The 56,939-nt window shown below is 39.2% G+C and carries 51 protein-coding genes, 1 tRNA gene and 6 pseudogenes; 20 read left to right on the plus strand and 38 right to left on the minus strand.

The features are described 5' to 3' along the window. Positions 1-194 precede the first annotated feature (194 nt). From AC0L6R_RS24525 to AC0L6R_RS24555, 7 genes are all read right to left on the minus strand, one after another. The gene (locus tag AC0L6R_RS24525; RefSeq protein ID WP_473273518.1) at positions 195-1,217 is read right to left on the minus strand and encodes a PorP/SprF family type IX secretion system membrane protein; all 1,023 of its coding nucleotides are present in this window, start codon (positions 1,215-1,217) and stop codon (positions 195-197) included. Further along, complete coding sequence (locus AC0L6R_RS24530; RefSeq protein WP_473273519.1) at positions 1,217-3,553, minus strand: PKD domain-containing protein; 2,337 nt, start codon at positions 3,551-3,553, stop codon at positions 1,217-1,219. Before AC0L6R_RS24530 ends, AC0L6R_RS24525 begins: the two co-directional genes overlap by 1 nt. 105 nt (positions 3,554-3,658) lie before the next feature. After that, positions 3,659-4,930, minus strand: coding sequence for an adenylosuccinate synthase (locus tag AC0L6R_RS24535; protein WP_473273520.1), 1,272 nt, complete (start codon positions 4,928-4,930; stop codon positions 3,659-3,661). A gap of 87 nt (positions 4,931-5,017) precedes the next feature. Then, positions 5,018-6,001 carry a DUF4221 family protein gene (locus tag AC0L6R_RS24540; RefSeq protein ID WP_473273521.1) on the minus strand — a complete coding sequence of 328 codons (984 nt, stop codon included), beginning with the start codon at positions 5,999-6,001 and terminating at the stop codon, positions 5,018-5,020. A 136-nt stretch (positions 6,002-6,137) separates the two neighbouring features. Beyond that, positions 6,138-6,479, minus strand: a complete 342-nt coding sequence (locus tag AC0L6R_RS24545; RefSeq protein ID WP_473273522.1) for an STAS domain-containing protein — start codon at positions 6,477-6,479, stop codon at positions 6,138-6,140. A gap of 87 nt (positions 6,480-6,566) precedes the next feature. Beyond that, positions 6,567-7,040 (minus strand): Fur family transcriptional regulator, encoded by a 474-nt coding sequence (locus tag AC0L6R_RS24550; RefSeq protein WP_283414908.1) that lies wholly within the window; start codon positions 7,038-7,040, stop codon positions 6,567-6,569. A gap of 54 nt (positions 7,041-7,094) precedes the next feature. Further along, the gene (locus AC0L6R_RS24555) at positions 7,095-9,311 is read right to left on the minus strand and encodes a RelA/SpoT family protein (RefSeq protein ID WP_283414909.1); all 2,217 of its coding nucleotides are present in this window, start codon (positions 9,309-9,311) and stop codon (positions 7,095-7,097) included. A gap of 155 nt (positions 9,312-9,466) precedes the next feature. Between AC0L6R_RS24555 and AC0L6R_RS24560 the strand changes: the two genes are divergently transcribed. From AC0L6R_RS24560 to clpX, 4 genes are all read left to right on the plus strand, one after another. Further along, a tRNA-Leu gene (locus AC0L6R_RS24560) sits at positions 9,467-9,548 on the plus strand. Between the two features lie 92 nt (positions 9,549-9,640). Then, a complete protein-coding gene (gene tig, locus AC0L6R_RS24565) occupies positions 9,641-10,963 on the plus strand; it encodes a trigger factor (protein ID WP_473273523.1) in 1,323 nt (440 codons plus the stop codon). Positions 10,964-11,038: 75 nt separating this feature from the next. Further along, positions 11,039-11,713, plus strand: a complete 675-nt coding sequence (locus AC0L6R_RS24570) for a ClpP family protease (RefSeq protein WP_283414911.1) — start codon at positions 11,039-11,041, stop codon at positions 11,711-11,713. Continuing rightward, positions 11,713-12,939, plus strand: a complete 1,227-nt coding sequence (gene clpX, locus AC0L6R_RS24575) for an ATP-dependent Clp protease ATP-binding subunit ClpX (RefSeq protein ID WP_283414912.1) — start codon at positions 11,713-11,715, stop codon at positions 12,937-12,939. The genes AC0L6R_RS24570 and clpX overlap by 1 nt, the downstream gene beginning before the upstream one ends. Before the next feature lie 36 nt (positions 12,940-12,975). On the opposite strand, the gene lpxB is transcribed toward clpX, so the two are convergent. The 13 genes and pseudogenes from lpxB to AC0L6R_RS24640 all read right to left on the minus strand — a co-directional run bounded on the left by lpxB (position 12,976) and on the right by AC0L6R_RS24640 (position 28,341). Then, complete coding sequence (gene lpxB / locus AC0L6R_RS24580; protein WP_473273524.1) at positions 12,976-14,091, minus strand: lipid-A-disaccharide synthase; 1,116 nt, start codon at positions 14,089-14,091, stop codon at positions 12,976-12,978. Between the two features lie 91 nt (positions 14,092-14,182). Next, positions 14,183-14,569, minus strand: a pseudogene (locus AC0L6R_RS24585) (four helix bundle protein). Between the two features lie 65 nt (positions 14,570-14,634). Continuing rightward, entirely contained in the window at positions 14,635-15,054 is a 420-nt protein-coding gene (locus AC0L6R_RS24590; RefSeq protein WP_283414915.1) for a 6-pyruvoyl trahydropterin synthase family protein, read from the minus strand. 115 nt (positions 15,055-15,169) lie between these two features. Beyond that, positions 15,170-15,868 carry a hypothetical protein gene (locus tag AC0L6R_RS24595; protein WP_283414916.1) on the minus strand — a complete coding sequence of 233 codons (699 nt, stop codon included), beginning with the start codon at positions 15,866-15,868 and terminating at the stop codon, positions 15,170-15,172. Then, the gene (locus AC0L6R_RS24600) at positions 15,868-19,320 is read right to left on the minus strand and encodes a S8 family serine peptidase (protein ID WP_473273525.1); all 3,453 of its coding nucleotides are present in this window, start codon (positions 19,318-19,320) and stop codon (positions 15,868-15,870) included. The genes AC0L6R_RS24595 and AC0L6R_RS24600 overlap by 1 nt, the downstream gene beginning before the upstream one ends. 102 nt (positions 19,321-19,422) lie before the next feature. Then, complete coding sequence (locus AC0L6R_RS24605; protein WP_283414918.1) at positions 19,423-20,271, minus strand: hypothetical protein; 849 nt, start codon at positions 20,269-20,271, stop codon at positions 19,423-19,425. 14 nt (positions 20,272-20,285) lie between these two features. Further along, complete coding sequence (locus tag AC0L6R_RS24610) at positions 20,286-21,716, minus strand: RagB/SusD family nutrient uptake outer membrane protein (protein WP_473273526.1); 1,431 nt, start codon at positions 21,714-21,716, stop codon at positions 20,286-20,288. 12 nt (positions 21,717-21,728) lie between these two features. After that, positions 21,729-23,756 (minus strand): SusC/RagA family TonB-linked outer membrane protein, encoded by a 2,028-nt coding sequence (locus tag AC0L6R_RS24615; protein WP_473273527.1) that lies wholly within the window; start codon positions 23,754-23,756, stop codon positions 21,729-21,731. A 50-nt stretch (positions 23,757-23,806) separates the two neighbouring features. Further along, complete coding sequence (locus AC0L6R_RS24620) at positions 23,807-24,235, minus strand: TonB-dependent receptor plug domain-containing protein (RefSeq protein WP_473273529.1); 429 nt, start codon at positions 24,233-24,235, stop codon at positions 23,807-23,809. Next, complete coding sequence (locus AC0L6R_RS24625) at positions 24,216-24,740, minus strand: carboxypeptidase-like regulatory domain-containing protein (RefSeq protein ID WP_473273530.1); 525 nt, start codon at positions 24,738-24,740, stop codon at positions 24,216-24,218. The genes AC0L6R_RS24620 and AC0L6R_RS24625 overlap by 20 nt, the downstream gene beginning before the upstream one ends. A gap of 449 nt (positions 24,741-25,189) precedes the next feature. After that, positions 25,190-27,112, minus strand: coding sequence for an OmpA family protein (locus tag AC0L6R_RS24630; RefSeq protein ID WP_473273531.1), 1,923 nt, complete (start codon positions 27,110-27,112; stop codon positions 25,190-25,192). Between the two features lie 4 nt (positions 27,113-27,116). Further along, positions 27,117-27,744: pseudogene (locus tag AC0L6R_RS24635) on the minus strand (7-carboxy-7-deazaguanine synthase QueE). A 135-nt stretch (positions 27,745-27,879) separates the two neighbouring features. Continuing rightward, complete coding sequence (locus tag AC0L6R_RS24640; protein ID WP_473273532.1) at positions 27,880-28,341, minus strand: GNAT family N-acetyltransferase; 462 nt, start codon at positions 28,339-28,341, stop codon at positions 27,880-27,882. Positions 28,342-28,488: 147 nt separating this feature from the next. On the opposite strand from AC0L6R_RS24640, the pseudogene leuS reads away from it, so the two are divergent. From leuS to AC0L6R_RS24665, 5 genes and pseudogenes are all read left to right on the plus strand, one after another. Continuing rightward, a pseudogene (gene leuS / locus AC0L6R_RS24645) lies at positions 28,489-31,272 on the plus strand (leucine--tRNA ligase). A gap of 101 nt (positions 31,273-31,373) precedes the next feature. Then, entirely contained in the window at positions 31,374-31,775 is a 402-nt protein-coding gene (locus tag AC0L6R_RS24650) for a HEPN domain-containing protein (RefSeq protein WP_339869212.1), read from the plus strand. Next, complete coding sequence (locus AC0L6R_RS24655; RefSeq protein ID WP_339869211.1) at positions 31,754-32,068, plus strand: nucleotidyltransferase domain-containing protein; 315 nt, start codon at positions 31,754-31,756, stop codon at positions 32,066-32,068. Before AC0L6R_RS24650 ends, AC0L6R_RS24655 begins: the two co-directional genes overlap by 22 nt. Positions 32,069-32,083: 15 nt before the next feature. Further along, the gene (locus AC0L6R_RS24660) at positions 32,084-33,154 is read left to right on the plus strand and encodes a glycosyltransferase family 4 protein (protein ID WP_473273533.1); all 1,071 of its coding nucleotides are present in this window, start codon (positions 32,084-32,086) and stop codon (positions 33,152-33,154) included. Next, positions 33,154-33,999 (plus strand): FkbM family methyltransferase, encoded by an 846-nt coding sequence (locus AC0L6R_RS24665; protein ID WP_473273534.1) that lies wholly within the window; start codon positions 33,154-33,156, stop codon positions 33,997-33,999. The genes AC0L6R_RS24660 and AC0L6R_RS24665 overlap by 1 nt, the downstream gene beginning before the upstream one ends. Before the next feature lie 49 nt (positions 34,000-34,048). Here the strand turns inward: AC0L6R_RS24665 and AC0L6R_RS24670 are convergent, their stop codons facing one another. Continuing rightward, positions 34,049-34,261, minus strand: a complete 213-nt coding sequence (locus AC0L6R_RS24670; protein ID WP_473273535.1) for a hypothetical protein — start codon at positions 34,259-34,261, stop codon at positions 34,049-34,051. Positions 34,262-35,350: 1,089 nt separating this feature from the next. Here AC0L6R_RS24670 and AC0L6R_RS24675 point away from each other — a divergent pair. The 3 genes from AC0L6R_RS24675 to AC0L6R_RS24685 are packed head-to-tail and all read left to right on the plus strand — an operon-like array spanning position 35,351 to position 37,862. Next, positions 35,351-36,370, plus strand: coding sequence for a dipeptidase (locus AC0L6R_RS24675; RefSeq protein WP_473273536.1), 1,020 nt, complete (start codon positions 35,351-35,353; stop codon positions 36,368-36,370). Beyond that, complete coding sequence (locus AC0L6R_RS24680) at positions 36,371-37,099, plus strand: VIT1/CCC1 transporter family protein (protein WP_473273537.1); 729 nt, start codon at positions 36,371-36,373, stop codon at positions 37,097-37,099. Between the two features lies 1 nt (position 37,100). Beyond that, positions 37,101-37,862: a DUF5995 family protein gene (locus AC0L6R_RS24685; RefSeq protein WP_473273538.1), complete on the plus strand. Its 762-nt coding sequence runs from the start codon at positions 37,101-37,103 to the stop codon at positions 37,860-37,862. Between the two features lie 12 nt (positions 37,863-37,874). Here the strand turns inward: AC0L6R_RS24685 and AC0L6R_RS24690 are convergent, their stop codons facing one another. Then, a complete protein-coding gene (locus AC0L6R_RS24690; protein WP_473273539.1) occupies positions 37,875-38,996 on the minus strand; it encodes a DUF4407 domain-containing protein in 1,122 nt (373 codons plus the stop codon). A gap of 295 nt (positions 38,997-39,291) precedes the next feature. On the opposite strand from AC0L6R_RS24690, the gene AC0L6R_RS24695 reads away from it, so the two are divergent. Further along, positions 39,292-39,939, plus strand: a complete 648-nt coding sequence (locus tag AC0L6R_RS24695; RefSeq protein WP_473273540.1) for a GDSL-type esterase/lipase family protein — start codon at positions 39,292-39,294, stop codon at positions 39,937-39,939. 11 nt (positions 39,940-39,950) lie between these two features. Here the strand turns inward: AC0L6R_RS24695 and AC0L6R_RS24700 are convergent, their stop codons facing one another. Continuing rightward, positions 39,951-40,535, minus strand: coding sequence for an outer membrane beta-barrel protein (locus AC0L6R_RS24700; protein WP_473273541.1), 585 nt, complete (start codon positions 40,533-40,535; stop codon positions 39,951-39,953). A 237-nt stretch (positions 40,536-40,772) separates the two neighbouring features. On the opposite strand from AC0L6R_RS24700, the pseudogene AC0L6R_RS24705 reads away from it, so the two are divergent. The 4 genes and pseudogenes from AC0L6R_RS24705 to AC0L6R_RS24720 form a co-directional block, all read left to right on the plus strand. Then, positions 40,773-41,045, plus strand: a pseudogene (locus AC0L6R_RS24705) (peptide-methionine (S)-S-oxide reductase); the annotation flags it as partial. Positions 41,046-41,146: 101 nt separating this feature from the next. After that, entirely contained in the window at positions 41,147-41,218 is a 72-nt protein-coding gene (locus AC0L6R_RS24710; protein ID WP_473273557.1) for a hypothetical protein, read from the plus strand. Between the two features lie 26 nt (positions 41,219-41,244). Next, on the plus strand, positions 41,245-41,826 hold the full coding sequence (gene msrB / locus AC0L6R_RS24715) for a peptide-methionine (R)-S-oxide reductase MsrB (protein ID WP_473273542.1): 582 nt from the start codon (positions 41,245-41,247) through the stop codon (positions 41,824-41,826). A 131-nt stretch (positions 41,827-41,957) separates the two neighbouring features. Beyond that, positions 41,958-42,365, plus strand: coding sequence for a hypothetical protein (locus AC0L6R_RS24720; RefSeq protein ID WP_283414935.1), 408 nt, complete (start codon positions 41,958-41,960; stop codon positions 42,363-42,365). Between the two features lie 34 nt (positions 42,366-42,399). Here the strand turns inward: AC0L6R_RS24720 and AC0L6R_RS24725 are convergent, their stop codons facing one another. After that, positions 42,400-42,690: a Dabb family protein gene (locus AC0L6R_RS24725; protein ID WP_473273543.1), complete on the minus strand. Its 291-nt coding sequence runs from the start codon at positions 42,688-42,690 to the stop codon at positions 42,400-42,402. A 252-nt stretch (positions 42,691-42,942) separates the two neighbouring features. On the opposite strand from AC0L6R_RS24725, the gene AC0L6R_RS24730 reads away from it, so the two are divergent. Both AC0L6R_RS24730 and AC0L6R_RS24735 read left to right on the plus strand, forming a co-directional pair. Beyond that, entirely contained in the window at positions 42,943-44,121 is a 1,179-nt protein-coding gene (locus AC0L6R_RS24730; protein ID WP_473273544.1) for a hypothetical protein, read from the plus strand. 2 nt (positions 44,122-44,123) lie between these two features. Beyond that, entirely contained in the window at positions 44,124-45,122 is a 999-nt protein-coding gene (locus tag AC0L6R_RS24735; protein ID WP_283414938.1) for a 2-hydroxyacid dehydrogenase, read from the plus strand. Positions 45,123-45,264: 142 nt separating this feature from the next. Here AC0L6R_RS24735 and AC0L6R_RS24740 read toward each other — a convergent pair whose 3' ends face one another. The 14 genes and pseudogenes from AC0L6R_RS24740 to trxA all read right to left on the minus strand — a co-directional run bounded on the left by AC0L6R_RS24740 (position 45,265) and on the right by trxA (position 56,161). Beyond that, positions 45,265-45,459, minus strand: coding sequence for a cold-shock protein (locus AC0L6R_RS24740; protein WP_086501652.1), 195 nt, complete (start codon positions 45,457-45,459; stop codon positions 45,265-45,267). Between the two features lie 5 nt (positions 45,460-45,464). Then, positions 45,465-45,746 (minus strand): cold-shock protein, encoded by a 282-nt coding sequence (locus AC0L6R_RS24745; RefSeq protein WP_283414939.1) that lies wholly within the window; start codon positions 45,744-45,746, stop codon positions 45,465-45,467. A gap of 9 nt (positions 45,747-45,755) precedes the next feature. After that, positions 45,756-46,958: a DEAD/DEAH box helicase gene (locus AC0L6R_RS24750; RefSeq protein WP_283414940.1), complete on the minus strand. Its 1,203-nt coding sequence runs from the start codon at positions 46,956-46,958 to the stop codon at positions 45,756-45,758. Positions 46,959-46,962: 4 nt separating this feature from the next. Further along, the gene (locus tag AC0L6R_RS24755; RefSeq protein ID WP_473273545.1) at positions 46,963-47,961 is read right to left on the minus strand and encodes a fatty acid desaturase family protein; all 999 of its coding nucleotides are present in this window, start codon (positions 47,959-47,961) and stop codon (positions 46,963-46,965) included. 999 nt (positions 47,962-48,960) lie between these two features. Continuing rightward, positions 48,961-49,821, minus strand: coding sequence for a hypothetical protein (locus tag AC0L6R_RS24760; protein WP_473273546.1), 861 nt, complete (start codon positions 49,819-49,821; stop codon positions 48,961-48,963). Beyond that, on the minus strand, positions 49,818-50,864 hold the full coding sequence (locus AC0L6R_RS24765; RefSeq protein WP_473273547.1) for a c-type cytochrome: 1,047 nt from the start codon (positions 50,862-50,864) through the stop codon (positions 49,818-49,820). Before AC0L6R_RS24765 ends, AC0L6R_RS24760 begins: the two co-directional genes overlap by 4 nt. 107 nt (positions 50,865-50,971) lie before the next feature. Beyond that, on the minus strand, positions 50,972-51,301 hold the full coding sequence (locus AC0L6R_RS24770; RefSeq protein ID WP_473273549.1) for a hypothetical protein: 330 nt from the start codon (positions 51,299-51,301) through the stop codon (positions 50,972-50,974). A 14-nt stretch (positions 51,302-51,315) separates the two neighbouring features. Next, complete coding sequence (locus tag AC0L6R_RS24775) at positions 51,316-51,489, minus strand: hypothetical protein (protein ID WP_473273558.1); 174 nt, start codon at positions 51,487-51,489, stop codon at positions 51,316-51,318. Next, positions 51,455-51,691 carry an acyl-ACP thioesterase domain-containing protein gene (locus AC0L6R_RS24780; RefSeq protein ID WP_473273550.1) on the minus strand — a complete coding sequence of 79 codons (237 nt, stop codon included), beginning with the start codon at positions 51,689-51,691 and terminating at the stop codon, positions 51,455-51,457. The genes AC0L6R_RS24775 and AC0L6R_RS24780 overlap by 35 nt, the downstream gene beginning before the upstream one ends. Then, a complete protein-coding gene (locus AC0L6R_RS24785) occupies positions 51,688-52,863 on the minus strand; it encodes an MFS transporter (RefSeq protein ID WP_473273551.1) in 1,176 nt (391 codons plus the stop codon). The genes AC0L6R_RS24780 and AC0L6R_RS24785 overlap by 4 nt, the downstream gene beginning before the upstream one ends. Before the next feature lie 263 nt (positions 52,864-53,126). Continuing rightward, positions 53,127-53,613 (minus strand): annotated as a pseudogene (locus AC0L6R_RS24790) (DUF6691 family protein). Positions 53,614-53,624: 11 nt separating this feature from the next. Next, positions 53,625-54,206, minus strand: a complete 582-nt coding sequence (locus AC0L6R_RS24795; protein WP_283414947.1) for a YeeE/YedE family protein — start codon at positions 54,204-54,206, stop codon at positions 53,625-53,627. Between the two features lie 129 nt (positions 54,207-54,335). After that, positions 54,336-55,757 (minus strand): MBL fold metallo-hydrolase, encoded by a 1,422-nt coding sequence (locus AC0L6R_RS24800; RefSeq protein ID WP_473273553.1) that lies wholly within the window; start codon positions 55,755-55,757, stop codon positions 54,336-54,338. Positions 55,758-55,840: 83 nt separating this feature from the next. Next, on the minus strand, positions 55,841-56,161 hold the full coding sequence (gene trxA / locus AC0L6R_RS24805; RefSeq protein ID WP_473273556.1) for a thioredoxin: 321 nt from the start codon (positions 56,159-56,161) through the stop codon (positions 55,841-55,843). A gap of 168 nt (positions 56,162-56,329) precedes the next feature. Between trxA and AC0L6R_RS24810 the strand changes: the two are divergent. Then, positions 56,330-56,939: pseudogene (locus AC0L6R_RS24810) on the plus strand (glycosyltransferase family 117 protein); the annotation flags it as partial.

Genomic DNA, 56,939 nt, shown 5'->3' on the forward strand with positions numbered 1-56,939 from the left:
CAGGACTTTTTGTAGAACAACAAGGCAACAATAGAAATAAATGCATAATTCGGGCTAACTCACTGATTACAAAAGATTAAAATTTTGAAAGGTAAATTTGTCAATCGCAGCTTAGTAAAGCATGTGATGTAAACAGCATATTCTGTTAGAATTGAATTTGCTGAAAAATTATTTTGCCTTATCAAGAGTTTGATTTAATACCTGAAGGTAGGGAGCTCAGGGTAGTACTTTTTTCTTGGGTCTTTGGTGGAAAAAATATATCTAACTGAAACTTCATGCGCTCCACCTGAAACTCTTTGACCTAGCTTGGAAATAGAAAAATCGTAGCTATATCCAAAATCCAAACCTGAGTCGAACTCAACGCCTAGAAGTCCTATTAATGATTCACTATTGGGTAAATTATATTTAGTTGGAAGCCCTCTATACCATAAGCCAATTATCAGAGGCTCAAAATAAAACTCCGCTCCTATATCAAGTTGATCAAAAGCTCCCTGCTTTTTGTAATTGAAAGCAAAAGCTAAGGATCTCTCTTGGTCAGTATTATTGAAGAAATCATTGATGTATCCAGGCGCAAGGTTAAACCGCATCCCTCCCTGAACGGAATATTTGATTGGCAGGCGGTTCGAATTCACCTCTAAATAACTAATCTGAGGCTCTAATAGGTGAAAGGCAGAAAAACCTAACCAAAACTTTTCCTCATAATATAATAGTCCTGCATTGATGTCGCCTGTACGTAATTGGCTATCCCCAGTAAATCCTTGACCCGGTTCTCCGACAATGACGCCTTTGTCAATATCTAACTGAGTCCCTAGAATAACCTGATCAAAAAGTACATCTCTTGACAACAAGCTGCCTTGGGCTCCAACATGTAGATAACGCTTTTCCCCTAAACGCAACCTATAACTATAAACAAGACCAATTTCTGAAGTCGTACTCTGGGTGAATGATTCTTTTGCTCCAGAAATAACAATTCCAATTCCCGAGTTATATTTTTCAGAAAAATAATCAGCATATGCTGTATAAGCTATAAAGCTTTGATCCAACGCTGGCCACTGGTTTCGGAAATTAACCCCAACACGTGTAAGCTCTGTACTTCCTGCTAAAGCAGGATTTAAATAGAAAGGGTTTGCATAAAACTGAGAATACTGCACATCCTGACTTTGTGCCTTCGTTCCCAGAACTAGGAGAATGGAAATGATAAAGCAAATTCTTGTCATTATCTGATCAGTTTGAATTTGCCAGACTTTGTGACCTTTTCCCCATCTGTGGCCACCGCATCATATCTATAAACGTAAAATCCAGCATCCAATAGCTTTTCGTCAAGTTTCCCGTCCCAGCCAGGAGTATTCAAGTCGTCAGTTTGAAAAATCAAATCCCCCCAAGTATTAAAAATCATGAGTTTGCCGGAAACAAGTCCTTTGAATTTTGGTACAAAGAATTGGTTAGAACCATTTAAAGGAGTGAATCCAGTGGGGAACATTACTCTATAGCTTCGGATAATAGAAACTCTTTGAGTTATTGATGCTTCACAGCCCCAAATATTAGTGACAGTTAACACTACATCAAAATCACCTTTTTTCCCAAAAACATGAGTTGGGTTTTTCTCAGTTGAAACTGATCCATCTCCAAAATCCCAACTCCAGCTTTGTGCGCCATTGGGCGATAAGTCTCTAAATTGAAATTCATCGTCAGGAAAAAAACCACCATCTTCTTCTCCCTTAACCCCAGTTCCTTTTATTTCAAATGCGAAATTTGCTATCAGCTCCTCTTCAAGAATAACTACTTGTATTGGCTCAGGAGATGAATAACAATCTAAGTCTGCATGCTTTATTTGAAGTTGATATTCACCAGAAACTGAGATCTCCTTCATTTCATCATCCAAATATGTTAGGCCTCCACCAGAAAGCTTGTAGTCAAAAGTAAAAGGATCGTAATTCAATATGCTGCTAGTAACATCTACAGATTCCCCCGGAACACAACCAACAACAGGTGATTCGAAATCAAAATCAGGAAACTCTGGAAAACTCACCAAAATAGCATTGGATATCGCAGGGCAGTTTTTACGATTGTATGCTTTCACTAGGTAAACTCCCGCAGTACTCACATTGTATTTCTCAGATTGAGCACCCTCAATTATTTCATCGTCTTTATACCACTCGTACCTCTCATAAATTTCACCTCCTTTAGAAGTGAAAGTCACGGATTCTCCACCGCACAACCTTACTTCTTCTACGATCTCAGGATTTCCTTCTTCAAATATATTTATCGGCTCTGGTGATTCTTGAATTTTTAAAGTCATTGCATTTCCCGTGGAGCTTTTTCCATAGGTATCGGTAATGGTATAATATACGGTGACACTTTGATCAGTAAATCCTTCATTTGGAAAGAAGGTAAATTCGCCGCCATCTGTTCCCGCCTTGAAAGTGCCTTGTGGCAATTCCAAAACTCGATTCTCTTCACGACATTTACCTTGTGCGCAGATATCCTCACTTTCCCCTTCAATATCTTCTAGCGATGCATAAAACTGCAGACATCTTATTTCACTATTCTCATTTGGTAAAACCACCTCTTCATCGGTTATGTAATAAGTGTTTTCCTGTCCTTCACAGGAGGCAAAATCAGAAAAATCAACTCCTGAAGGATTTTGCAAGCCTTCATCATTGGAAACTTCGACAACCAGATTTCTTATCTCATGAATATTAGTTTCTCCTCCTGTTGATGCAGCAAATCCAATTTTTAAGTTTTTCGGAGCCTCATAAGGAAATGGAATGCCTGGGAAAATAGTGATGGTCCTTGGCTCATTTGCAATGGTAGTAACCACCATTTCCAGTTTGAGCAGGTAGCCAACCCCATTTGGGTCCGGTTCTAATTCAAAAAACACTTTACGATAGCCTGGCAAAGCAGGGTCAGTCACCCTGCTGGTGCCTTGTCCCCCAGAGCTGAGCGGAAATTGATAATCTACCTCTAGTGACAATCCAAGCGGGCCAGTTGGGGGGTCCAAAGTCATTTTCCCAGCCACAAATTCATAGCCATTAAGACCTGACCCATTTTTTCTTAGAGAAATACTATTAGGATAAAGTCTATTTGATGGTCCTGGAAATCCCCCAATTTTACTTTCAGAGGAATTGCTGAAGTTCCCGAAACTATCAAAACCAATCCCTAAATAACCACCGGTCATACCTGGCGTGCTGTTTCTCTGGGCGTAGCCAAAAGATCCTCCGAATCCCCCGGGCTTAAAGTTTTGCACATCTGCGTCAAATAGAAATACAGTGAGACCATCAGCTCCAGTCCCACCATACATAAAGTATTCAAAAGATGATTTTATTCCATATGCTGGCGAAAAAGGGATATCTATATAGATGTATCCGGTTTGCTCTAGTTGTGCTTCTGTCAGCCGGAGCACTCCATCTACCAATTTCGCACTGCCTCCGAAAACAGTTTCTGCACCTAATGACTCCTGGTCTGCAAACGTTTCACAATAAGGAAATCCAACTTGCGAAAAAGTTTCAACGGTTAACAAGAGAAAGGCAACTAGAAAAAATGTAAGTCTCAATTCTACGGCAGGTTTAATGGGTGAGCCAAAATACACTTTAAACGCATAGAAATAAAAAAGCCCTTGATTTAAATATCAAGGGCTTAGAATTTAATGTCGCTTGGATTATCGCATGATTGTCTGGGTACGATCTGGGCCTACGGATACCAGTTTGATCGGAACATTCAATTCTGCTTCCAAATATTCTACGTATTCTTTCAATTCTGCAGGGAAGTTCTCATAAGAATGAATATTCTCTAAGGAGCAATTCCATCCTTTCATCGTTTTGTAAACCGGAGAAACATCCTGCTCTGTAATCTCAAAACTTAGTTTATCAATTTTCTCTCCTGAAGGAAGTACATAATGAGTACAAACTTTGATTTCCTTAAAGATATTCAACACGTCACCTTTCATCATGAATAGCTGAGTAACTCCATTGATCATAATTGAATAGCGAAGTGCCGGCAAGTCTAGCCATCCGCATCTTCTTGGACGGCCGGTCGTACTTCCAAATTCATTCCCTTCTTTTCTCATGTCCTCACCATCCTGATCAAACAGCTCGGTAGGGAATGGTCCACTTCCAACACGGGTGCAGTATGCTTTGAATATCCCGAAAACTTCACCGATTTTGGATGGAGCAACACCTAATCCAGTACAAGCACCAGCAGCCATAGTACTGCTACTTGTCACAAATGGATAGCTACCGAAGTCAACATCCAATAAGGAACCTTGGGCACCTTCGGCTAGAATTCTTTTTTTGGAATCCAGAGCTTCGTTTACCACATATTCGCTATCGATTAGATTTAAAGTTTTGAAAAACTCAACTGCAGCGAAGAATTGCTCTTCCATTCCTGGTAATTCATCCAAAGGATGGCTGTAGAATGAAAGCGTAGTTTTATGCTTAGCAACTAGAGCTTCGTACTTCTCTTTGAAATCAGGGCTAAGGATATCCCCAACACGAAGCGCGGTTCTTCCAATCTTATCCTGATAAGTTGGTCCAATACCTTTAAGAGTAGATCCGATTTTCTTATCTCCTTTGGACTGCTCCAAAGCTGCATCCAGCAGTTTATGTGTAGGAATGATAATCGTAGCTTTTTTAGAGATCACTAGATTTTTCATGTAATCGATGGAGAATTTACCTAATCCATCGATTTCTCTTTTGAGGACAATTGGGTCTAGAACGACACCATTTCCTATAATATTAAGTATCTGTGAGCGAAAAATCCCAGAAGGGATCTGATGTAAAACGTGCTTAATTCCGTCAAATTCTAAGGTATGCCCAGCATTCGGGCCTCCTTGGAAACGGGCTACAATTTCATACTCTGGCGCTAATACGTCTACTATTTTTCCTTTTCCTTCATCTCCCCACTGGAGACCTAGAAGTACATCCATCTTCATTTGATGTGCGGTCTTATCTGTTACACTTGACTTTTTGAAGCGTGAAATTTGCGATAAGCCCATACAAAACCAAGAGAAAGGTGGTAATTATTTCTCTTCTTTCAGATTGACATAGTAATAATACATGACATCTTCTTCTGGCTGATCTTTGGCACTAAACATCAAACCATATTTGGTATTTATGAAAGTGGTCGATAAATCCTGATTAATTTCTGACAAATTTAGCTCTCCTACCTTTTTAAAATTTGAATCAAAAACTTCCAAAAAAAGCAACGCATCCTTCTTTCCTTCCCCTTTAACAGCCCTGACATAAACATTGAGATCTTCAATGAAACTAATCGATCCGAATCTAACTTGATTGCGCCAAGCTTCTTGCCATTCCCATAATAACTCTCCAGAATCAACTTCGTCTTTATAGTTTTCGGGTCTTCTTTTTTGAGATGGAAAAAACTTGGATTCGAAAGTATATGTATGGTGTAAACCTGAATTTAAATCATAAATTAAAATATCACTAAAACTAGGATAGCTCACCACTAGTTTATTCCTAAAAACGCTCAGTTGCGGTTCATCGCCCCCTCCTAATGTCAAGCCTTTCCATTTAACATTAAACCTAGTATTATAATAACGAGACGAGTCTAAGGCCACTGGCAGATTAAACATGGAATCTTGATCTACACTATATCCAATTACCTTGATTCGGTTTTCATAATAATAGATAAAATATCCAATATTATCATTTCTATCCAACCCGGTTAATTCCCGAGATCCTCCAGAAATAGCTAAGGCAGGGTATTCCAAATCTCCAAAAACCCCATATTCTTGTAAAAATTTACTAGACACCTCCTCGGTTTGAATCTTCTGTCTGAAAAATTGCTGGCTATTAATGAAAACATTAAATTTTGGTGTACTAAAATAGGTAAATACTGTACCTACCCCAGAAGGCCCCTCGGTTTCCATAATATCACCATCCTGAGACCAAGCTGAATCAGCACAAATAAAAATACTGTCCAATGAATGGGCAATTCTATTATAAATAGTACCCTTGGTTTTAGAGGAATCAAGAAAAACCATATGATATCCGTCAGAAGTAAGGCCTCCATCCCCTATAAAAAACTCTTTGCGGTCAGAAACCTCCAATACATAGCCTTGTTCCGAGATTGGCTTCTCAGAACAGGAAAAAGAAATAATTAATAGACAATAAAAGGAACTACATCTTCTTTTTAAACTCATCAATTGAATCAAAAACTGTAAAAATATTATTCAGTTTAGTGATAATCAGCAATTTTTTCACATGATCAGAAGGAGCCGTTAGATATACTTCTCCGTCTTTATTTCTCATTTTAGTAAGCATGGTGATCAAAAGGCCAATCCCGCTGGAACTGATGTAACGTACTTCACTTAGGTCAACCACAAATTTTTTCGCACCGTCTTCTATTGCATCCGAAACGACTTCAACCAACTGGGGGCCTACTTCGTCGCCTATCAAATCACCTTGAATAAAAAGGTAATTTGCTGTTTCATCTTTGCTTGTATTATAAGTCAACTTCATAGGGTTACAATTAGTCTATTAAAGGTCATTTGGATTCTCAGCGAAAAAAATACATCTCTACCGGTAATGCGTGGGACATACCTGATTTTAAGTAATTTCCACTTTTCTATTCTCACAAATCTCTTTAGTACAATTACCATACAAAATTAGAGAGTGGTGAAGCACCTTAAAATTCAAAATTTCTCCAACCGTATTTTGTATATTTTGAATTCTAGGGTCGCAAAACTCCAACACCTTATTACAATCAGTACATATTAAATGATCGTGCTGCTTGTAACCATAAGACTTTTCAAACTGCGCTAGATTTTGACCAAATTGATGTTTGGTAACCAAGTCGCACTCGACTAATAGATCTAACGTATTATAAACAGTAGCCCTACTAACTCGGTAATTTTTGTTTTTCATGCTGATGTATAAAGACTCTACATCAAAATGTCCGGTTCGGGAGTAAATTTCTTCGAGGATAGCATATCGCTCAGGTGTCTTTCTGAGTTTTTTAGTTTCAAGATAAGCTGTAAATATCTTCTTTACCTCTTCGAAGTGGGTTGCATTCAAAGCCATTTGCTGGGTATTTTTTCAAATATAACTTTTGTAAGTAAGAAAAGATTCATTGGATCAATCAAACCTTGAAACCTTTAATATTCCATCAACGTCGACCAAATTTTCGATAAGCTTGTCTAAGTGCTCAGTACTATGCACATACAACTTAATCGTACCTTCAAAAATGCCTGCATCTGAATCCACTGTGATGGAACGCATATTTACTTTCAGTTCATTTGAAATCACTTTTGTCACATCATTGATTAGGCCTACTCTATCAGTACCTAGAATTCTCAATCCTGCCAAAAATGCTATTTCTTTTTGACTTGTCCATCTAGCCTTTATCACACGATTTCCATGATTAGAAAGTAGTTCGAGTGCATTTGGACATGATGTACGATGGATTTTGATCCCCTCATTTACAGTCACAAAACCAAAAACATCATCTCCAGGGATAGGATTACAGCATTTGGCCAAAATGTAATCGACTACATCCATATCCTCACCTATCAGCAACTGATCATGGTCTGGTCCTTTAAGACTTTTTATTTCTTTGGTAAAAGACGACTCGTCTCTTACTTTTTCCTGTGTAGACTTGTTCTGGAGTTTCTGGGTTGCTTTAAAATCCTTGAATGATTTAATCGAAGTTGGGTCAATGGCCCCTATTCCCACTCTGAAATAAAATTCATTGGCAGTTTTAAGTTCAAAATATGCCCGAAGCTTTTCCACAGACTCAGAATTGAATTCCATCTTCATCTGCTTCATTTTTCGCTGAACTATTTCTTTTCCGTCCAAAATTGCAGACTTTTTATCCTCTCGGAGCGCATCTTTAATTTTAGCTTTTGCCCGGGTAGTGACAACATTATTAAGCCAATCCTCTGTAGGCTTTTGCTTGTTGGAGGTAAGTATTTCTACTTGATCGCCATTTTTCAGCTTGTGGGAAATAGGGACAAGGCGTTGATTAACTTTTGCCCCTATGCACTTCGCTCCTACTTCAGTATGGATCTCAAAAGCAAAATCCAATGCAGTTGATCCAAATGGGAGAACCTTTAAATCACCTTTCGGTGTAAATACGAATACTTCATCATGGAAAAGATTTCCGCGAAAATCATCCATGAATTCTATGGCATTCCCGTCATTGGACTCCAGCAAGCCTCTTACCTGAGTGATCCAATCGTCTAGTCCAGATGGGCCTTTCGAGTTTTCTTTGTCCTTATATTTCCAATGTGCAGCATAGCCACGCTCAGCTATTTCGTCCATTCGCTCGGTACGAATCTGCACTTCTACCCATTGACCTGTACCACTCATAACTGTGGTGTGCAATGATTCATAACCATTCGAACGCGGCGTACTGATCCAGTCCCGAAGTCTATCCGGGTTGGGTCGATAAAAATCTGTGACTATAGAATAAACCTGCCAGCAATCGGCCTTCTCACTATCTAGATCGCTGTCTAGAATAATCCGTATTGCGAAAAGATCATACACTTCCTCAAAAGGAATCCCCTGCTTTTTCATCTTATTGTAGATAGAGAAAACAGATTTTGGCCTGCCTTTGATGGTAAAATCTAACCCAGTTCTATTCAATTCTTCTTCAATTGGTAGAATAAAGCTCCTAATAAACTTATTTCGATAAGATTTGGATTCATTGATTTTAAAGACAATTTCTTTGTAAGTGGCGGTATCTGTGTATTTCAGATACAAATCTTCCAATTCAGATTTAATGGTATAAAGCCCTAATCGGTGAGCTAACGGGGCATAGAGGTACATCGTCTCAGAGGCAATCTTAAGCTGCTTATGCCGTGGCATGCTTGCCAGCGTCCGCATATTATTCAGCCTATCTGCAAGCTTTATCAAAATTACACGTACATCATCCGAAAGAGTAAGCAGCATTTTACGGAAATTTTCCGCCTGCTGAGAACTCCCAGACTCGAATACTCCAGCAATCTTAGTTAAGCCGTCAATAATAGTCATTACCTTATAGCCAAACTCCCGCTCTATATCCTCCAACTCCCACTCGGTATCTTCTACAACGTCGTGAAGTAAAGCAGCTACAATTGAGGTAGTACCCAATCCTATTTCTTCCACACAAACCAAGGCTACTTCCAAAGGATGGTAGATATAAGGCTCGCCAGATTTACGGCGCATATCTTTGTGCGCTTCTAGGGAAACGTTAAAGGCCCTTTTTATCAGTTTGGCATCACCTGGTTTTAGAATAGGCTTAGCCTGTCTCAATAGCCTACGGTAGCGTTTGAGTATTTCTTTTCTTTCTACTTCTATGTCGACTTCAATCATACAGGAGGAATTTAATACAAAAATGTACAGAGACTCATTTTGTATCAAATGATAAATATTTTTTTTTGAATGCTATTGCATTTTATTTAATAGTGCCTACATTTGCATCCACAATTGGATTTGGAAACTTTATTCTATTCTGATTTGTACGTATTGCGGATGTGGCGAAATTGGTAGACGCACTAGACTTAGGATCTAGCGCCGCGAGGCATGGGGGTTCGAGTCCCTCTATCCGCACAAAATACCGAACCCTCAATCACTCAACTGTCTTCAACTACAGGAAAGGGATTGGGGGTTTTTAGTTAATCTTCATTATTAAATTTTGAGCTTTGGAAATCACACAAGACAAGCATTCAGCAAATCAAGCTTTAATTAAAATTAAATTAAACGAAGCAGATTACCAACCTAAGGTTGACGCAAAACTTAAGGACTTTGCCAAAAAATCTAACATCAAAGGATTCAGACCTGGAAAGGCTCCTATATCTATGGTGAAAAACATGTACGGCACTTCTGTACTGGTAGAAGAGATCAACTCCATCCTTAGTGAGTCCCTGAATACTTATTTGAAAGAACAAACTTTCAAAATCTTGGGCGATCCTCTTCCTCAGGATCAAGGCACGATAGACTGGAAAACTCAAAAGGATTTTGAATTTGATTACAAAATCGGATTCGTTGAATCGGTAGAACTTACGCTTGATTCTAAAATCAAAGCAACAAAATACTCCATCAAAGTAGACGATAAGTTGATCAATGAAACCCTTGACAACTTAAAGTCTCAATACGGTAATAGCACCAACCCAGAGGTAAGCGAAGAAGGTGACCACATCTATGGTGACCTAAAAGCTACTGAAGGAACGTTTGAAAAAACTGTTTCTTTGGATTTGACTAAAATCACTAAAAAGCTTGCTGGTAAATTCATCGGTGTAAGTAAAGAAGCTGTAGTTGAATTTGAAGCTAAAGATGTGAAAAAAGGTCAGTGGGAAGAAGCATTCGGATTAAGCGAAGAGGAGTCAGCTGATCTAGAAGGATCATTCACATTGACTGTGAAAAACATCAATAGAAAAGAGACTGCAGAAATGAACCAAGAATTCTTCGATAAGATCTTCGGTCCTGACCAGGTTTCTTCTGAAGAAGAATTTATCACAAAAGTTCGTGAGACACTTCAGGCTAATTATGACAAAGAGTCCAAAGTATTTACTGAAGAGGAATTAAAGAAGGTATTGACTGATGCGGCGAAAGTAGATTTGCCAGAGACTTTCCTGAAAGAATGGCTTTTGATCGCAAATGATGGCAAAGTAACCGAGGCAGATGTAGAGAAGGAATTCCCTATCTATGCAAAGCAACTAACTTGGTCTTTGATCTCTAATGAACTTGCTACGAAAAACGAAATCAAAGCTGAGCACGAAGAAGTGATCGAGAAAACCAAGCAGATGGTTCGTGAGCAATTCGCAGCTTCAGGTCTTGGCGCTCAAATGGAAGACAGCATGGATATGTTTGTAGACAATTACCTGAAAGGTGAAGAAGGTCAGAACTATATGAATATGCTTACTTCTATTCAGAATGAAAAAGTCCTTGCTTTTGCCCTTGATAAAATAAGTGTAAAAGAAAAGGATATCACTATTGACGAGTTTAAGGAACTTTTAGATAAGTAATTCGCTTAAATCATCATAAAAAAGCTCTTATTCAAGGGCTTTTTTTATTTTTGTTTACCACAACAAACTCGAAAGATGATCAACAAAGAAGAATTCCGTAAATACGCTATTCACAATCAAGGCGTAAGTGGTACTGCATTTGACCAGTACACTCAACATATTGAAAACATGACCCGCTCTGTAATCGAAGAGCGTCCTCAGAATTTCAGAGAGATTGACGTTTTCTCTAGATTGATCATGGACCGTATCATTTTCCTTGGAACAGGAGTAGATGATCACATTGCGAATATTATTGTAGCTCAACTCCTTTTCCTAGAATCAGTGGATTCTAAGAAAGATGTGTTACTTTATGTAAATAGTCCAGGAGGATCAGTGACTGCCGGTCTAGGCATCTATGACACAATGCAATTTATCAATCCTGACGTAGCTACTATCTGTACTGGCATAGCCGCTTCCATGGGAGCTGTATTACTTGCAGGTGGGGCCGCAGGAAAAAGATCAGCACTGAAACATTCTAGAGTAATGATTCACCAGCCTTCCGGAGGAATGCAAGGCAAGTCTACAGATATGGAGATTTCTTTGAAACTTATTCTCTCCATGCGCGAAGAATTGTATGGAATTCTTTCAGAGCATACTGGTAAAACCCCAGAACAGATCGAAAAAGATTCGGAAAGAGATTATTGGATGAAAGCTCCTGAAGCAAAAGCTTACGGTCTTATTGATGAAGTATTAGTTAAAAAACCAAAATAATGGCTCAAGTTACCTGCTCATTTTGTGGTAGAAATAAGAAAGATGTAGATCTAATGGTGTCGGGTATATCTGCGCACATTTGTAATTTCTGTATTGATCAAGCTCACATGATCCTTGGCGAAGAAGACAAAGCCAAGAAACCTGACGGAACAAAACCAAAAATCAAACTTAAAAAGCCGAAAGAGCTGACTAGTTATCTGGACCAATATGTAATTGGGCAGGAAGATGCTAAGAAAGTACTGACAGTTGCTGTGTACAATCATTACAAGCGACTTTTCCAGAAGGATGAAAATGATGATGTAAAGATTGAAAAATCAAACATTATCATGGTAGGTGATACGGGTACAGGTAAAACTTACCTCGCTAAAACACTTGCCAAAACTTTGGAGGTTCCTTTCTGTATTGCTGATGCGACGGTTTTGACTGAAGCAGGCTATGTAGGGGAAGATGTGGAAAGTATCTTAACGAGATTACTGCAAGCAGCAGACTACAATGTTGAAGCTGCTGAAAGAGGAATCGTTTACATAGATGAGTTGGATAAAATCGCTAGGAAATCCGACAACCCGTCAATCACAAGAGATGTGAGCGGGGAAGGCGTCCAGCAGGCCATGCTAAAGTTATTGGAAGGAACAATTGTAAACGTCCCACCACAAGGAGGTCGCAAGCATCCTGACCAGAAAATGATCGCAGTAAACACTGAAAACATTCTCTTTATTTGTGGTGGAGCATTCGATGGTATTGCTAGACATATTGGGAAGAGGTTAAACACTCAGCCAATGGGTTTCAGCAAAGCTGCTGCAGATGCCGTTGCAGATCGTGAGAACCTTTTGCAATACGTAACTGCTCAGGATTTGAAAGCTTTTGGTTTGATTCCAGAACTAATAGGACGACTTCCTGTATTGACTCATTTAGACCCACTACATGCGGACGCTTTGAAAAGAATTCTTACAGAGCCAAAGAATGCATTGGTAAAACAATATGCAAAGCTACTTAACTACGAGGGAGTTACGGTCACGTTTGAAGAAAGTGGGGTTGATTTTATTGTAGAAAAAGCCGTAGAATTCAATCTAGGCGCTAGAGGTTTGAGATCGATATGTGAAGCAATCATTACAGATGCCATGTATGACATTCCTTCAGATGATTCGATCAAGGAATTGATTATAGATGCAAAATATGCACATGAAAAATTTGATAAATCGAAGTTTAAGCGACTTCAAGTAGCATAAAAAACAAACCCTGCTTCACTGAAGCAGGGTTTGTTTTTAATCCAAACTTTTTAGAATGAGCCTAGCTGTAGTATCAGAGGCGCTATTTCCCCCTATCCTTTCTTTGATCAAGTCATATCCCTGAAGCATATAACCTTTGTAAACTTGATTTCCTAAAATCTGCCCCAGTTCTGCCTTAAGGTTAAGAACTGAAAAATCATTCTGGATAAGTTCCTTCACCACTAATTTATCGGCAATTAGGTTAACCAATGAAATATATGGGACACGAATCAGATTTTTGGCTATTGCATAAGATACAGCACTGGTACGGTAAACCACTATTTGAGGAACTCTAAACAAGGCTGTTTCCAACGTAGCTGTTCCGGATGTTACGACTGCGGCAATTGCGTGTGATAACAAATCATAGGTTTGATCAAAAATTACGTGAATACCAGCATCAATTCCCCGCTGGTATATACCCGAACCTAGGTCTCCCACTCCTGCTATTACAAATTGGGCATTTGGAAACTCTTGAACCAAAGCAACCATCCGATCTAGCATAGCATTGATCTCTTGAGCCCTGCTTCCAGGTAATAAAGCTATGATTGGCTGGTAGCTCAATTCATTCTTTTGGAAGAAGAATTCATGAGGAGTAAACTTAGAAATCTCATCCAAAAGAGGATTCCCTACATAGTGAACCTTCAAATCGAATTTTTCAAAGAATGTAGCCTCAAAAGGTAAGATAGAATAAATATGATCTGTATTTGCCTTTAGCTTTAATGCTCTCTTTTGGTTCCAAGCCCAGACTTTTGGTGGAATATAATAATGCACAGGAATGCCGTGTTCTTTGGCAAATGAAGCGATCTTCATATTGAAACCTCCATAGTCAACCAAAATGATAGCATCAGGTTTAAATGACAAAATATCACGTTTAACTAACTTGAGGTATTTCAAGACTTTGCGAAATCCTAAAACCACTTCCAAAAACCCCATCAACGCTACTTGGGCGTAATCTACAGCCAAGTCTATACCAGCCTCCTTGGAATAACTACCCCCCATCCCACGTACAGTTAAGTTTGGATTATACTCAAAAAGAGATCGAACCAAATTAGAGGCATGAAGATCTCCAGAGCGCTCGCCAGAGATGATGTAGATTTTTTTAGTTCTAGTCAAATGTGAAGTTTGTAAGTCGTGAGCCGTAAGTGGTTAGTAGTGTGTTACAATTAATATTTTGTAAAGTATGTAGTTGGAGAAAAACAAAAGATCACTTCCTCCCTATCGTGCAGAACAAAGACGCTTTAGACATCATCGCATTTAGCTTTTGGTTAATGACTTCACAGGATTTAACAATTAATTCTCTTTCCTGATCATTGACAAGTTCACAATCAAATGCAACTTCAATCCAATGTTGAGTTTCGTACTGCTCTGCATCTGAATCGGTCAGCTTAGCTATAAAATGATTTATATACCTCCTTTTAGCCTAGCTTTCCGCAATTTGAGCACCTACCGATCTAGAAGATCTTCTTATCTGATCAGTCAAAGAAAACTTTTCCTCTACGGGAAAATGCTTGGATATCCTATAAACATCCTTCGCTAATTGCCTTGACAATTTGTAAACATCAAGTTCAAAATAAAAATTTACGTAAGCCATAATTTATAAAGTTTAATGAAAACAATACAAAAATTACAACTTACTACTTACAATTCACAAAATTGTCACTCTCCAAAGTACTCCACAAAATTCCTTGGAGTCTCGTAAAGAGTAAGTTTATGTAGTCCCCCGTGCGAAGTAATTTCTTTCACGGCTGGCTCAAGTATCTTCCAAAACTCCATGATAAGATTTTCACAACTCGCCAATTTGCCTTGCATAAAATCGACGTCCACATTTAGGTTCTTGTGATCTACCTTCTCAATCACCAAATTTCTGATTATGGTACTCAATTTTTTTAGATCCACCACAAACCCCGTATCTGGATCTGGCAAGCCCTTCACCATCACGATCAACTCAAAATTATGACCATGCCAGTTAACATTGGCGCAAGGCCCAAATACCTCCACATTTCTTTCATCTGACCACTTCGGATTCCAAAGTTTGTGGGCGGCATTGAAATGTTCTTTTCTACAAACGTAAATCATAGCATTTTGAAATTCGGGGCGAAGTTAGCCAAAAAGTAGATATTATTCGAAAGACTAGCCCCTGAACACCAAAAGAAAAGCCCGTTTGGTAGCGGGCTTTTCTAGTGAATCTTGCTTATAATTCGTTGAGTTTTTGAAAGAATATGGTCAAATGATCTTCTCTACTTAGGTTTAGATCATTTTTCTTCACTATTTCCTTTCCTATATCCTGATCTTTTTCATTTAAAGCTTTGAGAATATTTCTTGTGTTATCCCGAACACTCTGGACGTTCTCCTCAGAATCTATTAAGTAAAAACTCTCTTCAAACACAAACATTCTACCAGCTGTCACAGCATAGCTGTTTTTAGGTGGTGTCACTAAGTCCGAATAAAATCTCCTTATCAACGTATAGTTTTTCCCCTCAGCAATCACATTCACTAGATCTTTTGGCCCAAGGTTAGGGACAAAGTCAAAGCCTTTTTTCACCAACAAACTGGTTAGCATTCCAGTGTTATTATTTGTCAATTGAATAGAAGGCCTAGTAAGGATTGCATATTCCACATAATCTTTATTCAGATAAATTTTATTACCAGCTTCGTTGATAACTTCTAATTCATTGTCATGAATGTTAAACCTATATGAAACCTTTTCTTTAAGCCCTGCATTGGTAAAGCCTATATCAGCCGTTGACCAATCGTCGAAAAGGTAAGGAGAACCATCTATATCGGTGTAAGAATTTAACCGAGCGGGAGCTCCATTCATATTAATATTGGATATTTGTGCTACTGCAAAATGGGAACAAAAAAGGGTTGCAACCAGTAGGATATTTTTCATTAGTTTTTAATTACTTTTTTATTTAGTGTCAAATTATTTGTGTTAATCTTCAGGATATATAATCCCGATGGACCAGTCATTAAGAGTTCAAAATTCAATTCATCGTCAGATTTAATGGCACTTTGCGAAAGGTAGATTCGGCCTGTAAGATCAATAAGCTGCACTTCAACATTACCTCTATAGTTATTAGAAATGTTTATACTCAATTTATCCGATGTAGGAATTGGCCCAATAAACACTCCAAACCGACTTAATTCTGACTCATTATCAGGAATTGCAGAAATGACAGTTGGTTCAGAGATCCTATTACAATCATCGTCAAAGATTGCAACCTGATAACGGCCATCTCCCGAAGCTTGAATGGATCTATTTGTAGCTCCTTCTAGTTTAACTTCATTGAGATACCATTGATAAGAGGACCCGGACTGCTGAGAGGTAAGAACATTGCCATTTGCAACAATATTCGGCTTAAGCAAATCATTTTCGACTACAGTTACTAATTGATCAAATTCTGTTGATCCAGAATCATTTGTAATAGTCAATGTAACCAAATAATCTCCAGGCTGCTCAAAAACGAATATAGGATTAGCATTAGTAGAAGAACCTAGTCCTCCGAAATCCCATAAATATTCTGAAATTGACCCTTCACTAAGATTCTTAAATTCAGATGCAGCGCCTACACACGTGTAGTTACTTATAAAGTTGGCAAACAAAACATCCTCGCAATTTTGTGCTAGCCATCCATCCGAATTTGAAAGTGAGGCATTGCTACCAAGATTAATAATTGAAGCTCCCTCTAGGTCTACATTAGATATATTGAGGTTCTCAAAGCAATATTTTCTGTATTCATCGTGAACAATCGTTCCTTTATCTGTGGCTGTTATTTCAGCATTAGCAGTAGAAGTTGCATCAACTGTTATCGTATTCAACACAGAAATTTCGCCAGACTGATTCAAGTCCAACTGAGAACCTGCACCAAGTTTCAAATCTTCCAACTCAAGGGAAGCTGCAGTTTGAATCATTTTACCATTCTGAATTTCTAAATTCTGGAAGCCGTCTGAAGAAACATTCAAAACACCCGAACTTATTACTAGGTTAGCGAAATCCCTTGAAGAGGTATTTTCAAAGAGACCGCTTTCCCCGCTAAACTCCAAATCAACTCCTTCTTTAAGAATGGAATTATTAGCGATCAAGACGCTAGTTTTAAATTCTATTTGCTCGAAATCCCCCGAAAGTTCCGAAGAGGAAGTCAACGAAAGGGAGTTTAAACTCAATCGCGGTATTGATACTGTAAGATTCGCATTTGAAATTGATACCTTATCTAGATTTTCAGCCTGCAACAACTGCCAATTACCAGATTCGAAATTTAATTCAACATTTTCAAATAGTGTTTTACCTAACTCAACTAGCTGCTCATTTATAGTAGGGTTAATAAAAACAATTTTACCGTTTCTAATTTCGGTAAGTTGATTACTAACTCTAAAACCATTAGAAACCACGATATCATTTCCATTCAAATTCATTGATACTGATTGGCTACCAAATAGGTTTACACTAAACGCATTGGCATCAACAGGGAAATTGACCACAAGGGGACTGGCAGAAGCGCCTTCAAAAACCACTCTTGTTCCTAAAGAAGGAATCTTATTAGCAGTAGAACCATTGGCAGTGGATGACCAGTTAGATGGATTATTCCAATCTCCTCCGGAATTACCTATCCAATACAATGTCTCAGAAGCCCCATCCGAGGTACCTGCTTTCATTACCATAGAGAAATCCTGAATTCCGTTTATCAATTCTCCTTTATGGGTAACAATTACTTTATAGCGTTGTGGCTTTGGGTTGGGAATATAAATTTGCTCGACATTATCTCTAAAATTGTCCTTATCTGTTTCTGCAATAGCAGAAAGTCTCACAGCAGGGTTAAGTGTGTAAGGAAAAAAGGTTTTGCCCTCTTCATCTATGATTCTTAAATCCAAATCATTTACCAACATCAATTTTTGAGGATTTAATGACGGCGAAGCTGGGTTCCCTGCAGGATCTGTCCAAGCAATCGTGATCCGAATTGGTTGAATCCCATCTGATACAAATTCATTTTCGAAAACAGCTCCCTGAGTAAGATTTTCTTCACGAATCACATCTGAACTTCCATTCTCATTTAGTATAATTTCCGCAGCCCCTTTTGTATTTAGCAGCCCCCATCCATATACGTAATCTGGACCAGGGTTATTACCAGCCTCTTTCGTAGTATTTATCATGAGGGCTTTTAAGGTAGATGCCCACATATATCTGCCTGCGTTTCGTTGAGCAAATAATTGCTGGAGCAACAGGAGTGAACCTGTAACATTTGGTGATGCCATTGATGTACCGCTGAGGGAAGCATAAGAATCTGTCGCACCGCCATCAGCTATAGCCGAACTAAATACACTTACCCCCATGCCCACTACATCTGGTTTTATTCTGCCGTCATCTACTGGTCCAACGCTAGAAAAACTACTTATTGCAACATCCTGAGGTCCTGTATATTCATTAATATTACTTACCGCACCTACCGTTATTACGTTTTTAGCAACCCCTTCTGGTCCAATTGTGTCATCGGGTCCATCAGGATCTCTTGTTCCATCACCAGAGTCAGATCTATCATTACCAGCAGCCCAAACAATCGTATAATAGGGCTTAGCAAAAGCCAATTCGTCTATACCTCTACTTTTAGAAGAATAAAAACCAAATCGGTAATCCTCATCAGGATCGACTGCTGCGTTTCCTGACCAAACCCAAGCATTACTTGCATTTCGATACCACCCCACCACTATTCCATAGGAATGATTAGAAACTAAATGTCCGTCGGTTTGAGTAATCGGATCATAGGCATTCAAATTCATTTTAGAGAGATCACTTTCCCAGTTAAAAGCCCAACCAGTACTTTCATTAGCCATGCCCTTTGCATTTGCATTGATTCCAGCTGCCATTATTGTACCCGCAACGTGTGTTGCATGGTTACTAATTACCTCGGTAGAACCATCAACCTGTGTAAGTCGATCCTGGAATTCAACATGGTTAGCTTTTGGTCGTGTCTGATCATATATCCCAACAGTCATCCCTTTTCCCGTAAGATTCAGTGCCAGACTCCCTCCTTGCTGAAGAGCATTGGTAGAAGTAGTGATTGCAGCCCGAGTGTTAAACGTAGTGTAATATACGGGCGCATTGCTTTCGTCAAAATAATTAAGCTCAGCTACTTGCCCATCTTGTAATTTAAGTAGATAGGGAATTCCTAATTGATTAGCTTTTTGTTTTATAGCTTCTTTTTTGAGATAAAAAGAAGGGAAATTCAAATTGAAATCCTTTGATATAACATCCCTTTCCTCCAAAAGAGAAGGAGAATTGACAAACTGTTGGGCTTTAACTAACGCAATGCTTAAACCCAATAGTAAAACTACAAGTATTGATCTCATCAATCTATTATCCATAAACCAGTTTATCAACGTTTTAGAACTAATTAAAGTTTAAAAAAAAGGGGGCTAAAAAGCCCCCTTTATTATGAATTAAAAGAGATTCTAGACTTTGGTAAGGACTACTGTACCACCATCTCCCCAAGTATTTGACCAAATAATGGTAATAGTACCATCCTCATTTACTACACCAGAGATAGTGAAAGGATCACCAAATCTATCTGCATTAGATGCAGAACCTGTTAGGACATCGCAGTTATCTCGGATAGATCCAGTTGGCTTTGAATCATTATAAAGGCCAGGGTACATTCCAAAAGACATATCGTCCATATTGTACAAACCGGTACCTGCAACTCCAAACGACATCGTGCTAGCGGAAGCTATAACAAAATCTGTAGTTGTTTGATCTGCACCACCAGCTCCATCTCCGAGTTGGAGTTGCTCCCAGAAAACAGAGTAAGTACCAGCTAAATCTGAAGGACAGATAACACGAATAGCTACAGTCAAAGAACCATAATTGGAAGAAACTTCTGCACCAGTAGCGCTAGTGATGTTCAAAATCAAATCAGGTGTCTCAGATGGATCAATATTCCCTGTTAACACGGTGACTGGTAAGTTAGAAACAAACTCACCAGAACCAATTGTTATAGATTTGGAATCCAATCTATAATGAACACCTTCAACTGCTGTTGAAGTAGGATCTGCCTCTATATTAACTGTAATTGCAGCACTACCTGAAGTAGAAACTCTGTTGATTTGAACATTCAACACATCTGTTTGCGAAGAATTCAATCTCACAAAGGATTGAGTCAATCCATTAGGAAGATTTGCAGCGTTGAACTCAACCTGATTTCCATCAAAGAAGGTATCAACACCCTGATCATCAAAACAAGCAGTGGTCGTCAGCGTAGCGACGAGCATTGCTAGAAATATATATATTTTATTGCTTTTCATTATTTTTTCCGGTTTTAGTTATAACCTGGGTTATCTACCAACAGCTCATTTAATTGTACCTGATCCTGAGGAAGTGGGGCAAGAAGTCTATAATCCGAATAAGGAACTGGCTCATTGTCACCATGCTTAGTAATGGTAAGGCCATTTCTTTTTAGATCGAACCATCTATGACCTTCTACTGCAAATTCAAGTCTTCTTTCAGTCATAATCTGATTAAACAATGCATCTCCAGACAATCCGCCATCGACTGCAGGCAATCCTCTGTTAGTTCTAAGAGCATTCAAATCTGATCGCGATCCGGCAGCATCACTAGTTCTAAATCTAGCCTCAGCTCTGATTAGGTAAAGCTCTGCAGCTCTAATAATCGGTAGATTTTCAAGAAAATCACCCTTAGTACCTAACCATTTGTTTGACCTGTAAACTGTTCCTGTTGCACCAGAACGAGTAGTCTCAGTCCAAGTATTTCGTCTTACGTCTCCTGTCTCATAGGCTGCAAGCAATTCGTTTGATGCAGTTACAATAAATTGCGCACTACTGAAAACATTAGCTGTAAGCGTACACATGGAGTTATTCACACCATCTACTGTTGACCAATCCACAGATCTGATTTCCACTTCAAATAGAGATTCAGGATTAGGATAAGTAGAAAAGCTTGACACATAATTAGCAGGTGTTGCTAGCCCAGTACCATCATTCCCAAGGCCAAACGTAGCCATCGCTTGTGTTGCCATTGAGGCAGCTTCAGAAAATTTAGAATCATACAAATAAACTCTCGCAAGAAGCGCTTCAGCAGCTCCTTTGGTCACTCTGTAAATTCCTGCTGTTCCTTTTGCAGCTGATGGAAGTAAACCAATTGCAGTACTCAAGTCAGACTCAATCTGATCATAAACTTGTCTATTGGTAGATCTAGCTCTAAAATCTGCATCAGAAAAGCCTAAGGTAGGCTCAGTTCTGATAATCACAGAATTATTCCAACCATCTACCTCTTTACCTGGCTCATAGCCATAGACTTTAGCCAAATCGAAATAATATAAAGCTCTCAAGAAAAGAGCTTCACCTTTAATTCTATTCTTTCTGGTAGCGTCCCCTTCAACATCATCAATACCTGCAAGGATAATATTTGTTTCATTAATTGAACTATAATTACCCCAGAGCGACATATGCGCTCTGTCTGCATTTACTTCCTGACCAATGTATCGACCTGTATTTGCGATAATTCTTAAATTATCAGCCATTATTTCAGGTGCAATCATTAACGTCTGTCCGTAAGCGCCAAACGCTCTTGCACCACCGTAAGATGCCGCCAATAGTGATTCATAACCATCCACGTCTGAAAGTGCAGACTCTGGAGTTAAACTTTGTCTTGGTTCAGTTTCCAATAAATCTGAACAAGATGCCAGAGATAGTACAGAACCAAGCGCAATGATTTTTATATAATTTTTCATTCCTATTTCTAATTAGAAGTTAAGATTGATACCAGCAGAAATCTGACGTGCATTTGGATATGCTCCGTAAGTACTTCCGATAGAGTTCGCCTCTGGATCAATTCCGTTATACTTAGTAAAAGTCGCCAAATTCAACCCTTGAACGAATATAGAAGCGCTTGCCATACCTATTTTACTTGCAGTTGCAGCACCTAAAGTATAGTTTAATGTCACTTGCTTCAATCTTATATATCCTCCATCACTTATTAATCGAGTAGAGAATGTGTTGATATTTGAAGTCCCTGGTTCTTGACCGCCTTCATAAGGTCTTCCTACAGTTGTGATATCGCCTGGTTGTGTCCAATAGTCTAACTGATCTACTGTCATATTACCCGTGCCAGATCCCCAGTTGGAAAGATTATACAAATCTGAGTTGGTGGCTAAATTCCCGAACTGGTATTGGAAGAACACTTCAAGTGATACTGGTCCATAAGTGAAAGTATTAGAAAGTCCTCCGTAGCTAGAAGGCAAAACGCTTCCTCTGTAGTCCAAGGTACTTTGACCCGTCACATAAGTAAAATTCCCAGTTCCAGTCCCATCATCATACATCGCTCTACCATTTGCAGGGTTAACTCCCAAATATTTATTTGTATAGAAAAACGATATAGGTTTTCCAACAATCAAATCGTTACCAATACGATCTAGACCATCATAAAGTGATATTAATTCATTCTCAAGGAAAGTGATATTGAAACCAGTGCTCCACTGGAATTTCCCTGCTACAACGTTCACTGTTTGCACATCAAGATCAATACCTTGGTTTCTTACTTCTCCTGAGTTTCTAGTGATTGATCCGAAACCTGAATCAGTAGGAAGAGGGGTATTAAATAGAAGTGCTTGAGAATTCTTTCTCCAAAACTCAACAGTTGTGATAATTCTTCCATTGAACAAAGTTGCATCTAAACCGAGGTTGATAGATTCTGCTTCTTCCCAAGTCAATAGGTCATTACCCAATTGAGTCAATGTCAATCCTCCTTGACCTAAATATTGTCCTGAAGACCCTACTAAAGATCTTGAAGCAAAATTGGCAATATCAGAGTTACCAGTTACCCCGTAGGATGCTCTTACTCTTAAGTTGTCCAACCAAGTAACATCCTGAAGGAATGCTTCAGAAGAAAGTCTCCATCCTGCAGAAACTGCATAGAAAGTACCCCATCTGTTTTGCTCACCAAATCTAGAGTGACCATCTCTTCTCAATGTAACGTCTGCTGTGTATCGGTCATCATAATCATATTTTGCCTGACCGAAGAAACCAGCTCTCTTGTATTCAGTGTATGAACTACCTACTGAGAATGGAGTAGCAGCATTATTTAAATAAATCAATGTAGGATTTGGGAATCCTCTACCAGTTGCAGTTTGCAAATCAGACTGAGACCCTTTGTACTCAAAACCTAAGATACCGGACACAGTATGAACGTCGTTAAATTTCTTATTGAAATTAAAATTGTGGTTGGTATTTAAGTTTGTATTTCTTCTAGCTGTAAAAGTTGAAGCTCCTCCATAAGAAGAAAACACCGGAATCGTAGATGGTCTGTTATTGATATCCGCATTGTCGGAGAAATCAAGTCCAAAGTAAGAAGTCCAGCTTAACCATGGAGCAAATTGATAGTTCAACTGCAGGTTAGAAACTGTCTGTACTGTTTTACCACTTCTCAATTCTTCGTATACACCTTGTACAATATTGTATCCAAACAGGTGATTTGATGGATAAGGGGCAAAAGTCCCATCCTCATTATAAATTGGAACATTAGGACGAGCTGAAAAACCAGCTACGAATGGACCATTTACAAAATTTCCTCTATCGATTGATCCATTTGTGTTTTGGAAAGCCAAAGAGAGATTAGCTGATACAGTTAGATTTTTCGTAGGTCTGTGAGTAACATTCAATCTACCAGTAGCTCTATCGTAATCCGACATTTGAATTTGACCTTCCTGCTTAGTATATGACCCTGAAAGGAAGAATGTAGTTTTTCTCATCTCCTCCAGAGACAGAAATATCATAAACACTCAGTCTACCTTCTCTATAAAGAGCATCTAGCCAATCATAAGACTCAAGATTCAGGATCTTCTGGATTACCATAAGTCGCATCTGATCCAGAAGTAGCCAAACCACGGTTTTGGTAAGCTACTCTTTTGATTCCAGCCAATTGGGAGGCGTCCATCACATCATAAAGATTGATTGGCTGAACAATTCCTTCTTGAACAGAAACTTTAACTTGTGATTTACCTTTCTTACCTCTTTTAGTATTGATCAAAACAACACCATTTGCAGCCTGAGCTCCATAAATTGCAGCAGCGGCTGCGTCTTTAAGAACTTCAATCGACTCGATGTCATTAGGGTTGATTGATGCTAGTGCGTTCTGGGAACCTTGGCCGGAAAGACCACCATTGTTTACCTGGACACCATCAACTATGTAAAGTGGATCATTACCGGCGTTGATAGAACCAACACCTCGGATTCTAACATTCAGAATACCCACCTGGCTGACCAGAAGTAGAAGTCACTTGAACACCAGCAACTCGACCTTGCATAGCACGGTCAAACGATTGAACTGGAAGATTTTCGAAGATTTCACCTTTTACAGATGATATAGCCCCCGTAATCTCTCTTTTTGATTGATCTCCATATGATGTTACCACTACTTCGCTCAGGCTCTGAAAATCAGGCTGCAAAGTTACATCGATAACAGATTTTTGACCAATGTTGATTTCTTGAGTGGTTGTTCCAATGAAACTAATCACCAAAACTGTTCCACCATCGGGAATGTTTAACGAATACTTGCCATCAAGATCTGTGGCAGTACCAACAGTAGTACCTTTAACGAGGACGGTTGCACCTGGGATTGGTTGACCATCTTCTGCTGAAGTTACTATTCCGGTTACTCTACGCCCCTGTGCAAATGCCACAGCACCTACAGGAATAGCGAAAGCCCTAGGAGTAAAATTTTCTTCATAAGTGATATGATTTGGTTTATATTTACCCAATGATATTCTTATTGATGCAATATCGCAAAGCAGCAGGTTACATATTTAACCTGTAAATAGAGTTAAGAATTTAATATAAATCTATTTTTTAAAGATTTAACAGAATTAAAATTGGATTCAGTCAAAAAATAACCAATTAACAAACTTTTGTTCTGCCATTCAAACGTTAACAAAAGTTAATTTTTTGTAAAAATTATTTAACAATTAGGAAATTTTCTTAGGTTATTATTAAAACAATTTAAATTCCAAAATTTTCCTTTTATGCAGAATATTAATAATCATAACACCGAAAATCATCTCTATTATTGCTTAAAATAGCAATTAAAAGAAATTTAAATTTGAATCGGTCAAAAAAATAAGACCTATAATAGCGCTATTAGTTTTGGAATTTACTAAATAGTTGGATTTAAGAGGGATTTTAGTAACAGAATATTAACATTCCCCCCTTCTTATAATACCTTAATGGTGATTCTACGATTTAAAGCTTTGTTTTCAGGACTATCGTTTTTGACCATTGGATCCTTATCCCCTTTCCCCTCTACTAAGACTCTTCCATGATGAAAACCTTGACTAGTAAGGTATTGCTGAACACTTTTTGCGCGCTGTAAACTAAGTGTTTGATTATAATTTGTGCTACCCACATTGTCCGTATGTCCAATTATCAAAATATTAACATTTGGATTTTCAGATAAAAATTTTACTAGCCTCTTCAGTGATGATATTGATTCCGGTTTTAAGCTATAATCATCAAATTCAAAAAATACATTTTCAAAAACGAACTCCTCCCCAGCTGCTACTGGAACAAGCTCTACTTTTAAATCTTTGACATTTTTAATATTGTCCCGCTCTACATTATAAATTTTTGGTAAATAACCTTTTTTCTCAACATAAAGGCCTGATATAGCTTTTTCAGGATAAATCATAGTAAATGCACCGGTCTTCCCGTCTGAATTGAATTGATAAAGCGTGCTGTCATTGACCAGAGAAACTAGCGATAAAGTAGCATCAATTGGTTCACCAGTTTCCGAATTAAATACTTTGCCTTCTGTCACGGTAAGATTTTCACCCAGTGAAATCTCCTCAGGAAATTTGAATCTATATAACAGAGACCTGTCATGTTCTTTTTCTGAAGAAGTTAGCTCCGTAAAGTATGCATAGTCCTTTTGAGCAGTAATAAATAAAGCAACCTGATCTAATTGATCGTTTATTGGCCATCCTAAATTTTCAGGCTTGGTAAACTCCCCATCCACTACTTTAGACAGCTGGATATCCATTCCACCAAAACCAGGATGACCATTAGATGAGAAAAAAAGAATCTCGTTATTAAAGAACATGAAAGGGGAAATTTCATCTTTTGGTGTATTTACCACATCCCCAAGATTTTTAGCTTCGGACCAGCTTGCGTCATTTTGCATCACACTATACCAAATATCATTTCCTCCGAACCCACCCTTTCTATTTGATGAGAAAAACAAAACCCTACCATCTGCAGATAAGGATGGCTGAGAATCCCATGATCTCGAATTCACATTTTTCCCCATATTTCTTGGTCTTTGCCACATCCCATTGATCTTATATGCGATATACAAGTCACAGCTTCCTTCTGAATCCGGAGCATCACATGATGTGTAGATCAGGATATTCCCATCTGCAGTGACCGAGCAGGTCCCCTCGTTATATGGTGAATTAATCGTCTGTGCTATACTCTGAGGTTTGGACCAATCTCCATCTGGAGAAACAAATGCCATAAAAATATCCTCTTTATCATTATTCCCTGTTCCGTCCCGTTTCGTGAAAAGTATCTGTTCACCATCCGCTGTCAATACAGGAAAATACTGTAGTCGAAACTCATTGAGAGGTTCTGGCAATTTCTCCTTTTCAATTTGCCGAAAGTTCTCCAACTGATCAGCAAGAAACTCCATTTGGCTTTTCATTTCCAGATAATTAGGCAAACGGCGAAATGATGCGTCAAATAATGGGTCAGTGGCTGCAAATTCCTGGTAAGCCTCCTTGAATCTACCTTGCTTCAAGTATACATGGGTCAGAACCCATCCCAAATCTGCCTTATGCTGAGTTGTGGCATTCTTACCGGATAGCCTTGATTTTCCAGCAATAACGGTCTTCTCCGCATTTTCTAATTCCCCCACCGTAATTTGAAGCTGGGCCAATTTTACATAGGCTTCTAAAAATGAAGCTTCTCTATTGATCGCATCCTGATATTTTTCAATAGCCGAATCGTATTGCCGCGAAAGGGTAAACTCTTCTGCCTCCCGATACAGCTTAATAGCCTTCCCATCAATGATCGAATAGCTTTGCGCATTTGCGAAAGATATTGTCAAAAAAAGAAGAATTCCGGCTAAAATTGGGCGCATGGACTTAGGGTATGTCCATAAATTTATGAGTTTGAAGCGAAATTTTCCATTTTGGATGATTTTTTGCAAAATCTATAATCACGGGAGTAAATTTTTCAGCCTTACTCCACTCTGGTTGTAAGCGCAATTCACAGTTGGAATTCACCTGCTTAGCATGCTCTTCTGCAAAGGCAAAATCACTTTGATGAAATACTACAACCTTTAATTCATCTGCTACTGCGTAGATCGAAGGATGTGGCTTTTTGAACTTTTTGGGTGAAAAACAAACCCAATCAAAATCACCTGAATAAGGATGTGCTCCGGAAGTTTCAATATTAGTAGTAAATCCCTTTTCCTTCAAAAGTGATGTCAGAGGTCCCAAATCATACATTAAAGGCTCTCCACCTGTAATCACCACCAACCTCCCTGGGTAAGCCAAGGCATCCTCCACAATCTTTTCTATTGAAAGAACCGGCCAGCTTACCAGAATCCCATGACTCTTTTACATCACACCAAACACATCCTACATCACAGCCTCCAAGCCGGATAAAATAAGCAGGATGCCCAGTAAATCTACCTTCCCCTTGTATGGTATAAAATGCCTCCATTAAAGGAAGCTCCAATCCTTTCGCCACTAACTCCTTTGTGTTCATATTCATCTGAATTTTTGGTAAAGCGGGCAATTGAACCGCTGGTGAATTATGCCGCAAAGGTAAGGTTTATGATTGAAAAACTCGAAGATTACAAAATTGTAATATTCCAAACTCGATTTATCAGTCCTTTGAATTCTAGAAGCTCTTCCGCATCACTATTCTATAATCATCCTCTGACTCTTTTTTGATCACCCCCACAATCTTAAAACCTCTTCTCATTCCAAAATTGATCATGGCAGGAAACCTGTTCCGTGTTTTGAAAAAAATCCGTACAAATCCATTTTCCTTAGCCCATCGCTCTTGATTGTCAGCCAAAGCACGTGCAACACCTGCTTTCCTGAATTGAGGTATCACTCCTCCCATCCAGGAATAAAACATTTCTGGCTCGTTACTTTCATAACCAACTTTAAATCCAGCCAATTGGCCTCCTACTTCAGCTACCAAGACCAAATGCATCTTGAGCTTGAGTCGCTTCTCATAAAAGCCACTCCCAATCTCCTCTGGAAACTCCGGAATCAGCCTATGGATATAATAAACATCTTCAATACTTCCTTTCCGAATAATCACATTTCCCATATCACACTTTTCCGTAAACAAATAAATCTATTAAAAACCTTTCCGTTATGTAAAAATGATTCGTTAAATAAACAGCAAGTCTTTATGAATTACGAATTTGAACCACAAAGCCCATCAATTTTTCTATTTTTGCAGGCGTTCAGCTAAAAAACTAGAAAAAACACAATCATGGCGGAGTACACTTTTAAGGACATTGAGAAAAAATGGCAAGCATACTGGGAAGAGAACCAAACTTTCCTGGCCAATGTAAACCCTGACAAACCAAAGTTTTATTCTCTAGACATGTTCCCATATCCATCTGGAGCGGGACTACATGTTGGTCATCCGCTGGGTTACATTGCTTCAGATATTGTCTCAAGATTCAAAAAGTTAAAAGGATTCAATGTTCTGCACCCGATGGGTTATGATAGTTTCGGCCTACCTGCTGAGCAATATGCCATCCAGACTGGACAGCATCCTGCGATCACTACCGAGCAAAACATCGCAAGATACACAGAGCAGTTGAAGAACATCGGCTTTGCATTCGACTGGAGTAAAGAAGTCAGAACTTCCAATTCTGATTATTACAAGTGGACACAATGGATCTTTATGCAGCTTTTCAATAGCTACTATGATCTAGATGCGGACAAAGCACTTTCCATTGATTCATTGATCGAGCGATTTGAAAAAGAAGGGAATGCTTCCGTAAAAGCTGCCTGTGATGAGGATACGGAGAAGTTTACTGCAGCAGATTGGAATGCATATTCTGAAAAAGAGAAACAAGAAACACTCCTTAAATATAGACTGACTTTTCTAGCCGAAACCACCGTGAACTGGTGCGCAGCTTTAGGCACTGTACTTTCCAACGATGAAGTGAAAGAAGGCTTCTCCGAGCGTGGTGGGCATCCTGTGGAGCGAAAGAAAATGATGCAGTGGTCAATGAGAATTACCGCTTATGCAGATCGTTTACTTCAGGGTTTGGAAAAATTAGATTGGTCAGAACCAATCAAAGAAATGCAGCGCAACTGGATTGGCAAATCCATCGGAGCTGACGTGGTATTTCAGGTAAAAGATTCCGATCAGAAGATCAAAGTATTCACCACTCGAGTGGATACTATATACGGTGTGACTTATTTGGCTTTGGCCCCGGAATCTGAGCTGGCAGCAGCGCTGATCACAGAAGATCAACGCGAAAAAGCTGAAGCATACATAGAAGTAGCCAAAAACCGCTCAGAGCGTGAGCGAATGAGCGATGTAAAAACCATCTCCGGAGCATTCACTGGCTCTTATGCGATCAATCCATTTAATGGAGAAGAAATCCAAGTTTGGGTAGCTGACTACGTATTGGCCGGATATGGAACTGGTGCGGTGATGGCCGTTCCTGCGCATGATGAGCGGGATTATAACTTTGCGAAGCACTTCGGACTTGAAATCAGACAAGTGATCGAAGGCTCTATGGAGGAAGGTTCTTTTCGCTGGAAAAGGCGGCTTGATTATCAATTCCGGCTTCATTTCCAATTTGTACATGAAAGATGCCATGAACAAAGCCATTGAGTTTTTGGAAGAAAAGGGCATCGGAAAAGGCAAGATTCAATACAGAATGCGTGATGCGATTTTCACCCGTCAGCGTTATTGGGGTGAGCCACTTCCCGTATATTTCAAAGAAGGACTGCCCTATTTAATAGAAGAAAAAGACCTGCCTTTGGTTTTACCTGAGGTAGATAAATACTTGCCAACAGAAGACGGCGAGCCTCCACTTGCCCGAGCGTCGGACTGGAACTACAAAACCGCGGAGGGAGACGTGACATTCCCTCTGGAAAGAAGCACCATGCCAGGCTGGGCAGGATCAAGTTGGTATTTCTTCAGATACACCGATCCTAAGAACGAAACTGAGTTAGCCGACAAAGCAAAAACTGACTATTGGGGCTCTGTAGATCTGTACATTGGCGGTTCCGAGCATGCGACAGGACACCTGCTGTATTCCAGATTTTGGACAAAGTTCTTGTACGATCTTGGTATAGTAAGCGTGGATGAGCCATTCCAGAAGATGATCAACCAAGGGATGATCCAAGGTAGATCGAATTTTGTATATAGAGTAAAGGGCACGAACCAATTTGTCAGCTATGGCTTGAGAGACCAGTACGATACGTTTGCCATGCATGTGGACGTCAATATTGTCTACAACGATCAGTTGAACTTAGATAAATTCAAAGCATGGAGACCTGATTTGGCGGATGCAGAATTCATCTTGGAAGACGGCAAATACATTTGCGGATCTGAGGTGGAGAAAATGTCCAAGTCTGAAATACAACGTGGTAAATCCGGACGATATCATTGAGCGATATGGGGCAGATACTTTGAGATTGTACGAGATGTTCTTGGGTCCTTTGGAGCAATTCAAACCTTGGAATACAAACGGAATTGACGGAGTGTATAAATTTTTAAGAAAGCTTTGGAATCTATATCACACCAGCTCTGGGGAATTCCAAGTTTCTGATGCAGAACCTAGCAAAGAAGAATACAAAGCACTTCATAAAGCCATCAAAAAGATGGAAGATGACATGGCCAATTTCTCTTTCAATACCTCCGTCTCCAGCTTTATGATCTGCGTGAATGAGCTTACCGCACTGAAATCAAACAAACGTGGAATTCTGGAACCACTTGCGATTTTGGTTTCTCCTTATGCACCACATATTGCAGAGGAACTTTGGAATTTACTTGGACACGAAGGTTCTATAACTGATGCTACTTTCCCTATTTTCGACGAAAGTCATCTCGTTGAAAGTGCTTTCGAATATCCAGTGATGATCAATGGTAAAATGAGAACTAAACTCAGCCTGGACCTTTCATTAAGCAAGGATCAGATTCAGGAAGCTGCTTTATCTGATGAAATCGTCATGAAATGGCTGGAAGGAAAGGCGCCGAAAAAGATAATAATTGTTCCAGCGAAAGATTGTGAATCTGGTGGTTTAATAGCCATAATAACATTATTGAAGGCTCAATCTAATAGGTTGAGCCTTTTTGATTTAATAAAGAAATAGAGCTATTTTAGTTATTAAATAGGCTGTTATAATATGTCTGATAAAATAGAGAATATCCAAGGAGTAATCGATTATTGGATGAGTTCATCTGATCAAAACAATCAGACGATGATGAACTTATTTAAATCAAAAGATTATGATTGGTGTCTTTTTATAGGACATTTGGTTTTGGAAAAATTATTGAAGGCACATTTTGTAAAATCAAATAAAAAGCATCCAATATTCATACATGACTTGCTTAGGTTAGCAATGAAAACCAAACTTCAAGCATCTGAAGAGCAAAAAGATTGGCTGGATGAAATCACTACATTTAACCTGAATGTTCGTTATGATAGTTACAAACAGGATTTTCACCAACTTTGCACTAAGGAGTTTGCAGAAATTTGGATTGAACGAATAGAAAAACTTAGGAAATGGCTGATCAGCGAATTATAAATATTCTTAATAAATACCTTGAATGCATCCCAGAAAAATTTGGGTTAAGAAGCGCTTTTCTATTTGGGTCTTATTCTAAGGGATCTCAGAAAGAAGAAAGTGACCTGGATATCGCCCTAGTTTTAGATCACATGGATGATTTTTTTTCCACCCAAAACGAACTTCGAAAATTAAGACGTTCAATAGATTTGAGGATTGAGCCGCATCCAATTAAAACTGAGGATTTCAACTCCAAAAACCCGTTTGCATTAGAAATTAAAAGTACAGGAATCAATTTGGTTACGGCTATTTGAGTCCAAAAAAACTAAATGAGCCGAAATAAAATCCTGTACATCACGCCATCCCTGCAGTCCTTTGTGAAAAGCGATCTCAGGATTTTGTCAAAATATTTTAACGTTCGGGTAATCAACCAACCTTGGGGCAATAAAAAGCTTGCGCCTCTAAATTTCATAGCGCAGTTTTTCGCCATGCTTTTCAGCATTTTCGGAGCTGAGTTTATCCTTGTCAATTTTGGAGGATATTGGGCTTTTTGGGCTACAGTATTTGGGCAGGTCTTTGGCAAGAAAGTCTTCATAGTCACCCATGGTACTGATTGCGCTTCTATTCCTGAGATCAATTACGGCAGCTTAAGGATTGATCTTCTAAAGCAAATTTGCAACTTCAGTTACAGACGAGCCGATGCGATCTTTCCAGTGAGTGAATCTCTAATCGAAACAGAATTGCTTTTCGATCCAGCCATCAAGTCTCGAAAGCAAGGTCTGCTTTTTCACTTTCATGAATTACAGGCACCCATAAAAACAATCTACAATGGATTAGATGACACGCAATGGACACTTCCTACAAAGCCTAATAGAATCCCAAATAGCTTTTTGGCCGTCATGTCATCCAGTCAATTTGAGCTGAAAGGTGGAGATTTGATTTTAAAGATTGCTGAGAAATACCCAACCTGTAACTTCTATTTTGCAGGGATAAATGATTCAGAAATAAAGTTAGATATACCCGCTAACGTTTATTTCTTAGGATTTGTATCTCCAGAAGAGTTGCTCGAGCGTTATCAGAAAACTGAGTTCTACTTTCAACTCTCCAGTTTTGAAGGATTTGGCTGCGCTTTATGTGAAGCCATGCTTTGCGGAGCTATTCCTATCGGATCGTATACGAATCACATTCCTCAAATCGTAGGTGATTCAGGGTTTATCCTAGGTGAGAAATCCCTAGAAGCCGCAATACTAGTGGTGGATAAAGCCCTTGGATCTATCAATAAAGATTTACTTTCCATAAATTCACGACTTCATATTCAAGCCAACTACTCTCTTGCACTCAGAGAACAAACGTTAATCGGGACTTTGGAGCAATTTACAGGCAAGTCATATACTCTCTAATGGAACAAGTATTAAGTAAAATATCTAGGAATTTATATGTGATTCCAGGCGGTTTTTTTGTCACTAAATTGTTTCGAAAATTCTATGGCTCTTCAAAAAAAGAAGGAGATTGGAGGAATTTCACCTTTCGAGGAGTAGCCATGAAAGTGGACATCGCAAAGCAAATGGGCAATGCAATCTACTGGCGTGGCGCGCATGATTGGGCACCGATTTTTGTATTGGAGAAATATCTGAAAACAGGTGACACATTCATAGATGTCGGAGCAAATCAAGGAGAGTATTCCCTCTGGGCGGCTAGAAAAGTAGGCACAAATGGAAAGGTTGTTTCATTTGAACCTATGCGTCAGCTTTTCGATCAATTGACTGCAAACATCCGACTTAACGAATCCTTTCAAAAGACCATCTCTCCAGTGAAACTTGGCCTTTCGGATAAAAAAGGTGAGGTAACACTCTACGCAAGCGAAGATTCTAATGAGGGTACAAACACCATTTACAATACTGATAAATTCAGCATAGAACTCGGGAAAATTCAGCTTGATACACTTGACGAACAAATAGAAGAGTTGAAAATCAACAAGGTTAACTTCTTAAAAATAGATGTAGAAGGAGCTGAGCTTCAGGTTCTCAAAGGAGCTCTCAAAACACTAAAAAAGCACCTTCCAATTCTTCTTCTAGAAATCAATAAGGACGCATGCATCGCTGGCGGCTACCTACCAGAGGATATTTTAGAATTGTTGAAGCCATTCAATTATACTTTTTCAAAAATAGGTCTGCGGGGATCTTTGAACAAGGTGGACACATTGCCTGATTTCTGCAATATCCTTGCAACTCCCCAACAATTGTAACCTTATACTCACTTGGGGATCAGAGTTTATGAGCAGTTGGATGTTTAACTCAGATTGATCTTGACACGATTCGAATGTATGGCGGAAATCCCATACTGATTGATACACTCACTTTTCTTTCAAAAGTAGATTGTTCACAGACTCCTTCAGCAATCTCAACTTCTACCTCCACCTCACTCACAGCGAAGCCAAAACCGATTGTGAAATTTCTACCAGGTATCACGGCATAATAAATGGCTTCGTAATCAAATAGAAAATTCATACCCATTCGACATTCAATTGTATTGCTGGTATGAAGAAACTCGCTGTAATGCCATTTAAGTTTTTCTAAATCAACGATAGAACTTCACTAAAAATCATGACTAGCGAAACATAGAACTGATAATCCGCAGTCATACATTTTGCCAATCACTTACAGATACGTAGATAAAAATGATTGCCATAGGTTAATAGATTCATGATTTATATTCCTTGCACACCTAGAACTCCAGTAAATCCCAACCATTGGATGGTTTTAGTTAACATTCGCAACGAAGAACCCAACAACTTATTGAGCTAAAGGCCTTTAATCAAAACAACAAATTAAAACACCTCACAATTAATGATAAAAGTTTTTTGGCCGTTTCAGATTCCGATACTTAATAAAAAAATAACCTCCCTTTTTGGTCTAAATCCATAAAAAAACCATTTCAGTATTTTAATCCTCCAAATAACATATTTCGAAATTTTAGGAATGACTTTTTCAATTATGCCAAATTTTCAATTCGAAAGAACCAACTCAGAATTACCCACTCAAATAAACCAGTTTTTTGAATTTGAACATAAATTTGATCTAAATCAAAGATTTTTTAAACCACCTTTTCAAATTTTAAACAAAATGTAAAAATATATAGACATAAAAAAAGGGAGCTTTTTAGAAAAAGCCCCCGAGAGTGGGTCTATTGTCAATCATCTAAAACCAAATATACTTTTGTAATCCTTGCTGTGTATTTGTTTTTTTGATCTTTATATTTTGATAAACATAATGAAAATGTTTTAAAGCGCCCAAAAACAAATAATTATTTTTTCTCACATTAACCCTCCACACAGTCACCCTTCTTCCCTGAAAATAAAAAATGAAATGAAATCTATAGCCTATCTCTGTTCAAAAGCATTTGTCAGAGGATAGACCATTTTTCATTATCTTCAATGGTCTTATCATTTGCTATGAAGAAATTAATAATCGCACTTGGGGTTTTAGTCCTTATCTATTTAGCTGCAACCCTTATAGTCCCACCCTATATAGAATCTCAAAGAAATCCCGTCAAGTCTTCTCCACCCTATTCTGTTTCATCAGACACACAGGCTTTGTATGAGCGTCTTGCATTTTATATCGGATTTACATTGCGACGCCTTGCTTTGGGGAAGGGATTTGACCCAGAGAGGAAGTCGTGGGCAAGTTGATTTCCCAAGAATGAGAGAAGCCAATGTCGCTTTGGAGATGTTTACCATTGTTTCAAAATCCCCAGCCGGTCAAAATATGCAGAGTAATAGTTCGGATGCATTCGACAACATCACCCCGCTGACCATAGCAAAAGGGGAATCTCCGTCAAACTGGTTTAGCTTAATAAACCGAACTCTTTCGCAGTCCCAAAACTTAGCAGATTTCATACAGGATGAAGATGGCAACGCGATCTTCGTTAAAAACAAAGCGGATCTAAACAAACTCATTTCTGCTAGAAAAAATGATGAATCTGTTATCGGCGGCATGTTAGGAATCGAAGGTGCACATGCACTCGAAGGAGATATAGAAAATCTAAATCGAGTTTATGAAGCTGGCGTTCGCATGATAGGGTTAACTCATTTTTTTGATAATGAACTTGGTGGATCAGCGCACGGACAAAGTCAAGCGGGCCTTACCGAATTTGGGAAATCAGTAGTTCAGAAAATGAATGAGCTCGGTATTTTTGTGGATTTGGCTCACTGCTCTCCTGCAATAGTAGATGATGTGCTAGAGATGACTACTATGCCCGTGATGGTATCACATACTGGGGTGAGGGCTGTTTTGGACTCACAGAGAAATCTGAGTGATCTCCAAATCCAGAAAATCGCTGAAAATGGGGACATCATCGGCATCGCATTTTTTGATGAAGCAGTAGGAGTTCCTGAATTGCCCAATATCATTGCTTCGATAAAGCATGTGAGAGACTTAGTGGGTATAGAATATGTCGCACTTGGGTCAGATTACGATGGATCGGTCGCAGTTCCTTTTGATATCACAGGATTTCCTCTTTTGGTAGAGGGAATGATGAATGCCGGATTTAGTGAAGCGGAGATCAAAGCCGTAATGGGCGAAAATGTGAAAAGATTTTTCCTAACAAATCTGAGATAAATGAACGAAGCTCACCTTCATCAAGAAGATAAATACTTCCAGAAACTTCAGGAATATCTTCGAGAGTTTGTGTACGGAGGAATTGATGGTGCTGTCACGACATTTGCAGTAGTTGCCGGGGGATTTGGCGCAGATCTGGATGCTGGGATCATTATAATTCTTGGTTTTGCAAATCTCTTTGCAGATGGATTTTCGATGTCTGTGGGTGCCTATTTGTCCTCAAAGAGTGATAAAGAAAACTACAATAAACACCAGGAAATTGAATATTGGGAAGTAGAAAATCTTCCGGAAGTAGAGCGTGAAGAAATCCGAGACATTTACAAAGCTAAAGGATTTGAGGGGGAACTCTTGGAGAAAGTTGTAGATCAAATCACTTCCAACAAAGACATCTGGGTTGCAGAAATGATGAAAGACGAGCTAAACTTAATGGAAGAAACTAAAAGTCCCTTTAAGATTGGGGTCGCCACATTTGCATCATTCCTAATTGTCGGATTCATTCCACTGCTAGTTTATCTCTGGACATTTTTCTATCCCTCAGACATTAATACTTTCTTTTGGACCAGCATACTTACAGGCCTGGCATTCGTATTAATCGGAGCTTTAAAATCCTTAGTAAATCAAACTTCACCAATTAAAAGTATAGCGGAAACCGTTGCCTTAGGCTTGTTGGCAGCTATTGTTGCATATTATGTAGGTGATATTCTAGAGAACTTTTTTATTAAACAATGATATGAAGACCATAGATGAAGTACTGGTGCGAATGGATCAAATCGTAGCTGAATGTAAAAATGATCAATCGCGGATTGGCTATTTTGCCATTCTCTACAGGCAGGTGACTCGTAGAATTCGTGACGGAATCCTAGCTAGAGAATTCGAAGACAATCCAAGAATGGAAAAGCTAGATGTTCTCTTTGCGGGCAGATTTATCACTGCATATAACACATGGAAAATCGGTCAAGCCCCTACTAATAGCTGGATGCTTGCATTTGAAGCAAGCAAAGACAGCAAGCACCTAGTTCTTCAGCATTTGTTTCTAGGCATCAACGCACATATTAATCTTGACCTGGGCATCTCAGCTGCAGACACCATGGGCTCAGAACCTATTGCAGGCATTCAAAATGATTTCAATAAAATCAATGCTGTCCTGGCAGAATTGGTAGATGGAGTCAAGTCCAATATTAGCATGGTTTCTCCGATTTTTGGCTGGCTGATCCCATTAGCAAAAGGCCGCGATGAAATGCTGCTGAATTTCTCTATCCAACTTGCCCGAGATGGAGCTTGGAAATACGCCGGTGAATATTATGGTTGCGAAGACCGAAATGCATCAATAGTAGAGCGAGATAGAAACATTTCCAAGTTGGCAAACAAGCTGATCAACCCAGGTAAGTTTCTATCATTTATGGTGAAAATAGTTGGATTCGCTGAATGGAAATCAGTGAGTCGCACGATGGATCAGCTGGACGTAGTGGTCAAAAAAGCTCAAAAGGATTAGGAGAATTGAGTTTCAGATATCCTGATTAAACCCCTTTTCAAATTCCACAATTTCTGCGTCAGTCTGTGCTTTATTTTTCTTGTTAGTCTTTTCCTTTTTAAGATCCATAGCATAGAAATGAGTGTCTTGGAAGTAGCCAACCCTTGCCTCTGATTCGCCTTTGGCAAAAGTCCACTTCTCTCCTTTGAACAATCTGACTTTGTCCTCATGTAGCTCTAAATACTCATCGTATGGTCCACGTGGAGAAATTAACTTCACGAAAATTGGCGCTGTTTCAATAGCAATAAAAAGCAACATGATAAAGGTGTTTGCTAAAGCCATTGCTGAGCTTTCCTTGGTTAAAGCATCCAATGCTTCCATTCGAGCAGCCAACCCATCAAAGCCTTCGATTCCTGGCTGTTGCTTTTCAAATTCCAGTTGTCTCAAAGCAACAAATTCACGAATCTGCGCTTCCAGCGTGTCAACACGAACCTGATTCCTATTTCTAAGCTCATTCAATGTGACTTGAGCCGCATCTAGCTGCTCCTCCTTCTTCTTAGCATTTGTTCCCAATCCAACAATTCCACTTGTGCTAGTTGTCTTCTCCCCAAATCGCTCTGCATCATATTCATCCTGCAGCTGATTTCTGTATTGTTCGAAATCTAAAACTTCTGCCTTCAACGTGTCAATTTTAGCTTCTAACTCTTGAATCTCAGGGAAACCCTTTGCTAGATTTAGCTTTGATTCTGCTATAAACACAGTCCTCTTCTCATCTATTTTCCGATCAATTTCCCGCTCAAACATTTTCAATTCCAGCGGCTTTGATATCACCAAGGCAAGTAAGACAGCTAATACTAATCGCGGAATGGCCAACTTCCACTCACCCCAAGCATTTTCTTTTTTCCGCATACTGGAAACGATAAATCGATCCAGATTGAATATCATCAACCCCCAAAGCAGGCCAAAAAAGATCGCAGGCCAAATTGATTGGAACACGGTAAACAAAGCATATCCTGCTGCCAATGCTGCAAGTATTCCCGTGAAGAAAACGGTAGCACCGATCCCGAGATATTTGTTTGACTCAGTTGGAGATCTTTTTAATAATGAGAAGTTTGCGCCGCTACAAAACCAGAAAAAACGAGTGATGCTATTCATATAAGGTAAATGGTTGACCTAAATACACAACGCTAAAACTTCACCAAAAAGGCAGAATTTGATTTTTCTAAATTGAATTGTGACGAATTCAAGGAAAAAGGCCTATTCTGATCAATCAAGGGGCAATTCAAGTGATAAAAATGTCATTTACAAAATGGAGGACATTCTCCATTTTTGTACGCAGTGTTCGAAAATGCTCGCCATCTGATCGGTTTTGTTCAGGTTACTAAAATCAGAAAGCAATTTGAAAACACTTTGCATGGAATTTACTCAGTAGGTTAAGTATATTTAGGATATGAAGAAGTTACTCTCTGCACTCGTTTTACTATTTCTGGTACAATTCTCATTTGCGCAAGAACTTCCCTTTCAAGAGGAAGTAAATAAGCGCGCAAAAGAAATCGATGATGCCGGCTGGAAAAAAGGCAGCGTAGTTTTTACAGGCAGTTCGAGTGTAAGGATGTGGAAAAACCTTCAGGAGCAATTTCCTAATGTAGCTATCATCAATTCTGCTTTTGGTGGCTCTACGGCAGATCAGCTATTGATGCATTTGGACAAAACTGTACTTCGTTTTGAACCCTCAAAAGTATTCATCTATGAAGGTGACAACGACATCAATGCGGGCCAAGAGATATCAGCTATAATGGACAACCTAGATGAATTAGTTACGCAGATTCATACAAAGTATCCACACACAACAGTGAACCTGATCGCTGCTAAACCTAGCCCTTCGCGCTGGGATAAAAAAGTTTCCTACGTTGCATTAAATGATTTGATTAGGCAATATGCGACCACCCATGAAAACGTACATATAGTGAATGTATGGGACATCATGCTGGATGATACTGGTAAACCTAGAGCTGATATTTTCATAGAAGACGATCTTCATATGAATGAAAAAGGCTATGAGCTTTGGAAGGAGATTTTTACTCCCTTTTTGAAGTAAGGAAAGTCTGATTAGAACTGATACGAAAGTCCCAAAATCACTTGCTCTGACCTGAAATCATCCTTTCTTTTGATTACCTGATCCAAATTTAATTTTTGGTCATTCAGTACGCGTTCGTATCGCAAGTCTAATCCCACCGGTCCAAAATTTAGCCCCAAGCCAAACTGGTATCCAAAAAGCAAGTCTTTTTCAGAGGGAGTTTCAAAAAAATCATTGTAGTTGTCATTCAATAGGTAGTGGAAAGAAGGCCCGCCTACTACTGTGAATAGTTTAAATAAATGCATTCCTACCATCACTGGCGCATCCAATCGGTTGGCCTTGACTTCACCTAAGCCTGATTCAAACTGGGAATGTGTATAGAGCAATTCCGGTCGCAAGAAAATATCATAAGACGCCAATTTATAAAAAGCTCCAACTTGGTAACCCGCGGAACTACCTGGACTTTTCCAGATTGACCCAGCATCTTTGAAATACTTTCCTGAAGTGCTATAGCTTAAGCCTCCCTTAATCCCGAAACCCGAACCTTTGTGCTGCGCTTTTGCTTGTATACAAACCAGCGAACACATAACTAAAAAGAATAGTAGTAGCTTTTTCATGAGATTCAGGCTTAGTGAAATTTGGTAAAATGTAAGCTGTAAGACAAACCGAGTTTGATCTCAACTCGTATTTCAATGCATTGGAACCATAATTGTCCATAAACTCTCAAACAGAATCACGTAAATTGAGTTTAGATTAAAATGATTTCTATATACATTCAAAACAAAAAAAGAACCAAAAACATGTTTAGTTCAAATAAAATTACTACACCCATGCTATCTCTCATCCTAGCGCTGATGTTTGCCTGCGGTAACACTGCGGTGCAAAGTCAAGAATCAACTGCAGACACAGACAAACTTGCTAACCACAAAGGAAACACCGAGTTAGCCACATTTGCTGGCGGATGTTTCTGGTGTGTAGAAGCTCCATTTGAGGGAATAGACGGCGTAATTACGGTAATTTCGGGCTATGCCGGAGGCAAAGAAAAAAACCCTACATACGGTGAAGTATCCAGCGGAAAGACTTCTCACAGAGAGTCAGTCCAAATTACATTTGACCCAGAAGTAATCAGTTATTCTGAATTGGTAGATATATTCTGGCAGACTTTTGATCCGACAGATGTAGAGAGGTCCCCTTATTCTATGACAGAGGATCTCAATATGAATCAGCCATTTTCTTTCATGACTCTGAGCAAAAGAAAGTAGCCGAAGATTCCAAGAAGCTACTTGATAAATCCGGGTAAATTCGACAAGCCTATTGCGAACTCCTTTGATCAAGTATACCAACTTCTATCCTGCAGAAGAGTATCACCAAGATTATTATAAAAAAAGTCCTCAGGATTACTATTCGTATAGAAATGGATCTGGTCGTGATAAATTCATCAAGGCACATTGGCCGGAACTTAGTGAGAAAGAATATAAGGCTCCGCCAAAATCCGAGTTGAAAAAGACCTTGACTGATTTGCAGTATGAAGTAACTCAAGAAGATGCTACTGAAATGTCATTTCAGAATGAATACAACGGAAATCACGACAAAGGAATTTATGTTGACATTGTATCAGGTGCTCCGCTTTTCAGCTCCAAAGACAAATACGAATCAGGATCAGGCTGGCCAAGCTTCACCAAGCCTATTGATGCTAGAGTTTTAGAAAAACCAACTGACGACGATCTGGGCATGCTCCGAGTAGAAGTCCGAAGTAAGTTTGGAGATAGTCATTTAGGTCATGTTTTCTATGACGGTCCAGAACCAACTAGCCTTAGGTATTGCATGAATTCAGCTGCGATGAAATTTATACCAAAGGAAGAAATGGAAGCCAAAGGTTATGGTGATTATCTCTGGCTAGTGGATTAACAACACAATTGAAAAGGCTGCTTATGTGCAGCCTTTTTTTATTTAAAAAAGGAAGTAAGTTGATTTTTTTACTAAGTTTTTCACTTAAAAATCATCCCGATATCTATCTTTAAGCCAAACTTATTCTTGTTATGAAAAAATTTGCTTGGATTGCTGGTATAGTTATAATCGGACTTTTAGCTGGTATTTTTTGGTATAAATTCTATTTCGTATTCGGTGAGGGGGTAAAAGCCGGAAGTTTAAATTACTTCGTAAAAAAAGGAGTAGTATTCAAGACCTATGAAGGCAGAGTAGTACAGGAAGGATTTCAGAGCCCTACAGCAGGCGGGCTACAGAGTAATGAGTTTCGGTTCAGTGTGGTAGATGGCGAGATCGCAGAGCAGCTAGAAAGAGCCTCAGGGAAGTTTGTAGAGCTTCGCTACAAAGAATATAATGGAATGCTCCCATGGAGAGGGACCAGCAACTTTGTAGTGACCGAAGTGCTCACAGTCAATAATGCGGGCAAAACTGACGGATCAGCTTTGCCCTTTGATCAATAATTAAGGACGAGTCCAGTAATCTACTACGGTTACTTTATCCAAATAGAGGACCTAGAATAGCACCGAAAGCCGCATGAGCTGGATGTGGCAAATATGCGTCTCTAGCTTCCTCAGAATAAAAAGTCAAGGTGAAAGCATGCGTCAGGCCTTGATTCAATTCTTCCGGACTAGAGTTAACGCCCCATTCAAAATCTTCGATTCCGTCAATTTCATTTTTAAGATTTCGGAAAGCATCTACTACTGTTTGAATATCCTCAGGAGTTGAAGTTTCTTTAAAACTGAAATAAACATTGTGTCGTAGGACGGAATCTGGTTTTGCTGGCATAACTACTTCTTGGATTTCTTTAATTTCTGTTTCGACTTGTTTCTCTCCTTTTCTGCGCAGGAAAGCGCTAAGACTAAAGGAAGAAAATAGAGTATTTTTTTCATAGGTTATAGATTTTTGACCAATCTAAGGAGATTCACCAAAATATTCTAAACCTCAGACTCTTTGTAATCGCAACTCACCAATAATCGCAAGGCCCAGAATTTTTCATATATTTAACGAAATCTTAGTAGATCTACGAAATAAACACACATGAAACTTCAGCATTACCCCTTATTAGTATTCAGCTTGATGATCCTTTCCATCACATCTGGATGCAATTCCAATTCAAGAGACACTTCCACAAGTGAACCTGATACTTATGAATTGGTCAAAATTGATTCATTCCAAGTTGATAATTTCACCCGGGTAAATATTTTAGACTACAATCCAAGTGAGAAAAGATACTTGGGATATTCTATCAATGAAGATGACATAGTGGAGATCTCCGAAAGTGGTGAGATCCTAAACCGCGCTCATAGAAAAGGTGATGGTCCTTCAAATTATGGAAACTGGAATCCAATTGGTTTAGGATTTGGACCTGAAGGACAGCGAATAGTCGAATTGCCTTTCGAATTAATCAGCTATGATAAAGACTACGAGATTGTAAAAAGGCTTAGAATTCCTTCTCCTCTTCCAGTTCGGGCAAATACACCATTTGGAAGTCCCCCCTATTTCCAAAGTAATGACACCACCTTTCTTCTGGTAGGGCCTAGCAATTACTTCACTGCCACCTACCTAATTCACAATCAAGAGGGAAAAGACACGCTTCAGAATTTTTACCAATTGAATTTACAAACTGGAGCCATCAAAACGGTGGTTCCTTATGAAGCCAATTCAATCTATAATGCTACAGAAAACATCTACCCGGAATTGATGGGGAAATCATTTTTCATAGACCATAAAAACAATGAATTGGTGCTTGTGCAGAATCTTGACACCGAACTATTGGTTTATGATTTACCTGGCATGACTTTAAAAAAATCAATCCCAATTACTCATTCCGAATTTCTAACTTACCCACCAGTCCCTGTTGAAACTGCCTTTTCGGATGAAAGAGCAATTGCCTTGGGAAGACTTTCCGCAAGAAATCAGAAGCTTTTCAACATGGGAGATCACACTTACCTCCTCCAATATTTCACAGGAATATCCCAATCAGAATACGATAGTAGAACTACAGAAGAGGTTCCATACCTAGGTCGATTTGATAAAAATGAACAGCGGATAGTGATTTTCAAAAATGGCGAACAAGTTCCAATGGAGCTTTTAGGAATAAATGGCACTATAGTCCTTTCATTACCAGGCCAAAAATTACTAGTTCAAGAGCCAGAAAATTCGGAGATTGAAGAAGAGTTTACCCGCTTTTCTATTTATCAACTTCAATCCAACTGACCATGAGAGTGGCGTTTTTTAGCACCAAATCATACGACAAAGAAAGTTTCAATCATTATTTACCCGATCATTCTCACGAGTTCACCTATTTCGAACCAAAACTAGACAGCAATACCATAGCATTAGCTGAAGGTTTTGATGCCATATGCTCGTTTGTTAATGATCATTTAGATGAAAAAACTCTGATTAAACTAGATGAATTGGGCGTAAAGAACATAGTACTAAGATGCGCCGGATACAATCAGGTCAATTTAGAAAAAGCTGCTGAACTCGGATTCAAACTGTGTAGAGTGCCAGCGTATAGCCCAGAAGCTGTGGCCGAGCATGCACTTGCACTATTAATGACCCTGAGCCGTAAAACTCACAAAGCCTATAACCGCGTCAGAGAAAATAACTATTCCATCGAAGGTCTTACTGGGTTCAACATACACGGTAAAACTGTAGGAGTAATCGGTACAGGCGCTATTGGCAAAGCCTTTTGTGAAATCATGCTAGGAATAGGCTGTAAGCTGCTCGCACATGATATTTATGAAAATGAGGAGCTTAAAAAACTTGGTGTTACTTACCTGACTTTAGACGAGCTATTTGCTCAAAGTGATATCATTTCACTTCATTGTCCTTTGACACCTGATACTTTTCATCTGATAAACTCTACCACGTTGAGCAAGATGAAAAACGGAGTTGTTATCATCAACACGAGCAGAGGAGCATTGATTGAAACCAAATCGGTCATCAAAGCATTAAAAAACCGTAAAGTGGGCAATTTAGGAATCGATGTATATGAACAAGAGGAAAACCTGTTTTTTCAAAATTTATCAGAAACCATCGTATTGGATGAGCAAATCGCACGGCTGATGACTTTCCCAAACGTGCTAATCACCGGGCACCAAGCTTTTCTTACACATGAAGCTTTGGCACAGATCGCGAAAACCACCCTTCAAAACCTAGATGAACTAGCAGCTGGAGGAGATCTGAGCAATGAAATCAAGTGGAAAAGTTAGTAATGTGCTGCGTTTGGAACTCAAGTTTCAATAAATCAGAAATCACAAATCAGTTCCAAAAATCGCAAAAAAAATGCCTGCAAATCAGAGATCTGCAGGCATCAAACTTTGTATTTCTTAATTGGGCAATGCCCGACAGGAATTACTTAGCTACTTTCACGTTCACAGCGTTAACGCCTTTTTTACCTTGAACTACGTCATAAGTAACGTGATCGTTCTCACGGATTTCGTGTACTAGACCTGAGTGGTGTACGAATACATCTTCACTGTTGTCTGCTGGTGTAATAAAACCAAAACCTTTGGTTGTGTTAAAGAATTTTACTGTTCCTTCATTCATGATTACTAACTTTTTAAATTGGTGTTTCTATTATTTTGTGCATTGTTCGGATATTCTCTTCTAGGAGGATTCTCTTTCCTTTGCGGGTTTTCTTTTTTCGGTGGTTCTGGTTCTGGCGGAGTGTCTGAGATGTTACCAAACTCATCCACGTACGCAATCATATCGTCCAGATCTCCGCTTTTCGGCTGATCTTTACGAGCAGCCATCTTTTCTTGCTTTTCTCTCTTTTTTCTTTTCTTAAGTTCTGCTTTTTGCTTTTTAATGAATGTGTTCTGGTTTTTTGACATATCGCGATTTTAATTGACAAATGTTATGGCCTTACCGGTTTTTCCGGCCCGACCTGTCCGTCCTATTCTGTGGATATAGCTATCCATAGTCATGGGAAGCTGAAAGTTGATTACATGGGACACATCTGCTACGTCTATACCTCTAGCAGCTACATCTGTTGCTACCAGTACACGAGTCATTCCAGTTTTGAACTCATCGATGGTTCTATTTCTGAAATTCTGAGATTTGTTTCCATGAATCAACCCAGATTTTATTCCGGACTGATTTAATTGCTTGCTTAACTTATCCGCGAGTCTTTTGGTTTCTGTGAATATTATCACCTTATCCAACTCATTTCCCTTGAATAAATCAGCAAGTATATCAAACTTATTCTTGCCTTCCGGCACACGAATAATTTCTTGATCTACATTTTCACTGGTTGTTCCACCAGTATTTACTTTAATCTCAACTGGATTATTAAGTAATCCATCGATGAGTGCTTTTTGGCTTGGCTCTAATGTCGCAGAGAAAAGCATAGTCTGACTTCTCTTAGTCATTAAATTAACCAGCTTTTTCACATCGTGAACAAAACCCATATCTAACATCCTATCAAACTCATCTAATACGAGTGTATTTACTCGATTAAGATGTAATAGTTTACGATTCGATAAATCTAACAGGCGACCGGGAGTACCCACGATCACATGTAGTTTTCTGCTCAGCGCTTTGAAGTCAGAATTGATATTCGTACCTCCGATAAATGTGTTCGAATACAAGTTCATTCCTTTACTTAGACTCTTAAACTCCTCTTCAATCTGTAAGGCCAACTCACGTGTTGGAGTCACTATCAGAGCAGTAAAATTCTGAGGATCTAGCTTAGCATGTTCAATAATTGGGATCAAAAAAGCCCCCGTTTTACCTGAACCTGTATTTGATATTCCAAGTATATCTCTTCTATCCATCAAAGCAGGAATTGCCTGCTCTTGAATATTGGTCATACTTTCATACCCCTTTGCCGCCAGATTTCTTAATAAGGAAGCGTTAAGCTCGACACTTGAAAAAGGTGTCTCTGATCGAAACCCTTGTTGTCCACTTGGCTGAGCCTTTTTGACAAACAGGTTAGGATCAAGTTTAGATTCCTTTTTCTTATTTTGACCTGGTCTACCTGTAGGACGAGAATTCCGTCTTTGGTTTGCCGGTGGTCTTGTATTACTATTTCTATTACTATTCATGTTATTAGGCTTTAATTGGCTCCATTTCAGGTTCATTACCCAAAACATAGAGCATTTTGAAATGGTCCAACACAGCCATTAAAAAATGTGGTTTAGAATAATAGGGCACGTTAAATTCCTCTGCGGTAGCCTTTACTATTGGTGCTATCTCCTTGTAATGCACATGGCATATATCAGGAAATAGATGATGCTCAACTTGATAGTTCAATCCTCCAACAAACCAGAATAAGATCTTATTATTTGGAGCAAAATTACAGGTGGTAGCCAGTTGATGTAAAATTCTTTCGCCTTCTACTACCCCGTTGATGTCCGCCTTAGGGAAATCCACATCCTCTACAATATGTGCAATTTGGAACACCATTGTAATCACAAATCCTGTCACAAAATGCATCATGATAAATGCAAGAATGATCATTCCTGCCGAGAATGGCGAAAATATAATAGGTAATCCTATAACAACTGAGAAGTATGCAATCTTGAGGAATATCAACTTAACGATTCCCTTTTTATATGCCTTCTCTCCGCCTTTCACCAGGCCTCTATTGTAATATCGTGTAAATCTAATGAAGTCTTTAGCAGTCACCCATGAAAGGGTAGATAGCGAATAGAAGAACCATGCATAGAGATGTTGATATTTATGCAGCCCATTTTTCTCAGCATTAGGCGAAAACCTTAGAAAGAAAGGTGCATTGATATCGTCGTCATGCTCGTCTATGTTGGTAAAGCTATGATGAAGCACATTGTGTTGAAGATGCCAAACCATTGAGCTAGCTCCTACCATATCCAGGGTGTAGCCGATCCAACTATTTATTTTTTTGTTTTTAGAATACGAGCCATGAATTGCATCATGCATCACCCCCATGCCAACACCAGCCATTCCAAAAGCAGATAACAAATAGCAAGCAAATAATTGAGGTGTAGTGATGGCAACACCCGTGATTACAAGAAAAATAGGAACGACATACAGAGAAAGAAGAATGATGGATTTAATAACCATCTCCATATTCCCGTATTTCGATTTGTTAGTGGACGTAAAATGTCCATAAACTCTTTTCCTTAGTGTTTGGGAGAATTCAGATAATTCTGATTCTGAGAACCTTACTGTCTTAATGGCACTGAAATTAAATTGTAAATACTATTGTTTCCCTGTGGGATTTACTCTGCAAGTTTTAATTCGAAAAATGAAATCAATCATTTTGGAATTAAAAAAGTAGAAAGATGAAGAATTAAAACCTTGCGAGGGGAAACTCCTGAATTTGCTACTTAAGCAGGTTGATAATCAACGCATACTTTATTTCAAGTAAAAAGGATATCCGTGGACAGCGCCTTTATGCGTACAAAGGTGAGTAGAAGATTTCGCATATCCTAATAACACACAAATCTACACTCAATACTTTGACTTAAAATAACACTTATGTCGTTAAAAATCCAAAAATTTAATGCCAAATCTACTATTTTACCCATCTGAACGATGAATGATCAAATTCAGCTTCGATAGAGAATATACTTAAATTTATTTCCACCTCCAGTTCACTATGCCATTTATGTGAACCATTTGCACCTTATTATATGTCTGTCTGGGAGTTAGCGCTTGATTACCAAGCGCTGCTTTATTCATTACTAGCAATTGAAAATCTAATTTTGAAATAGATTTGGGAGCATATTTAACCCCCACATTAAGTTGCCGATAGGATGGCATATTGTATTTATTTTCAGCGGGTGCAGACAGAGGAGGCAGCCAATGAAATCCAAAATGAACAAATGGCCTTATTGTAGTATTGGGCAAAAGTATATTCTACAAATGCCGTAAGGGCATCCAGTGAACTAAAACCCTCATTTCTTTCTCTGGGAATAAAAGTGTACCAAGCATCTTTACCCCACTCTCTCGGACTAAGCCAAATTCCTTTACCTCCGGTCTTAGTATAATTCAAATTTAAATTCCAAGCAGATTTTTTTTAAGCCAAATTGAGTGGACAACGCCCAGTTTCTGTCATTTGGACTTTTATATTGAAAAATCGGGATCTGAATTCCCTCCATCACCTAAACCCGATTGGAACCCAGCCTGCACCCCCCAAAGCCAGGTGATCCCAGTTTTTTCATGCTTCCATCTCTTTTCGCCTTGTAGCCAGGTAGTGTTTGAAATATTTTGGACTATGGTGTGGGAAGCATTAAAGCTAAATGATTCCCATTCCTTAGCTACTTCAGCAATCCCAATCCAATCACTTGATGTATTTTCTGCATAAAGCGATGCTTGTCCATTGGCATTTCTACCCACCGGAAAAACTCCAATACTTTCGCCGACAGAAAGCCACTCACTTGTTCCACGTACACTCATCTTACTTATTCCCCAAGCAGAAAGCTTCCATTTATTTTCTGTCGAAAACCAAACATTCGCACCTTCAATCCCCGTAGGAGAAAGTCTGCCGTCTTGCCCATTTATCCAATCCGCTTCGATTGCCATCCTGCCTAAAGTTATTCCCCAATAAGCACTTGAGTAGCCAAAAGACAGCTTCTCTAGTTTACCGATAAATCGATCATTTGGATTTAACAAATCAAATAAGCCAACTTCATATCGATTCGATCCGCCACTGACTGGATCAGAAGCGGTAAGGTCGCTGCTCCATAGATTTGCAAAGACCCTGTAGCCGATCAGAAACTCCCAGTGATTAGAGTATTCAAGTTTTGTTCCAAGACTCAAACTTGAACCTAGCGCATAATCATCCTTAAACTCCCCCGAATTTGAAGTATTCATCCAGAACAATCTAAAATGAACATCAGGATTCACAACTAGCTTTCTCTCAGGCTGCTGAGCTAGAATTAGAAATGGGACAAAGAAGAGAAACCCAAATAGGAATTTTCTCATTGTTTCGCTTCAACTTTTATTGCTTGAAATGGACCAAACTTGTGTTGTTCTTCTGAGAATTCATCAGCATATGGACCAAAAGGATGATCTATAGGTTTCTTGGAAATGTCAGGCCAATCATTCGGAAAATCCCTCTTTGGTCTATCTAAGCTATTTACATAGGCTGCAACATCCCACGCTTCCTCATCTGTAAGCATTGGGTTTTCATAGGTTGCGCCAAAAGGCATATTTGCTTTTACGTAGCCTGCAAATCTTGACATACGAAACAACCCTGCGCCTTGATTATAACTATGCTCTCCCCAAAGAGGCGGGTAAATATAACCGCTACTATCAGGCTTAATCACACCCTGACCATCAGTCATATGACAGGTCACGCATTGTCTCTCGTAAATAGTTTTTCCTTTAACAGGATCAGCGGCTCTATCAAGAAAAGGTAATTCATAGATACCTGCTCCCTTAGGCTTTTCTCCTTTTGGGACATCTTTACCAAGCCAATCCATGTACGCTACGATAGCTATCATTTCTTTACTATCATTGGGTAAAGCTTCCCCATTCAAGCTTCGCTGAAAACACCCATTGATTCTCAACTGGATGTCCTCAGATTTCCCTGACCTGCCCCTCACTTTTGGATACGTGCTTTTGGCAGCTGAATAATTATTTCCCAGTGGCACAGTGCCGGCCTGCAAATGGCAATTCTGGCAATTTAATCCATTTGAAATCTTTCGAACCTTGCCATTTGGCCCTAGATATTCAGCCGTATTGGCTATCAATTCCCTTCCATACTTAATATCTTCAGCATTGGGCGCTGAATCTACTGTGCCCCAATCAGGAGCCACCCACATCCCAACCGGATCCATTAAGGCCGTAGGCTTGTGTTCTGCTAAAGCTGGTAAAGCCTCGGAAAATTGCATCTGAGTGGGTTGTAAACCAACATGATCAAAATACAAAAGTCCTGCAACTAGCCCAACGAGTAGCACTACAGTCACTAATAGGCCTGCGATTAGGGGGAAGAGTTTTACTAAAGGTCTGGATGTCTGATTCATAGTTAAGTGATCAAGCTACAAAAATGCAGGTATTGATCCACGAAGCATGTGACGAAGATCACCTTGGCCGTCAAAAAAACAATAATTCCATCTCAAAATCAGGATTCCTATTTGGCTTCAGCCAAAAATACCTGCTTATCCCCCACAGTCCCGAGTACCATATAATGATTCAGGTATTTATACAAATGGATATCCAACTCGTCTCCCAACACACATTCCGCTAGGTAGTTGATCAAAAATGGAAGCGTTTGACACCCATTTTCCCTGAGGATATTTTCAACCCATTGCACATAGCTAGTGTTATTCACGTGATTGTTCAGGTCAAGATCAGAGTGCCTTACCTTTAACTTCTCAGATTTAAGTAATTCTCCTTTTAATCTGATTTTTTCAGGCTGCCAAGCTGGCTTCTCTTTAGGGTCAAAAAGCTCCGCAGGCAATGCATTTTCTGGGTCTAAAAATCCGTTTTGTTACCACATTCATCAAAACCCAGGAAACTCATCGCCTGGGCAAGGACTAGTCCATCAGGATTGGTGATCAAAAATTCACGAAAAGCAAAAAGTTTATCAACTCCCCTTCCAGCAGTATAAACCTTAATAGAATCCCCCCAAAGAGGGTAAATTTTCACATTTTATCTCTATTCTGGACAGAATCCAAGACAGATTCTGCTCCTGCAAATTCCTTCCAAAATCAGCTGAATCCGCATGCCGCCATGCTATTTCCTGAAACAAATTGGATAATGCAGTCAAGCTCAGCTTCCCATCTGGATCAACCTGATACGAACGGACTTCAAAATCTTTTTGAAACTGAAAGAGAGGGTTTAAACTCATTTAGTTTGACTTGGGGAGGGTTTTACAGGAATAAGGAAAACAGCTTTTCTGATACTTGAAAGTACGGTAATCCCCAATCCTGCCACAGCAATTAATGCAAAAGAAACTTTCAAATTAAATAATTCAGCGATAAAACCAATCATCGGTGGCCCTAGCAAAAATCCAAAAAATGAAATTGTGGACACCAAAGCCAATGCGACGCTAGGAGTATACAATTTAGATCTTCCAGCGATACTATAGGATAACGGAATAATGGATGCTACACCCAGCCCAACCAGTAAAAAGCCGGCAGTAGCCATAATGACTGTTGGGAAAATCACAGCTAAACTTAGACCTATGAATATTAAAACCCCACTTACTTGGATTACTTCAACCTTGGTATATCTAGCAGCGACCTTATCTGTAATAAACCTACCAGCCGCCATGGTGCCCATAAATGCGACGTAACCAAGTGCGATCAACGATGGATCAGATTGAATGACTTTTTTGAAGTAAACACCAGACCAATCGAACATACAACCCTCAGCCATCATTCCTAGAAAAGCAATCAAGCTGATTCTCATCAATAGCGCATCTGGTTTTTTTAGAACCAATCCTCCACCACCCTCGGAGACTTTTCTATCTTTAATGATATAGCGCTGGGCAGAAAGGATGATGGTAATAGAAATAACCATCACTACTCCATAATGCTGTGCGGGCGACAAGCCTAAAAATATCATCAAAGCTCCTAAACCCGCTCCTGAGAACCCTGCCAAGCTCCATAAACCATGAAAGGATGCCAGAATACTTTTACCCATCTCATCTTCTAACCCTAAAGCCTGAGTATTCAACGAGATATTCATCACATTCCCAAGCATGCCATACAAAATAAGGACTGGAATTAGCAACCAAGTGGTCGGCGCCAAACCTATCAAAGGCAAGGTAACAGCATACGCAAAAGCCCCAAACATAACCACAGCTCGACTTCCAAACTGATGAACGGCCCAACCAGCAATAGGTAATCCAATAACCGAACCCAGCGGTAAAAACAACAATAAGGTACCTAACTGTCCTTCTGAGAGATCAAACTTGGCTTGAATATCTGGAATCCTCGCTGCCCAAGAGGCAAAACAAAGACCTACGAAAAAGAAAAATGCCCCTAGGGCAACTCGTCTTTTGGAAAGTGTGTTCATCTAAATAGCTAGGTTTAAGAGGCTCACAAAAGTACAGAACATTCTACCAAAAACATGGTCAATTCAGAACATTGCCACTACAAACTAGTTATCAAAGCCGAACTCACCTAATCAGAAATCTCATGGAATTGGTCATAGCAGGAGCCGTAATCGTTACCGCCATTTTTATTGTGCGTTTTATTATCAAAAAAGTTTTTGACTAAAAAAACCACTTCCTTTCCAGAAAGTGGTCTTCAAATCGCTTTTTTTTGATTGTGCAGTTGCTAGTTAGGGAGCTTATGGGAAAATTTACCATATACCCAAGTGCCCGCAATGGCGGAAAGTAAAGTCACCAAAACCACTGTAAAACCAGATCCAATCTGTGCGAAAAGCGGACCTAGACAAGCTTCCAGTAATTGCCCAGCCTAATCCGAAAATAAATCCTCCGTAAATCTGCCCCTTGCGGAATTCTTTAGTTGGAATCTTGATTTCCTCTCCGGAAATAGATTTGATTTTCAGGCGCTTAATCAACTGAATGGAAATAATCCCGGTGACTATCGCCGAGCCTATCACTCCATACATGTGAAACGAATCCAATCGAAACATTTCCTGTATTCTAAACCAAGAGATGATCTCGGCCTTCACAAACACGATTCCGAACATCACTCCTAGAATCAAATATTTCAACAGTGCTAAACCTCTTTCTCCAGTCTCTTGTGAATTTGGTGCATCACAAGCCACTTCCTTTATATTTTTCTCTGCTAGTAACATGTCTTTTTTGATTAAAATCCTGCCAATTTCATTAATGGTCCAATGAACACCTGAGTCATCAGAAAGCCTCCAGCCATAAAGAAAATGGTGGCTACCAGCGATGGCCATTGAAGTGAACTAATACCCATAATTGCATGGCCGGATGTACATCCACCTGCGTACCGGGTACCAAACCCTACTAAAAACCCTCCTAACACGAAGAATATCAATCCTTTTGCAGTAAATATATTTTCCCAAGTGAAAATATCAGAGGGCATTAAGCCAGAGAAATCAGTAATTCCTAGCGCAGTCAAATCTGCTTTTGTCTGAGTTGCAATTACAATTTCTTCGGGATTTGAAAAGAAAGTAGTGGCCACAAAGCCGCCTATCATGACGCCTAGGACAAAGACCAAATTCCATGTCTCTTTTTTCCAATTGTATTGAAAGAATGGAATCTTGGCAGGTACACAGATAGCACACACATGCCGTAGTGAGGAAGATATCCCAAAGCTTTTATTTCCCAAAATGAGAAGCGCAGGTACGGTAAGGCCAATCAGCGGTCCAGCCACATACCATGGCCAAGGCTGAGAAACCCAGTCTATAAATTGATTCATTAGAATATTAATTGGGTGATATAATTCCAAGCTGTTAGTCAGCTGGAAAATCCACCTAGTGATCTATGTCTCACAGATCACTAGGTCGATACTTTCGACTATTTAATCGTGACTCTTTCTATTTATCGGTTACAGCAAAGTAGTTGGACATACATATTCAGTCACATCAATCTGTTCAGAATCTTTGATAGCCTTAAATCCACCATCAACATCAATTAGGTTGTCATAGCCTCTTGCTCTTAAGATGGAATTGAAAACCATAGAACGATATCCTCCTGCACAATGCACGTAGTACGTTTTATCTTTATTGATTTTCAGCATACTATCATTGATATAATCAAGAGGAGCATTTTCCGCATTTACAACATGCTCTGAAAGGAACTCGCTATTCTTTCTCACATCTAAAATATTGATTTCAGCATTTTCTGTCTGTCTTTTCGCAAGTTCTTCAGCACTTATTGACTCTATTCGATCGATTTCATGACCTGATTTTTTCCAAGCTTCAATGCCACCATTCAAATATCCGATCGCATAATCATATCCCACACGAGCCAATCTTGTAATCACCTCTTCTTCTCTTCCTTCATCAGCAACTACCAATATTTCTTGTTTCAAATCTGGTATCATCGCTCCTACCCAAACGGCAAAGCTTCCGTCAATTCCAATATTTACTGAATTAGGAACAAATCCCTTGGCAAATACCTGAGGAGCTCTAGTATCTAGTATTAATGCTCCAGTCTCATTTGCAGCAGCTTCAAATTCTGAAGGGGTCAAAGGTCTCACACCTCTTTCTAAAACTGCATCAATGCTGTCATAACCCTCAATATTCATCATTACGTTTTGCGGGAAGTAAGCAGGAGGAGGTGTTAGCCCAGTTATCAATTCTTTGATAAAGTCCTCTTTGCTCATATCCTGAAGCGCATAATTGGTTTTCTTCTGGTTACCTAAGGTATCTGAGGTTTCCTTACTCATATTTTTACCACAAGCAGAGCCTGCCCCATGCGCTGGATAGACGATTAGGTCATCTGGAAGTGGCATTATTTTATTTCGAAGAGAATCATACATATGCCCTGCAAGAATTTCCTGAGTCAAATCTGCCACTACTTTCTGGGCTAAATCTGGTCTTCCCACATCACCAATAAATAAGGTATCGCCAGTGAAGATCGCTTCTGCTTTCCCTTCTTCATTGAATAGTAAGTAGCAAGAACTTTCCATTGTATGACCAGGAGTGTGAAGTACTTTTATCTTAGCTTTCCCGACTTTGAATTCTTGCCCATCTTCAGCGACAATCGCATCAAAGCCCATTTTCATAGTAGTAGGACCGTATACGATTGACGCTCCTGTTTTGGCAGAAAGATCCTGATGTCCAGAGACGAAATCTGCGTGAAAGTGAGTTTCAAACACATATTTGATCTTAGCATTTCTGCGATCTGCTTTCTCAATGTATGGCTGAACTTCTCTTAATGGGTCAATTACCGCTGCTTCTCCATCTGACTCAATGTAATATGCACCTTGAGCAAGGCATCCTGTATATATTTGTTCGATTTTCATATGATTATTTTTTTTTATTTCTAATGGATACCCAAAAGTAGGGATTTGATTAGTCGCCCTAAATGACTTTTGTCACAGATGGTCTAGGCTGTCTCTTGAATATTCGTTTTGATGGTATTTACCAATTGATGGGCTGGAACTACACCAGATTCTCTCCATAGGATTTTTCCTTTTTGGAAAAGTATCAAAGTCGGCACACCACGCACTTGAAATTTACTTGCTGCTAACTGATTCTTATCGACATCCACTTTCAAGATTTTCACCTTATCGCCGAGTTGTTTGGCTGTATCCTCCAAAATCGGCTGCATCATTTTACAGGGACCGCACCAAGTAGCAAAGAAATCTACCAATACGGCTTGGTCACCATCGATAAGTTCTTGGAATGTTTTGGCTTTCGTAGACATGATTTCTGATTTTTTTATCACAACAAAAGTAGGAGCAAAATCAGTTCAACACCGTAATTAATATCACATAGCGGTTGAGATCAGGATGCCTCAAGTTTTAAAATACCTAAAATCGCCCTATTTGGCATTTATTTTTTTTATTTTCGCCAGTCAAATTCCACTTATTAAATGCTCAATTACAAGCAAATCAATAATCTGACCGGTTGGGTCGTTTTTGCGGTAGCTACTTTGGTTTACGTTCTTACTGTCGAACAAACAGCTAGCTTCTGGGGATCACTGGAGAATTCATAGCCGTAGCATACAAGTTACAAGTACCTCACCCTCCAGGAGCTCCATTCTTCCTTTTGGTATACCGAATGTTCAGTTTCTTTGCATTCGGAGATCCTTTGCAAGTGGCTTATTGGATGAATATCGGTAGTGCGCTATTCTCAGGTTTCTCTATTTTATTCCTTTTTTGGTCGATCACTTTATTTGGAAAGAAGCTTTTCAAAGTTATAGAAGGGCAAGAAAGCAAAGGCGAAACAATCACCTTGATGGGTGCTGGGATCGTCGGCGCATTGGTTTACACCTTCTCAGATAGTTTCTGGTATTCGGCTGTAGAGTCAGAAGTTTACGCGATGTCTTCCTTCTTTACAGCGATCGTGATTTGGGCATTCTTGAAGTGGGATGTGATCAAAGACCCACGCGAAGAAAACAAATGGATGATTTTCATCGCCTATTTGGTCGGACTTTCTATTGGTGTTCACTTGCTGAACTTGGTGACTCTACCAGCTTTGGC

The sequence above is a fragment of the Algoriphagus sp. 10J20-15 genome, assembly GCF_055809615.1.

Bases quoted from the DNA above. Each gene is read 5' to 3' on its own strand.
- AC0L6R_RS24695 (WP_473273540.1), top strand. From the start codon at position 39,292: ATGAAGAAGTTACTCTCTGCACTCGTTTTACTATTTCTGGTACAATTC.
- AC0L6R_RS24755 (WP_473273545.1), bottom strand. From the start codon at position 47,961: ATGGAGATGGTTATTAAATCCATCATTCTTCTTTCTCTGTATGTCGTT.
- AC0L6R_RS24535 (WP_473273520.1), bottom strand. From the start codon at position 4,930: ATGAAGATGGATGTACTTCTAGGTCTCCAGTGGGGAGATGAAGGAAAA.
- AC0L6R_RS24765 (WP_473273547.1), bottom strand. From the start codon at position 50,864: ATGAATCAGACATCCAGACCTTTAGTAAAACTCTTCCCCCTAATCGCA.
- AC0L6R_RS24650 (WP_339869212.1), top strand. From the start codon at position 31,374: ATGTCTGATAAAATAGAGAATATCCAAGGAGTAATCGATTATTGGATG.
- AC0L6R_RS24630 (WP_473273531.1), bottom strand. From the start codon at position 27,112: ATGCGCCCAATTTTAGCCGGAATTCTTCTTTTTTTGACAATATCTTTC.
- AC0L6R_RS24550 (WP_283414908.1), bottom strand. From the start codon at position 7,040: ATGGCTTTGAATGCAACCCACTTCGAAGAGGTAAAGAAGATATTTACA.
- AC0L6R_RS24665 (WP_473273534.1), top strand. From the start codon at position 33,154: ATGGAACAAGTATTAAGTAAAATATCTAGGAATTTATATGTGATTCCA.
- AC0L6R_RS24740 (WP_086501652.1), bottom strand. From the start codon at position 45,459: ATGAATGAAGGAACAGTAAAATTCTTTAACACAACCAAAGGTTTTGGT.
- AC0L6R_RS24555 (WP_283414909.1), bottom strand. From the start codon at position 9,311: ATGATTGAAGTCGACATAGAAGTAGAAAGAAAAGAAATACTCAAACGC.
- AC0L6R_RS24750 (WP_283414940.1), bottom strand. From the start codon at position 46,958: ATGAATAGTAATAGAAATAGTAATACAAGACCACCGGCAAACCAAAGA.
- AC0L6R_RS24615 (WP_473273527.1), bottom strand. From the start codon at position 23,756: ATGATATTTCTGTCTCTGGAGGAGATGAGAAAAACTACATTCTTCCTT.
- AC0L6R_RS24525 (WP_473273518.1), bottom strand. From the start codon at position 1,217: ATGACAAGAATTTGCTTTATCATTTCCATTCTCCTAGTTCTGGGAACG.
- AC0L6R_RS24795 (WP_283414947.1), bottom strand. From the start codon at position 54,206: ATGAATCAATTTATAGACTGGGTTTCTCAGCCTTGGCCATGGTATGTG.
- AC0L6R_RS24685 (WP_473273538.1), top strand. From the start codon at position 37,101: ATGAAGACCATAGATGAAGTACTGGTGCGAATGGATCAAATCGTAGCT.
- AC0L6R_RS24655 (WP_339869211.1), top strand. From the start codon at position 31,754: ATGGCTGATCAGCGAATTATAAATATTCTTAATAAATACCTTGAATGC.
- AC0L6R_RS24785 (WP_473273551.1), bottom strand. From the start codon at position 52,863: ATGAACACACTTTCCAAAAGACGAGTTGCCCTAGGGGCATTTTTCTTT.
- AC0L6R_RS24720 (WP_283414935.1), top strand. From the start codon at position 41,958: ATGAAAAAATTTGCTTGGATTGCTGGTATAGTTATAATCGGACTTTTA.
- AC0L6R_RS24735 (WP_283414938.1), top strand. From the start codon at position 44,124: ATGAGAGTGGCGTTTTTTAGCACCAAATCATACGACAAAGAAAGTTTC.
- AC0L6R_RS24610 (WP_473273526.1), bottom strand. From the start codon at position 21,716: ATGAAAAATTATATAAAAATCATTGCGCTTGGTTCTGTACTATCTCTG.
- trxA (WP_473273556.1), bottom strand. From the start codon at position 56,161: ATGTCTACGAAAGCCAAAACATTCCAAGAACTTATCGATGGTGACCAA.
- AC0L6R_RS24730 (WP_473273544.1), top strand. From the start codon at position 42,943: ATGAAACTTCAGCATTACCCCTTATTAGTATTCAGCTTGATGATCCTT.
- clpX (WP_283414912.1), top strand. From the start codon at position 11,713: ATGGCTCAAGTTACCTGCTCATTTTGTGGTAGAAATAAGAAAGATGTA.
- AC0L6R_RS24540 (WP_473273521.1), bottom strand. From the start codon at position 6,001: ATGGTTTTTCTTGATTCCTCTAAAACCAAGGGTACTATTTATAATAGA.
- AC0L6R_RS24800 (WP_473273553.1), bottom strand. From the start codon at position 55,757: ATGAAAATCGAACAAATATATACAGGATGCCTTGCTCAAGGTGCATAT.
- AC0L6R_RS24595 (WP_283414916.1), bottom strand. From the start codon at position 15,868: ATGAAAAATATCCTACTGGTTGCAACCCTTTTTTGTTCCCATTTTGCA.
- AC0L6R_RS24725 (WP_473273543.1), bottom strand. From the start codon at position 42,690: ATGCCAGCAAAACCAGATTCCGTCCTACGACACAATGTTTATTTCAGT.
- AC0L6R_RS24760 (WP_473273546.1), bottom strand. From the start codon at position 49,821: ATGAGAAAATTCCTATTTGGGTTTCTCTTCTTTGTCCCATTTCTAATT.
- AC0L6R_RS24605 (WP_283414918.1), bottom strand. From the start codon at position 20,271: ATGAAAAGCAATAAAATATATATATTTCTAGCAATGCTCGTCGCTACG.
- AC0L6R_RS24780 (WP_473273550.1), bottom strand. From the start codon at position 51,691: ATGAGTTTAAACCCTCTCTTTCAGTTTCAAAAAGATTTTGAAGTCCGT.
- AC0L6R_RS24745 (WP_283414939.1), bottom strand. From the start codon at position 45,746: ATGTCAAAAAACCAGAACACATTCATTAAAAAGCAAAAAGCAGAACTT.
- AC0L6R_RS24675 (WP_473273536.1), top strand. From the start codon at position 35,351: ATGAGCGTCTTGCATTTTATATCGGATTTACATTGCGACGCCTTGCTT.
- AC0L6R_RS24660 (WP_473273533.1), top strand. From the start codon at position 32,084: ATGAGCCGAAATAAAATCCTGTACATCACGCCATCCCTGCAGTCCTTT.
- AC0L6R_RS24600 (WP_473273525.1), bottom strand. From the start codon at position 19,320: ATGAGATCAATACTTGTAGTTTTACTATTGGGTTTAAGCATTGCGTTA.
- AC0L6R_RS24690 (WP_473273539.1), bottom strand. From the start codon at position 38,996: ATGAATAGCATCACTCGTTTTTTCTGGTTTTGTAGCGGCGCAAACTTC.
- AC0L6R_RS24700 (WP_473273541.1), bottom strand. From the start codon at position 40,535: ATGAAAAAGCTACTACTATTCTTTTTAGTTATGTGTTCGCTGGTTTGT.
- AC0L6R_RS24590 (WP_283414915.1), bottom strand. From the start codon at position 15,054: ATGATTTACGTTTGTAGAAAAGAACATTTCAATGCCGCCCACAAACTT.
- AC0L6R_RS24670 (WP_473273535.1), bottom strand. From the start codon at position 34,261: ATGAATTTTCTATTTGATTACGAAGCCATTTATTATGCCGTGATACCT.
- AC0L6R_RS24680 (WP_473273537.1), top strand. From the start codon at position 36,371: ATGAACGAAGCTCACCTTCATCAAGAAGATAAATACTTCCAGAAACTT.
- AC0L6R_RS24570 (WP_283414911.1), top strand. From the start codon at position 11,039: ATGATCAACAAAGAAGAATTCCGTAAATACGCTATTCACAATCAAGGC.
- AC0L6R_RS24545 (WP_473273522.1), bottom strand. From the start codon at position 6,479: ATGAAGTTGACTTATAATACAAGCAAAGATGAAACAGCAAATTACCTT.